At 67.3% G+C, this 42,204-nt stretch carries 48 protein-coding genes and 1 tRNA gene; 31 read left to right on the plus strand and 18 right to left on the minus strand.

Features of this window, described 5'->3' with window-relative positions; all coding sequences use genetic code 11:
• Window positions 1-120: 120 nt before the first annotated feature.
• Genes ACTWQA_RS50705 through ACTWQA_RS50715 form a run of 3 tightly spaced genes read right to left on the minus strand, consistent with a single transcriptional unit; the run spans window position 121 to window position 3,333 of the window.
• The gene (locus ACTWQA_RS50705; protein WP_443166008.1) at window positions 121-1,362 is read right to left on the minus strand and encodes a site-specific integrase; all 1,242 of its coding nucleotides are present in this window, start codon (window positions 1,360-1,362) and stop codon (window positions 121-123) included.
• Between the two features lie 52 nt (window positions 1,363-1,414).
• Window positions 1,415-2,245: a tyrosine-type recombinase/integrase gene (locus tag ACTWQA_RS50710; RefSeq protein ID WP_443166009.1), complete on the minus strand. Its 831-nt coding sequence runs from the start codon at window positions 2,243-2,245 to the stop codon at window positions 1,415-1,417.
• On the minus strand, window positions 2,242-3,333 hold the full coding sequence (locus ACTWQA_RS50715) for a tyrosine-type recombinase/integrase (protein WP_327586885.1): 1,092 nt from the start codon (window positions 3,331-3,333) through the stop codon (window positions 2,242-2,244). The genes ACTWQA_RS50710 and ACTWQA_RS50715 overlap by 4 nt, the downstream gene beginning before the upstream one ends.
• A 314-nt stretch (window positions 3,334-3,647) precedes the next feature.
• Here ACTWQA_RS50715 and ACTWQA_RS50720 point away from each other — a divergent pair, with 314 nt between their 5' ends.
• The 3 genes from ACTWQA_RS50720 (at window position 3,648) to cutA (ending at window position 5,699) form a co-directional block, all read left to right on the plus strand.
• A complete protein-coding gene (locus tag ACTWQA_RS50720) occupies window positions 3,648-4,169 on the plus strand; it encodes an ISAs1 family transposase (protein WP_443166045.1) in 522 nt (173 codons plus the stop codon).
• Window positions 4,170-4,396: 227 nt separating this feature from the next.
• Window positions 4,397-5,263, plus strand: coding sequence for a hypothetical protein (locus ACTWQA_RS50725; RefSeq protein ID WP_443166010.1), 867 nt, complete (start codon window positions 4,397-4,399; stop codon window positions 5,261-5,263).
• A 106-nt stretch (window positions 5,264-5,369) separates the two neighbouring features.
• Window positions 5,370-5,699, plus strand: coding sequence for a divalent-cation tolerance protein CutA (gene cutA / locus ACTWQA_RS50730; RefSeq protein ID WP_443166011.1), 330 nt, complete (start codon window positions 5,370-5,372; stop codon window positions 5,697-5,699).
• Here cutA and ACTWQA_RS50735 read toward each other — a convergent pair.
• The gene (locus ACTWQA_RS50735; protein WP_443166012.1) at window positions 5,665-7,092 is read right to left on the minus strand and encodes a helix-turn-helix domain-containing protein; all 1,428 of its coding nucleotides are present in this window, start codon (window positions 7,090-7,092) and stop codon (window positions 5,665-5,667) included. The genes cutA and ACTWQA_RS50735 overlap by 35 nt on opposite strands.
• A gap of 232 nt (window positions 7,093-7,324) precedes the next feature.
• Between ACTWQA_RS50735 and ACTWQA_RS50740 the strand changes: the two genes are divergently transcribed.
• The 10 genes from ACTWQA_RS50740 (at window position 7,325) to ACTWQA_RS50785 (ending at window position 13,090) form a co-directional block, all read left to right on the plus strand.
• Window positions 7,325-7,648, plus strand: coding sequence for a hypothetical protein (locus tag ACTWQA_RS50740; RefSeq protein ID WP_443166013.1), 324 nt, complete (start codon window positions 7,325-7,327; stop codon window positions 7,646-7,648).
• A gap of 525 nt (window positions 7,649-8,173) precedes the next feature.
• Window positions 8,174-8,533 carry a hypothetical protein gene (locus ACTWQA_RS50745; RefSeq protein ID WP_443166014.1) on the plus strand — a complete coding sequence of 120 codons (360 nt, stop codon included), beginning with the start codon at window positions 8,174-8,176 and terminating at the stop codon, window positions 8,531-8,533.
• A 3-nt stretch (window positions 8,534-8,536) separates the two neighbouring features.
• Entirely contained in the window at window positions 8,537-8,728 is a 192-nt protein-coding gene (locus ACTWQA_RS50750) for a hypothetical protein (RefSeq protein ID WP_443166015.1), read from the plus strand.
• Between the two features lie 7 nt (window positions 8,729-8,735).
• A complete protein-coding gene (locus tag ACTWQA_RS50755; RefSeq protein ID WP_443166016.1) occupies window positions 8,736-8,867 on the plus strand; it encodes a hypothetical protein in 132 nt (43 codons plus the stop codon).
• A gap of 52 nt (window positions 8,868-8,919) precedes the next feature.
• On the plus strand, window positions 8,920-9,108 hold the full coding sequence (locus tag ACTWQA_RS50760; protein WP_443166017.1) for a hypothetical protein: 189 nt from the start codon (window positions 8,920-8,922) through the stop codon (window positions 9,106-9,108).
• Window positions 9,109-9,139: 31 nt separating this feature from the next.
• Window positions 9,140-9,484, plus strand: coding sequence for a hypothetical protein (locus ACTWQA_RS50765; protein WP_443166018.1), 345 nt, complete (start codon window positions 9,140-9,142; stop codon window positions 9,482-9,484).
• Window positions 9,481-11,307, plus strand: a complete 1,827-nt coding sequence (locus ACTWQA_RS50770) for an FtsK/SpoIIIE domain-containing protein (RefSeq protein ID WP_443166019.1) — start codon at window positions 9,481-9,483, stop codon at window positions 11,305-11,307. The genes ACTWQA_RS50765 and ACTWQA_RS50770 overlap by 4 nt, the downstream gene beginning before the upstream one ends.
• Before the next feature lie 162 nt (window positions 11,308-11,469).
• The gene (locus tag ACTWQA_RS50775) at window positions 11,470-11,652 is read left to right on the plus strand and encodes a helix-turn-helix domain-containing protein (protein WP_443166020.1); all 183 of its coding nucleotides are present in this window, start codon (window positions 11,470-11,472) and stop codon (window positions 11,650-11,652) included.
• Window positions 11,653-11,751: 99 nt separating this feature from the next.
• Entirely contained in the window at window positions 11,752-11,904 is a 153-nt protein-coding gene (locus ACTWQA_RS50780) for a CopG family ribbon-helix-helix protein (protein WP_443166021.1), read from the plus strand.
• Window positions 11,905-11,908: 4 nt separating this feature from the next.
• A complete protein-coding gene (locus ACTWQA_RS50785) occupies window positions 11,909-13,090 on the plus strand; it encodes a tyrosine-type recombinase/integrase (RefSeq protein ID WP_443166022.1) in 1,182 nt (393 codons plus the stop codon).
• Between the two features lie 102 nt (window positions 13,091-13,192).
• Here the strand turns inward: ACTWQA_RS50785 and ACTWQA_RS50790 are convergent.
• Together ACTWQA_RS50790 and ACTWQA_RS50795 are read right to left on the minus strand one after the other, a co-directional pair.
• Window positions 13,193-13,266: transfer RNA gene (locus tag ACTWQA_RS50790), tRNA-Pro, on the minus strand.
• 65 nt (window positions 13,267-13,331) lie between these two features.
• Window positions 13,332-14,195 (minus strand): metallophosphoesterase, encoded by an 864-nt coding sequence (locus ACTWQA_RS50795; RefSeq protein WP_443166046.1) that lies wholly within the window; start codon window positions 14,193-14,195, stop codon window positions 13,332-13,334.
• A gap of 89 nt (window positions 14,196-14,284) precedes the next feature.
• Between ACTWQA_RS50795 and ACTWQA_RS50800 the strand changes: the two genes are divergently transcribed.
• The gene (locus ACTWQA_RS50800) at window positions 14,285-14,743 is read left to right on the plus strand and encodes a GatB/YqeY domain-containing protein (protein ID WP_305914322.1); all 459 of its coding nucleotides are present in this window, start codon (window positions 14,285-14,287) and stop codon (window positions 14,741-14,743) included.
• A 392-nt stretch (window positions 14,744-15,135) separates the two neighbouring features.
• Here ACTWQA_RS50800 and ACTWQA_RS50805 read toward each other — a convergent pair whose 3' ends face one another.
• Complete coding sequence (locus ACTWQA_RS50805; RefSeq protein ID WP_443166023.1) at window positions 15,136-17,400, minus strand: transglycosylase domain-containing protein; 2,265 nt, start codon at window positions 17,398-17,400, stop codon at window positions 15,136-15,138.
• A gap of 242 nt (window positions 17,401-17,642) precedes the next feature.
• Between ACTWQA_RS50805 and ACTWQA_RS50810 the strand changes: the two genes are divergently transcribed.
• The gene (locus tag ACTWQA_RS50810) at window positions 17,643-17,939 is read left to right on the plus strand and encodes a WhiB family transcriptional regulator (protein ID WP_020542548.1); all 297 of its coding nucleotides are present in this window, start codon (window positions 17,643-17,645) and stop codon (window positions 17,937-17,939) included.
• 61 nt (window positions 17,940-18,000) lie between these two features.
• On the opposite strand, the gene ACTWQA_RS50815 is transcribed toward ACTWQA_RS50810, so the two are convergent.
• Together ACTWQA_RS50815 and ACTWQA_RS50820 are read right to left on the minus strand one after the other, a co-directional pair.
• A complete protein-coding gene (locus ACTWQA_RS50815; protein WP_305914324.1) occupies window positions 18,001-19,128 on the minus strand; it encodes an ArsA family ATPase in 1,128 nt (375 codons plus the stop codon).
• On the minus strand, window positions 19,125-20,126 hold the full coding sequence (locus ACTWQA_RS50820) for an ArsA-related P-loop ATPase (protein ID WP_443166024.1): 1,002 nt from the start codon (window positions 20,124-20,126) through the stop codon (window positions 19,125-19,127). Before ACTWQA_RS50820 ends, ACTWQA_RS50815 begins: the two co-directional genes overlap by 4 nt.
• A 77-nt stretch (window positions 20,127-20,203) precedes the next feature.
• Between ACTWQA_RS50820 and ACTWQA_RS50825 the strand changes: the two genes are divergently transcribed.
• The 4 genes from ACTWQA_RS50825 to ACTWQA_RS50840 are packed head-to-tail and all read left to right on the plus strand — an operon-like array spanning window position 20,204 to window position 22,452.
• Window positions 20,204-20,359 carry a hypothetical protein gene (locus tag ACTWQA_RS50825; protein WP_090945153.1) on the plus strand — a complete coding sequence of 52 codons (156 nt, stop codon included), beginning with the start codon at window positions 20,204-20,206 and terminating at the stop codon, window positions 20,357-20,359.
• Window positions 20,356-20,814: a RidA family protein gene (locus ACTWQA_RS50830; protein WP_443166025.1), complete on the plus strand. Its 459-nt coding sequence runs from the start codon at window positions 20,356-20,358 to the stop codon at window positions 20,812-20,814. Before ACTWQA_RS50825 ends, ACTWQA_RS50830 begins: the two co-directional genes overlap by 4 nt.
• Window positions 20,815-20,860: 46 nt before the next feature.
• Entirely contained in the window at window positions 20,861-21,664 is an 804-nt protein-coding gene (locus ACTWQA_RS50835; RefSeq protein WP_443166026.1) for an NUDIX hydrolase, read from the plus strand.
• Window positions 21,661-22,452: an MBL fold metallo-hydrolase gene (locus ACTWQA_RS50840; protein WP_443166027.1), complete on the plus strand. Its 792-nt coding sequence runs from the start codon at window positions 21,661-21,663 to the stop codon at window positions 22,450-22,452. Before ACTWQA_RS50835 ends, ACTWQA_RS50840 begins: the two co-directional genes overlap by 4 nt.
• Here ACTWQA_RS50840 and ACTWQA_RS50845 read toward each other — a convergent pair.
• Window positions 22,434-23,114 (minus strand): Crp/Fnr family transcriptional regulator, encoded by a 681-nt coding sequence (locus ACTWQA_RS50845; protein WP_371825713.1) that lies wholly within the window; start codon window positions 23,112-23,114, stop codon window positions 22,434-22,436. The two genes, ACTWQA_RS50840 and ACTWQA_RS50845, sit on opposite strands and share 19 nt — an antisense overlap.
• Window positions 23,115-23,241: 127 nt before the next feature.
• The gene (locus ACTWQA_RS50850) at window positions 23,242-23,679 is read right to left on the minus strand and encodes a hypothetical protein (RefSeq protein WP_443166028.1); all 438 of its coding nucleotides are present in this window, start codon (window positions 23,677-23,679) and stop codon (window positions 23,242-23,244) included.
• Window positions 23,680-23,758: 79 nt separating this feature from the next.
• Here ACTWQA_RS50850 and nth point away from each other — a divergent pair, with 79 nt between their 5' ends.
• Together nth and ACTWQA_RS50860 are read left to right on the plus strand one after the other, a co-directional pair.
• Window positions 23,759-24,481 (plus strand): endonuclease III, encoded by a 723-nt coding sequence (nth, locus tag ACTWQA_RS50855; protein ID WP_443166029.1) that lies wholly within the window; start codon window positions 23,759-23,761, stop codon window positions 24,479-24,481.
• A 42-nt stretch (window positions 24,482-24,523) separates the two neighbouring features.
• Complete coding sequence (locus tag ACTWQA_RS50860; RefSeq protein WP_443166030.1) at window positions 24,524-25,165, plus strand: NUDIX hydrolase; 642 nt, start codon at window positions 24,524-24,526, stop codon at window positions 25,163-25,165.
• On the opposite strand, the gene ACTWQA_RS50865 is transcribed toward ACTWQA_RS50860, so the two are convergent.
• Window positions 25,154-25,666 (minus strand): HEAT repeat domain-containing protein, encoded by a 513-nt coding sequence (locus ACTWQA_RS50865; RefSeq protein WP_327586385.1) that lies wholly within the window; start codon window positions 25,664-25,666, stop codon window positions 25,154-25,156. The genes ACTWQA_RS50860 and ACTWQA_RS50865 overlap by 12 nt on opposite strands.
• Before the next feature lie 80 nt (window positions 25,667-25,746).
• Here ACTWQA_RS50865 and ACTWQA_RS50870 point away from each other — a divergent pair, with 80 nt between their 5' ends.
• The 3 genes from ACTWQA_RS50870 (at window position 25,747) to ACTWQA_RS50880 (ending at window position 28,147) form a co-directional block, all read left to right on the plus strand.
• A complete protein-coding gene (locus ACTWQA_RS50870; RefSeq protein WP_327586384.1) occupies window positions 25,747-26,937 on the plus strand; it encodes a MarP family serine protease in 1,191 nt (396 codons plus the stop codon).
• Between the two features lie 45 nt (window positions 26,938-26,982).
• The gene (locus ACTWQA_RS50875) at window positions 26,983-27,534 is read left to right on the plus strand and encodes an aldo/keto reductase (protein WP_443166031.1); all 552 of its coding nucleotides are present in this window, start codon (window positions 26,983-26,985) and stop codon (window positions 27,532-27,534) included.
• Window positions 27,535-27,718: 184 nt separating this feature from the next.
• Window positions 27,719-28,147, plus strand: coding sequence for a TetR-like C-terminal domain-containing protein (locus ACTWQA_RS50880; protein WP_443166032.1), 429 nt, complete (start codon window positions 27,719-27,721; stop codon window positions 28,145-28,147).
• Here ACTWQA_RS50880 and ACTWQA_RS50885 read toward each other — a convergent pair.
• From ACTWQA_RS50885 to acs, 4 genes are all read right to left on the minus strand, one after another.
• Window positions 28,144-28,587, minus strand: coding sequence for a DUF309 domain-containing protein (locus ACTWQA_RS50885; protein WP_443166033.1), 444 nt, complete (start codon window positions 28,585-28,587; stop codon window positions 28,144-28,146). The genes ACTWQA_RS50880 and ACTWQA_RS50885 overlap by 4 nt on opposite strands.
• The gene (locus ACTWQA_RS50890) at window positions 28,584-29,504 is read right to left on the minus strand and encodes an alpha/beta fold hydrolase (protein WP_443166034.1); all 921 of its coding nucleotides are present in this window, start codon (window positions 29,502-29,504) and stop codon (window positions 28,584-28,586) included. Before ACTWQA_RS50890 ends, ACTWQA_RS50885 begins: the two co-directional genes overlap by 4 nt.
• Entirely contained in the window at window positions 29,494-29,931 is a 438-nt protein-coding gene (locus tag ACTWQA_RS50895; protein ID WP_327586379.1) for a phage holin family protein, read from the minus strand. The genes ACTWQA_RS50890 and ACTWQA_RS50895 overlap by 11 nt, the downstream gene beginning before the upstream one ends.
• A 264-nt stretch (window positions 29,932-30,195) precedes the next feature.
• A complete protein-coding gene (acs, locus tag ACTWQA_RS50900) occupies window positions 30,196-32,169 on the minus strand; it encodes an acetate--CoA ligase (RefSeq protein WP_443166035.1) in 1,974 nt (657 codons plus the stop codon).
• Window positions 32,170-32,632: 463 nt separating this feature from the next.
• Here acs and ACTWQA_RS50905 point away from each other — a divergent pair, with 463 nt between their 5' ends.
• The 6 genes from ACTWQA_RS50905 to ACTWQA_RS50930 all read left to right on the plus strand — a co-directional run bounded on the left by ACTWQA_RS50905 (window position 32,633) and on the right by ACTWQA_RS50930 (window position 39,729).
• Window positions 32,633-33,412 carry an oxidoreductase gene (locus ACTWQA_RS50905; protein WP_443166036.1) on the plus strand — a complete coding sequence of 260 codons (780 nt, stop codon included), beginning with the start codon at window positions 32,633-32,635 and terminating at the stop codon, window positions 33,410-33,412.
• 955 nt (window positions 33,413-34,367) lie between these two features.
• Window positions 34,368-35,411, plus strand: a complete 1,044-nt coding sequence (ssd, locus tag ACTWQA_RS50910) for a septum site-determining protein Ssd (RefSeq protein ID WP_443166037.1) — start codon at window positions 34,368-34,370, stop codon at window positions 35,409-35,411.
• 160 nt (window positions 35,412-35,571) lie between these two features.
• Window positions 35,572-36,735 carry a TadA family conjugal transfer-associated ATPase gene (locus tag ACTWQA_RS50915; protein ID WP_443166038.1) on the plus strand — a complete coding sequence of 388 codons (1,164 nt, stop codon included), beginning with the start codon at window positions 35,572-35,574 and terminating at the stop codon, window positions 36,733-36,735.
• Window positions 36,736-36,753: 18 nt separating this feature from the next.
• Complete coding sequence (locus tag ACTWQA_RS50920) at window positions 36,754-37,467, plus strand: type II secretion system F family protein (RefSeq protein WP_443166039.1); 714 nt, start codon at window positions 36,754-36,756, stop codon at window positions 37,465-37,467.
• Between the two features lie 131 nt (window positions 37,468-37,598).
• Entirely contained in the window at window positions 37,599-38,441 is an 843-nt protein-coding gene (locus tag ACTWQA_RS50925) for a type II secretion system F family protein (RefSeq protein ID WP_443166040.1), read from the plus strand.
• Between the two features lie 724 nt (window positions 38,442-39,165).
• Window positions 39,166-39,729 carry a GNAT family N-acetyltransferase gene (locus ACTWQA_RS50930; protein ID WP_443166041.1) on the plus strand — a complete coding sequence of 188 codons (564 nt, stop codon included), beginning with the start codon at window positions 39,166-39,168 and terminating at the stop codon, window positions 39,727-39,729.
• A 290-nt stretch (window positions 39,730-40,019) separates the two neighbouring features.
• Here the strand turns inward: ACTWQA_RS50930 and cyaB are convergent, their stop codons facing one another.
• Window positions 40,020-40,601, minus strand: coding sequence for a class IV adenylate cyclase (gene cyaB, locus ACTWQA_RS50935; RefSeq protein ID WP_443166042.1), 582 nt, complete (start codon window positions 40,599-40,601; stop codon window positions 40,020-40,022).
• Between the two features lie 14 nt (window positions 40,602-40,615).
• Window positions 40,616-41,257: a hypothetical protein gene (locus tag ACTWQA_RS50940; protein WP_443166043.1), complete on the minus strand. Its 642-nt coding sequence runs from the start codon at window positions 41,255-41,257 to the stop codon at window positions 40,616-40,618.
• Between the two features lie 456 nt (window positions 41,258-41,713).
• On the opposite strand from ACTWQA_RS50940, the gene ACTWQA_RS50945 reads away from it, so the two are divergent.
• Window positions 41,714-42,175 carry an SAM-dependent methyltransferase gene (locus ACTWQA_RS50945; protein WP_443166044.1) on the plus strand — a complete coding sequence of 154 codons (462 nt, stop codon included), beginning with the start codon at window positions 41,714-41,716 and terminating at the stop codon, window positions 42,173-42,175.
• Window positions 42,176-42,204 lie beyond the last annotated feature (29 nt).

The following is a 42,204-nucleotide window of genomic DNA, read 5'->3' on the forward strand; positions in this document are numbered from 1 at the left end:
CGATCGACGACCTCGCCCAACAGGCAGGCCTCGCCGCCTAAACCCCGCCTAAACCAGCCCGTTCGAGCTCATTCGAACAAACTCCGGCTCACCATGACCGCCTCCGGGCGGCTAAGCCTTCTAGCCGAGGACGTCTTCGACGTCCAGCGCGCAGCATCGCAGCCGTTCGACGTCAAAGCGCAGGTAGTAGGCCTGGGTCGTGTCGCTTGAGGCATGTCCGAGGACGGCCGATATCACTGGCATCGGCGCGCCGTTGCCGATCATGGCCACGGCCAGCGCGCCGCGCAGGGAATGCATCCCGCACACCTGCCCGGGCGGGAACTCGATCCCCGCGCGGGCAGCGTAGCGCGACAGCCGGCTGGCAACCGAGGAGGAGCAGCCGAACGCGTCGAAGGGATGGCGGTGCTTGATGAACACCTTCGCGCAGGCGGTCTCGGGGCGGCCGTTCCGGACGTAATCGATGACCGCCCAGCCGACGTCGTCCAGCAGCGGCAGGCTCAGCGGCCGGCCCGTCTTGTGCTGGATGATCGTGAGGGTCTTCGCCCGCCAGTCCAGGTCGCCGAGCTCGAGCTGGCGCAGGTCGGAGATCCGCAGGCCGAGCCGTGCGGTCATCAGGATCATCGCGTAGTCGCGCTTGCCGGTGGCGGACTGGCGGTCGATCACGGTCAGCAGCCGCCGGATCTCCTCAGCGGTCCACAGGTGCGGCTCGGACTCGTGGCGCAGGTGCCGGTGCGGCGGCAGCCGGTCGGCCAGGCCCTGCGGTCCCCGGCCCGAGGAGGCCAGGAAGGCCAGGAAGTCCGCCAGGGACGACCTCATGCCCGCGACGGTCTTGCGGCGCAGCCCGCGTTGCCGCAGCAGGAAACCCGACACATCCCGCACGCCCAGGGCCGCCAGGTCACCGGCACCCGTCTCGTCCAGGTAGCCCAGGAAACGGCTGACCGCCTTGTCTTTCGCGGCCACGGTCGCCTCAGCGTTGCCGCGCGCCCGGCACGAGGCAACGTAGTCGTCCCGGAGCGGGCGGAACCGGGCAGGACAGCCGTCCTTCGCCGGGATCACCGGCCGACCGATGACGACCGCCCGGCCTGCCAGCGCGTCCGCCATCAAGACCGCCGGCCGGCGAACCGCCTTGACATCCCTGCCCGGCACTGGCTCCCGCAGCGCCCCCAGCCTGGTCCCAGTCTGGCCGGCGATGAAATCCACGCACACCTGGTCGCTCGCCGTGCTCAGACCGCGTCCGGCCAGGAAGACCGCGAACCGGTCCAGCACAGCCTGGTAGCGCCGGATCGTGCCCTCGGACCTTCCTGCCTCACGTAGTGCCGCCAGGACACGGCCCGCGGCGGCCCTGACATCTGCCTCTCCCATGAGGATCACCCCTGTTCGGTGGAGGAATGAACAAGGTGATCCTTCGCCGGGATTATGCGGACGGCAAGACGGGCTCCGCCGCCACTAGCAGCGGAAACGCCGCGGCAGGGCACATAACCCAGCCGTCCACATAATGTCTCAGGTCGTGAATGCGCGGGGTGCATCCCGATGACCGCGACCTCAACCCGGCGCGGATCACCAGCGCGTGGAAGATCTCCCAGACCCGGTTGTAACGCAACCGGCAGCCCCGGGTGGACAGCAACAGGGCAGATGATCGCGGGCAGGGTATGACCTGGTCACATAGCCGCAGGTAGTCCCGCAGCCCAGCGGTAGTCGTCGGGTGAAGCGGCAGCTGCCGGGTCTTCCCGAACTTGGTGTCGCGCACCGACAACACGCCGAGCGTGGCGTCGAAGTCCTCGCGGTCGAGCCGGATGGCTTCTCCGATGCGCATGCCGGTGACGGCCAGCAGCCGGATCAAGGTCTGATAGGTCGCGGCGGGGAACGGGACGGGCAACTGTCCGGCTGCCCGCGCCAAAGCGGCGATCTCGTGATCGGTATAGAGGTAAGGAACGACGTGTCGGTGGCCGCTGGGGATTAACCCGCGGGGCGGTATCTGATGTGCTGGATCGATCGCATGCAGGTGGGCCGCGAAACCGCGGACCATCGACAGGCGCATCGCCCACCAGCGCGGGCGCGCTGAGCTCGGCAAGGCCGCCCAGGCCAGAGCATGGTCGACGGTAACGGTCGTGGCTTGGCTCGCCGCGAGATACTCCAGGAACTGCCGTAGCAGCTTGGCGTGCCGCTCCATCTTGAACCCCATGGCCCGGCGGATGGCCAGGTACTCCTCCAGTCGCTGATGCAATCGGCTCACGTGGTCGCTCACGTGCTCTCCCCGGGCCAGGGACGAGCCAGCGCACGGAGTCCCTCGTAGTCGACCTTGGCGTATTGCGCGGTGGTGATCGCGTGCTGATGACGCAGTACCTGGCCGATCTCTTCCAGCGACGCCCCGGCATGGAGCATGCTGGTCGCCGCGGTGTGACGCAGTCGGTGCGCGAAGATGGTCCCCATGCCGCAGCGGCGGGAAGCGCGAGCCACCGCCTGCGTGACCGCGCCACGAGTCAAGGGCCGGTGCGGGGCACGAATCCCGACGAATACCGCCCGGGTTTTCGCCGGAGCCGGGCGACCTGCGCTCAGGTAGGCCACCACCGCCTCTCCGACATCGACTGGGAGCGGCAGACGGTCGTGCCGGTTTCCCTTGCCGCGCACCACGATCTCGCCCCGCCGCCAGTCGATGTCGTTCAGGCGCAGAGTGGCCACCTCACCGGCCCGCAGCCCCAACCTGGTCAGCATCAACAACATCGCCCGATCGCGCCGCCCGACCGGGGTGGTCAGGTCGCACGAGGCGAGTAGCCGAGTGACCTGCTCACTGGTGAGGTACTTGGGAAGCCCGGACAGCTTCCAGTTGGCGGCCGTAGGCACGGCTCCCACCAGTGAGGAGCCAGTCACTCCGCGCAGATGCAGGAATCGCAGCAGCGATCGAAGCGCCGTAGCCGTGCGTTGCACCGTCGCCGGTGCGACGTTCTGCCCGCAGGCCAGGATGAACGCAGTCACATCGACGGCAGTCAGTGTCTCCAGATTGAGGCGCCCGTCGCGGATCCGTCCGGTCAGGAACGGACGGATCAAGTCCGCTTCACGCTGGATGGTGGCTGAGACCAGTCCGCGTTCTCGAGCGAGATAGACCGCGTACTCGGCCAGGAACGACTCCACCGGCCCGAGCGCCTGCTCCCGCCCGGGCAACGGCGCGATCCCGATCTTCTGCAGATACTCCGTCAGCGGTCGCAGCGCCCGTAGTGACAGCCCATCGCGACACCCGCCGGCCCGGCGATCAGCGACGAACTCCTTCAGCAGCGGCGTACGCACCGCCGAACAGTCCATGCCGCGTTCTCCCAGCCACCGGCTGAGACCCGCCATCAGCCGAAGATGGACGACCCGGACTTCCCGTGAGTAACCGACCAGCTCCAACTCGTCGCTGAAGCCTGCCCGGAACGCCGCCAGTGGTCCCAGAACCTGGACCAGTGCTGGATCTCTCATGTTCCTCCCCTCTCCACGTGTTAGGAGAGGCAGAAACATGATCGAGAGCCTGTTATGCCGACCTCATCGTCTGGATACTGCTGGCCACTCAGGAAAACCAGCAGGAGGTCGGCATAACCCGTAGGTCCTCATAAGACGCCCTGCACACCCAGCAGGAACACGCCCGCCAGATCATCGCCGCCGGCGGCCACTACCTGTTCATCGCCAAGGGCAACCAGCCCACGCTGCACCGCCGGCTCAAGACTCTGCCCTGGCGCGAAGCGGTCCTCAACGACCGCACCGACGAGACCGGCCACGGCCGCCGCGAGATCCGCCGCATGAAGATCTGCACGGTCCGCCCCGATCTGCCCTTCCCGTACGCCGCCCAGGCGATCCAGGTCAAACGCCGCCGCACCGACCACCGAACCGGCAAGACCACCATCGTCACCATCTACGCCGTCACCAGCCTCCCACCGGGACGGATCACCCACGCCCAGCTCGCCACGCTCATCCGTGGCCACTGGAGCATCGAAGTCCTGCACCACATCCGCGACGTCACCTTCCGCGAGGACGCCTCCAAAATCCGCACCGGCACCGCACCCCGGATCATGGCGAGCCTCCGAAATCTGGCCATCGGTCTGACCCGCCTCATCGGCTGGACCAACATCACCGCCGCCACCGACCATTACCGCAGTCATCCCGCCGACGGACTCCAGCTCCTCGGTCTTACAACATGAGAACGCTTCGGCCCTGGTGGCGGTGGCCTGCTTGTTGGCTAACTCGGCGCTTCAAGAACGGTGCGCTGCGGCAGGTACAGGACCAAAAATCCCACCCTAACCCGTCGCGCCAAGTAGAGGCCGCCGCCCCAGCAACAACAGAAATGCACACGAACTTGGTCCGGCTTCCACACGATGAATCGAGGGTCTAAGATCGAGAGGGCTACATCGGACCCCAGGGGGCTCCAATGAAACGATCCAACCAAAAGCCTTCCAAAGATGCACGACGCCCTAAAGGCGACCGTCAAGCTAAACGCCGTCGTGGCGCGAAAACATGGTGGTCACGACAGAGCCCTTCAGCGAAGGCGATCTGGACGGGCGTTCTCATTGCGATCATTGCGGCCCCCTTTGTCGCTATACTTGAAGACTTCGGCGGGTTACTGTCTCCATTCTCACCCACAACTTCCATCACTGCTTCTCCATCCTCACCAACAACTTCCATCACTGCTTCTATAAGTCCACTATACGACAGCAACCATGGGTGGGTATTTTCAAAGAAAAAGGCCGAATTGAGCGCCGCTCCTTCCGTTGATGCGAAAGAAGAGGAGTGGGCAGAGTGGGTACAGAAAGAGGGCGGAGTGACCGCCGCGGGTGGAGCGGCAGCGAGAGTCACGATTGCCGGAACCTCCAGTAAGGCCGTTGTGCTTAGAGGGATGTCGGTTACAGTCCATGAGCGACGACCTCCAATACAGGGAACGTGGGTTGGCTACGGAGGTGCCGGTGAATTATCACCTAGACGCTTTCTGTTGGATCTCGATAAGAATCCTCCCTCCGTCCAACTTATAGTGCGCAAGAACGTCCCAAACGCCGATGGCGGCGATGATGAGGCAATAGATTTTCCTTACACAGTTTCTGAATCAGATATCGAAGAACTAGTTCTCTACGCGCATACAACGTCGCGCCAATGCTCCTGGACAGCCACACTCCATTGGGAGATTGGGACAGAAAAGAAAACGACGGTTATCGATAACGAGGGAAAGCCCTTCTGGGTGACAGCACCCGACGCCGCAAGAGAACGAATCAATCTATATGGTTTTTCGGAATCCTCACCCTAACCCTTCCGATCGCTCGTGCACCGACTTACCGTCCTAGCTGCGGTGCACCGGACGAGCGTCAAGCCGATTTGGTAGATAGTGCCCAATGGACACACGAGGAGGAGCGATGGAATACGTGCAGGTCCTAACGACTGTTGAGAGTCCGACAGATGGGGAAAATCTGGCGCGGAGCATTACAGAGGCGCGGCTTGCCGCATGTGTTCAGATCGTCGGGCCGATTCGGTCCCTCTACTGGTGGCGAGGCACCTTGCGCGACGAGCAGGAATGGCAGTTGGTCATCAAAACTAGGAGCGCTCTACTGGCTGCGCTTGAGAACCACATCAAGGCCAACCACAGTTACGAGACACCTGAAATCATCGCAACCGAAATTGCTGCAGGGAGCGGCGATTATCTGGACTGGATTAGCGCGGAGACGCAGAGAATTGACGCTTCGTGACGGCCAATTCTTCCAGGAATGCCCGGACTGGTGGTTGAGTTTGCCAGCGCCTGAGTGACTCTGCGAGCACGATGAATCGCGGTAGCCAGATGCCGGATTCCGTTTCGCGGATGATCGCGAGACCTTCTCTGGCTGCTTTGGCGGCTTCTTTCACTGAGCCATGCACGATGTGAGCTGTGGCGATGTCGCCAAGAATGATGCCTGCTCGCTTTCGTTCTACCTCAGGTAGGCGTGCTATGACGGCACGTGCTACTTGTTCGGCTTCGTCTAGTCGGCCGATTTGGGCGTAGGTTGAGATCTGGAAGGAGTCGAAGCGGTCCCGGTCTAGGAATCTTGTCCATACGCGATCCTCTTCCGGATCGGCGATATTGAACGCTTCGCTGGCGTTAGCCCAGGATTGAAGGGCTGCTTCCTTTTCTCCTAGTGCCGCGCTTTCTTCTGCGTGTCTCGCGGCCAGCCACGATGTGGTGCCAGGAGATGTGTCCCTGGGCAAATGCTGGAGCGCGGTTGCCAGGAGCGAGCGCGCCCGCCCATGGTTTCCCTTGCCGCTTGGTATGTAGCTTCTGTATCCGAATGCGCAGGCGATGATGGCCGGGTCGTTGGCCTCTTTGGAGGCTTTCTCGGCCGTGTCGTAGAAGTTCCGCGCAGCTGATACGTTTCCCAGATCTGTTGCGATCCAACCGGCGAGCACGCTGCTTTCGCCGGCAACCACGATCAAGCGTCTGCGAAGCTCGTCTTTGGGATCCGTGGCTGTGCCGTTTAGGATGGTTCCGACTTCGTTCAAGTGGGCCGCCAGCCCCTTGTAAATCGTATGTGCGGGGAGCATTTCTTCGAGGCGATGGAAGCCAGCGGCCCTCGCTTCCATCTCCCGTACTACTGCTTCGTCAATTGCGCTTGGCCTTGACAGCGCGAATGCGACTTTCTCCCACGCCTCATTCTGAGCTAGAGCTGACTGGGCACCGAGTTGTGCGACCATAGCCAGCAATTCGCGGCGCTTCAACGGCTCGCCCCTTTTCCCGATCGCTTCAGCGAAGATCTGCAAGTCGAAAGTGTCTGTGGGGATCTGGACACCGTCACTGACGACCTGTGCACCGCCTCTGCCACCGGAGGACGCCAAGCCCAAATGGCGACGCAAGGGAGCAGGCATGCCCAAACCATCAGCGAACGCCTCAAATGTATGCTTTGCGGTCGGGATGCGCTTGCCGCTCTTGTACTCGCTGATGCGCCCTTGGGGGATCCCGGTGAAGTTCGCGATCTGCCCTTGGGTGATGCCGTACTTGGTGAGGATGCGGATCACTCCGCCGAGATCACGCTGTTTGCACACGTCTTCCACGTCCTGACGTGCGAAAACAGTCTCAAGAACTTGTCGCACTCGCTCTTGATCCACAGTCATGGCGGCGTTCCGTTCCCCTGGTAGCGCAGCCTTTCGAGAGAAGTGAAGCTCTTCAAGTCCATCACACCGTGAGATATCACGGTGAGATTCTGCGAAACCGGTTTGCTTGGGAGCCTCACATCAGTTCGTGGCGCAGGTCAGAGCTGATCTGAGGCAGTTTCAAAGATCCGCATTTGTCTGGCTTCCGCCCGTTCCTTTGCTCGGGAAAGCGGAGTTGCGGGAGGCCGGTTCCATGACTGGGGAGCACGAGGCGATACGCCTCACCTCCATGGACCCGGTTGCCGTGGCTGACCAGCTAAGACGAGAGCTCGCCCAGCACGGGATCACGGCCGATGTGAACGACGGCTACGGGCTGGCCGTGGTGTCGGTCTGGCGTGGTCTGGTCGTGTGGACGAACGGTGATCTCTTCTGGTGGCGTGCAGGCTGGAATGAGCGACGCGCCCGCGCAACCTATGTCTGCCATCCCGCGACAGACCCGAAGCGGGCTGCTCAACGTATCGCCATCCGCTACGGCGATCTTCGTACCAGAGGTTCTTCCACGCCGGGCGGGTCGTGATCGGGCGTGGCACTTGAGAAGTGGAGCAAGGCCCATCCGGACGCTCATGAAGCGGTCCTCCTGGGGGAGCGTCACGCAACATACGAGGCGCTTTCGAGAGTCGAATTCCTCGACTGGTTCGATCTGAATGTCGATGACATCCGTGACGGTTACACCGCCACTGGGCTGTATCACCTGTATTTGCAGGCTCGAATTCGCACGCGAATGGACGGGCCTCCCTGACGCGCGACGGTGCGGTTGACGGCTCTCACGCCCTGCCCACTGTGTCCCGCACCGTCGCGTCAACGCCCCCGGCAGAGCCCTTCTGCGCTCGTGAGAGCGCCAGTTCCCAAGGGGCTCTGTCGGGGGTCCTCTTGTGTGGGCACGCGCTGTGAGCTGGGGCTTATCTCACCACAGGATCTAATCCATCTCATCGCCGGATGTTTTTGATCTCATCGCATGATCACACCGCGTGATGGGTTCAGCCCTTCCCCGAAACCTACCTTCGCCTCGTAGGTCACCGGAAACGGAAGGGATGTGATCTAGATGAACACAGCTCAGCGCCACCACCGCAGCGAACTGACCGCCGGGTTGCGTGCCCTGGCCACCTTCCTGGACAGCCACCCGCACGTGCCCGTTCCCAAGTACGGAACCGTTCGGGTGTCGGTCCACACCAACTACGACACCGACGCCAGCAGCGAGGCTGAGGCGATCGCCGAAGTCGAGCGGATCGCCGCCCTGCTGGGCACCACGCCCACGGTCGAGAACGGACACCACGTCGCCGGTGCCGAGTTCGGCAGCGTCCGTTACGAAGCCATCCTGATCACGCAGGCAGCGATGGCCCGCCGCGAAGCGCTGGACTCCTACCGCGACGCGATCACCCTCGACGACATCGAGGGGGCGTGAGCAGTGGACTTCGGACTCTTCATCGTGTTCCTCGCCCTGGTCCTGGGGGCCGCCACGCTGGTGCTCTTCGTGGTGCTGGTCGTCGCGATCCGCGCCGAGGATCGCCGCCACGCCCTGACTGGAACCCTGAGCCGTCGCCTGCTGGGCACCCATGACCACCGCAGCCGGCAGACCGCCTACGCCGGGAGGAGGTGAAGCCCTGATGCGCACGCTCCCGATCCTGCCTGGCCGGTGCCTGTGCGGCGCCAACGCCACCCCCGGAAACCGGCGCTGCCGCAAGTGCCGCGCCCGCTGGCGCTGGTTCCGCCGCAAGTCCCGGCACGACGGCATCTAGCCCGCCCTCCGTCCCCAGCCCCCCGAACTCCTGTGAGAGGAGGTGAAGCCCCATGAACGTGACTGTTCCGCTGGTGCTCGTGTTCGGCGCGCTGGTGTTCATCGCTTGGCGCTATCTGGGCCTGCGCTGGTGGCACGCGCTGATCTGCCTGCTGTTCGGCTTCCTGCTGGCCGCTACCACGCTCGCTCCCGACATCCGCGCCGTCCTCAGCGCCGCCCTGAGCTGGATCACCGGCCACTGACCCCGTCCCCAACCGAAGGATGTGATGCCTAATGACCCATCGCCACCCGTACCCGCACACTGATCTTCAGGAGGTTGCCCACCGCAACACCACCGCCGCTCAACTCCTGGCGGCACTCACCCGAGACCCCCTGCCGCTTCTCCCCATCTTGGCGCACGTGATCGCCGCCCTCGACGACATCGAAGCTCTGATCGATGAGGTCACCGGTCTTCGCGCCGAACTGGCCAGCGTCCGTTACCAGCGCGCCAACCTGCTGGCCGCCATCCGCGCCACCCTGGCGGCCGATCACGACGGCGACGACGACCCCCTGTACTACGTGCGTGACGAGCTGCACGCCCAGACCCACACCGCCGAGACGGGCGGAGAGGGCCGATGAGCAAGCATCGGGCATCGCGCTATGAACTGCGCCGCAACGCTCGCAGGATGCGCCGCTACGGCGTCCAACCCGTCGCCATGATCGACGACTTGGAGTTCGCGCCCCTGGCCATCGCCGGAATCGCCCGCCTGACCTGGCGCTACCGATCCGAACTCGCCCCGCTCACCGTCGCCGTTTCTGTCCTGATCAGCGGCATGATCCTGCGGCGATGGTTCCCCGAATGGTGGCCCACCATCGTACTCAGCACGATCGGGACGGCTGGCGCGCTGGCCATCTGGGGCCGATGGGTCAACATCCCCCGCCCGATCGAACGCGGCTATGCCGCCGTCACCACGGCGTTCGCCGGAACCTGGCTCACCCTGGCCGCCCACTTCGGGCCGTTCACGACACCCCTGCCCGCCGTGCTCGGCATCGGCGCTTTCGTGCTGGCCGTGCCCTGGTGGGCGCACCGTCGCAGGCGCGCCCGCGTACGTGTCGAGCGCACGCTGGCCGCCTGGCCGGACATCGCCCAAGCCGTCGGCCTCGCCGGATCCCGCATCCAATCGGCCATGGTGGACCTGTGGGGCTACCGCTTCCGCCTCGGGCTGGGCGTCGGCCAGACCGTCGAAGACGCGGTCAACGCCATCCCCCGCCTGGAATCGGCGCTCGGCACCACCCGCGGCGGCGTGCGCGTCCAGCCGGTGACCAGCAAGAAGGCCAACCGCGCCGACGTACGAGTGATCGAAACCGACCCGCACGCCGACGCCATCGCCTGGCCAGGCCCCTCCATCACCACCATCACGCAACCGGCCAAGCTCGGGCTGTTCGAAGACGGCGCGCCCGTCCGCGTCCCCCTCCTGCGACGCCACGGGCTGTTCGCGGGCATGTCCGGCGCGGGCAAGTCCGGCGGCGTGAACGTCCTGCTCGGGGACCTGACCGCCTGCCCAGATGTGATCCTGTGGGCGGTCGACCTCAAGCGCGGCATGGAACTGCTGCCCTGGGCATCATGCATCGATCGCCTGGCCACCACCCCGCAAGAGGCAGAAGCCCTACTTGCCGACGCCGTGATCATCCTCGACGGACGCGCCGACGACCTCACGCAACGCGGCGAACGCGTCTGGGAACCCTCGCCGGACAGACCCGCGCTGATCATCATCATCGACGAGTACGCCGAGTTGGCCAGCGAAGCCCCACGCGCGATCGACTACGCCGACTCGATCGCCCGACGTGGCCGCGCACCAGCGGTGAACCTGATCGCCGCTACCCAACGCCCCTCCAAGGACGCGATGGGCAAGAGCGCGGTCCGCTCACAGATGGATGTCCGGCTGTGCTTCCGCGTCCGGGAACCCCGCGACGGTGACCTCATCCTGGGACAGGGCATGGTCAAGGCCGGATGGCACCCGCACAAGCTGGACGCCCCCGGCAAGTTCCTGATCAGCTCCCCGGAACACGACATCCCCCGCCGCGCCCGGACCTACCTAATGGACGACGCGCGCGTACAGGCCACCGCCGAACAGCACGCCGAACACCGCCCGCCCCTCGACGAGGTATCGGCTCAAGCCCTGCAACGCGCAGCCGAGATGCCCGCCACACCGCCACAATCCACCGTCCGGCCGTCACCACGGCACGCCCGCGACAACGCCGTACGGGAGGCTGAGGAGGCCCTGACAACCGCGCTGAGTCAAGCACCCGGCGATGGGGTCACCATCGGTGATCTCATGCACGTAACCGGCATGCGCCGCACGTGGGTCTACCAACGTCTTCAGGATCTGGGCCGTGCGCGCCAGGTCGAACAGGTCGCGCGGGGACGCTGGCGAGCCCTCCCCGAGATACACGATCCGTAATCGTCCGCGTCCGCCGTCCGCGTCCGTCCGCGCGTCTGCGCGTGTATAGGGCGCGACAGACGCGGACGGACGAACGAACGGACAATCACACTCCGTAGCCATCGACCGTGCGCGGGAACCCCGCAAGGAAGGGAGCCGCCCGCCCGACGAACGAGAGGGGGGATGCACATGCAGGCATACACCGTCGAACAAGTCGCGGAGATGCTGAACATCGGACGCGACAAGGTCTACTTCCTTCTCCGTACCGGCCAGCTCAAGAGCATCAAGATCGGCAAGCTCCGCCGGATCACCGACCGGCACCTCGCCGACTTCATTTCCTTGCTGGAAGCGATAGACGAGGCGTAGAACAGCGTGCTACAACGTTCTACAGGGCCGGTTGTGCGGCACCGCCGCACAACCGGCAAGCGCCTCTTGATAACTGCATGACACGAAAGGAAGCCGTCAATGACGAGCGACCGAACGACCCTGCCTCCCGTACGGGTGGACGCGGACCTGAAAGACCGTCTCCGCAGGTACGCCGAGTCGCAGGAACGAGATGTGTCGTGGGTGATCAGGAAGGCGATAGAGGAGTACCTCAACCGTCACGAGAAGGGGTGATCCCTTGGCCAAGATCCTGATCGGCAAGTACGAAGCGACCATCTATCCCGAGGGGGACGGCTACACCGGAGCCATCTCCCTCGGTTTCGGCCCAGATGGCAAGCGCCAGCGCCTCAAGCGCAAGGCCAAGACCAAGACGGCGGTCAAGGACAAGCTGATCAAGGCTGTCAAGGACCTTGAGGCGGGCATCACCGCATCGGAGACCTACACCGTGCGCGATGCCGTCAACGACTGGCTCAGCAAGGGCCTCAAGGGCAGGTCCGGGAGCACCGTCACCAAGCAACGCATCCTCGCCGAGACGCACGTTATCCCCAGGCTGGGGAACCTCAAGCTCCAGCAGCTACGCGCGGATCACGTGGATGAGTGGCTCGACGAACTCTCAAGCGACCTGGCCACCCGGACACTGCGAGATGTCCACAGCGTGCTGAAGCGGGCCATCCGGCAAGCTCAGGCACGTGACCTGGTGCTGAGGAATGTCGCCGAGTTGGTCACCACGCCCACGGGCAAGGATGGCAGGCCCAGCAAGGCACTCACCCGGCAGCAGGCAGAAGCGATGCTCAAAGCCGCAGAGTCGTCCGGACTCCACGCCTACGTGGTGCTCAGCCTCACCACGGGCATCCGCACCGAGGAAGCCCGCGCACTGCGTTGGGATCACGTCATCGCCTGGATCCCCAGCCTCAAGGCGTGGCACCCGGTGACCGAGGCAGGGTTCAAGCACAAGAGGTTCGCCATCTACGTGTGGCGAGCTGACCGAGTAGGAGGTGACACCAAGACCCGCAAGTCGCGCCGAACGCTGGAACTGCCCAAGCTCGCCGCTGAGGCACTCCGGCAACACCACAGGCGCCACGCCGCCCACAAGCTCAAGGCGGGCGAGGCATGGCAAGATCACAACCTGGTGTTCTGCACGAGCGTCGGCACCCCGCTGGACGCGGCAAACGTACGGCGAGCGTTCCGGCACATCACCAAGAACGCGGGGATCGGAACCGACTGGACACCCCGCGAACTGCGTCACTCGTTCGTCTCGATCATGAGTGACCAGGGCGTTCCCATCGAGACCATCGCCGATCTCGTCGGGCACGCGGGCACCAGCGTCACAGAGGCGGTCTACCGGCACCAGCTCAAGCCGGTGATCACCAAGGGCGCCCACACCATGAACACAATCTTCGGCGACAAGCCGACGGGTTGAGTCCGAGTGAGATGGCTCCCCGATTGGCTCCTATCGACTTCCAGAAACGGAAAAGGGCCCGACCCGCTTAGCGAATCAAGCCCTCTACCTGGTCAAACAGTGTCGGGGTGGCGGGATTTGAACCCACGACCTCTTCGTCCCGAACGAAGCGCGCTGCCAAGCTGCGCTACACCCCGGCGCACGCCGGTCTTGCGCGTGCTTGGAAAAGTCTAGCGGACTCTCAAGGTGCTTGTGACCGCCTTTATCTCCGGGGGACGAGGGTGAGGAGGGAGGCCTCGGGGAAGCAGGCGAAGCGGGCAGGTGCGTATGGGGAGGTGCCGAGGCCGGCGGACACGTGGAGCCAGGCGGACTCGTGGTGGCTCAAGCCCTTCACCCTGGCGCGGTCGATGCCGCAGTTGGTCACCAGGGCGCCGTAGAACGGGATGCAGAGCTGGCCGCCGTGGGTGTGGCCGGCCAGCAGGAGCTGGTAGCCGTCGGCGGCGAAGAGGCTCATGTTGCGGGGCTCCGGTGAGTGCATGACGCCCAGGCGGAGGTCGGCGTCCGCCGGGACGGGCCCGGCCACCAGGTCGTAGCGGTCGCGGGAGATGTGGGAGTCGTGGATGCCGGCCACCGCCACGTCCAGGTCGGCCACCTTGATGCGGGCCGTGGTGTTGTTCATGTCGAGCCAGCCCTCGGACGCCATGCCTGCCCCCAGCTCCTCCCACGGGAGGTTGGGTATGTGCTGGCGGCGTTCGTTTCTGGACGTGCGCCACAGGTAGCGGGCCGGGTTCTTCGGCTTCGGGGCGTAGAGGTCGTTGGAGCCGTAGACGAACAGGCCCGGGCGGGACAGCAGCGGCTCCAGGGCGTGGAGGAGCGAGGGCACGGCGTCCGGGTGGGCGATCGAGTCGCCGGTGTTGACCACCAGGTCCGGCTTGAGCGCGCCGAGCGAGCGGACCCAGTTGATGAGCATCGTGCGGCGCGGCGTCAGATGCAGGTCCGACAGGTGGAGGACGCGCACGGGACGCTGGCCGCGCTGGAGCACGGGCACGTCGAAGCGGCGCAGCCGGAACGAGTTGCGCTCCACCACAGAGGCGTAACCCAGCCCGGCCAGGCCGAGACCGAGCATGGACAGAGGTACTGCGACGGCTTTCCTCACCTACTCATGATGCCCGACATCCGGCGCGAGGTGTCCGCGCAGGCGGCAAGATGGACCGCATGAGCGCATTGAAAGACAAGCTGAAGGCCGATCTGACGGCCTCGCTGAAGAGCCGGGACGAGGTCCGTCTCCGGACGATTCGCATGGCACTTGCCGCGGTGAACGTCGAGGAGGTCGCCGGCAAGCAGGCCAGGGAGCTTTCGGATGACGAGATCATCAAGGTGCTGACCAAGGAGGCCAAGAAGCGGCGGGAAGCGGCGGAGGCGTTCAGCAACGCCGGGCGCGCCGAGCAGGCGCAGGCGGAGCTGGACGAGCAGGCGGTGCTGGAGGCTTACCTGCCGGCGCAGCTGTCCGACGAGGAGCTGGTCGAGCTCGTCGACGCCGCCATCGCCGAGGCTGGCGCCTCTGGGCCGCAGGCCATGGGGCAGGTCATGAAGGTCGTCAATCCGAAGGTCGCGGGGAGGGCCGAGGGGGGTCGGGTGGCTGCCACCGTCCGGGCCCGCTTGGCCGCAGGCTGACGCCCGCCACCGTCAGGGCCCCTTTGGCCGCCAGGGCCCCTTTGGTCGCCGGCTGACGCCCGCCACCGCTGTACAGGCCCGCTACGCCGCCGCCGGTCGGCATGATCGCCTGCGTTCGTCGCCACCCGCCGCGCTTCGGTGCAGGGCCGTCAGGCGGCGAGGCCGGGACGAGGTGCAGGAAGCGGCGGTGACGATTGCGATGGGCCCTCGGTAAGCGGCGGCGATCGCGATGCGGCCCTGGTAAACGGTGGCCATCGCGATGAGGCCCGGTAAGCGGCGGTGATGATCAGCCGACGGGGTCGGAGACCTGCGGCTGGGCCTGCAGACCCGAGGCGGGTCTTTCGCGCAGGCCCGTGGCCGGGTCTCGCGCAGGCCCGTGGCGGCGGACCGGCTCAGTCGCCGGGGACGACGATCGGGCCGGCGTCGCCGCCGCGGCCCCGCCCGTCGTCGTTGCCCGGCCCGTCCCCCTCCGGCGGCCCGTCGCCGCGGTCCGGCGGGTCGAAGATGTCGAATGGGTCGCCGTCCCTGGGCCCCTCCTCGTCCTTCTTCTCCTTCTTGGGCTTGGGCGCACACTGCTCCGTGCACCCGCCGAAGCGCGATCGGTCCACCGGCGTGAAGTCGGCCGCCTCGATCCCCTTCAAGGCGTCGATCATGGATTCTTTCCAGATCCGCCCCGAGATGGACGCCCCGTACACGTACGAGTAGTAGCGTCCGCCGATCGTGATGCTGGTCAGCTTGTGGCCGGAGGCGCCGCGCGGGTCGCCCAGGCTGACCGCCGAGGCCAGGTTCGGCGTGTAGCCGGCGAACCAGGCCGACATATAGTTGTCGGTGGTGCCGGTCTTGCCCGCCGCGTCCCGGCCGATGCCGCCGACCTCGCGCATCGTGCCCTTGGTGAACACGCCCGACAGGATGCCGTTGACCGCGTCCGCGACCTCTTCCTCCAGGACCTGCGAGCACTTGGGCTTGTACTGCTTGGCCTTGCCGTTCCTGTCCTTGATCTCGGTGATGGCCAGCGGCTTGCAGTATTGCCCGCGCGAGGCGAAGACCGCGTAGGAGCTGGCGATCGTGATCGGATCGACCTCGTTGACCCCCAGCGTGAACGTCTCCACCTCAGACAGCTTCTGGCCGTCGGCCCGCTTGACCCCGAGCTTTTTGGCCATCTTGACCACGCTGCAGAGCCCGACCTTCTCCTGGAGCTTGACGAAGAATGTGTTGACCGAGCCCCACGTGCCGCTCTCCAGGGTCTTGAAGCCGCCGCCGCCCTCGCTGGAGTTGCGCACCTCGTGCGACGGGTCGCCGACGTTCTGGCCCTTGCAGTTCTTGAAGGTGCTGTAACCGCCCGCCCGGTAGCCGGCGGGCGCGGGGAAGCCGTCGCCGTACTTCAGGCCCTCTTCCAGCGCCGCGGCCAGCGTGTAGACCTTGGCGGTCGAGCCCTGCTGGAAGCCGGTGCCGCCACCGTGTGCCGCGTCGGCCACGATGTTGTAGCTCATCTCGTTCTTCTTCTTGCTCCCGCCGAACGTCCGCGAGGCGGCCATCGCCTTGATCTCGCCGGTGCCGGGGACGACCATGGCCTGCGAGGCCACGGGCTTGTCCTTGCGGGAGACGAACTCCTTGATGGCCTTGTCGGCGGCCGCCTGCATCTTGGGGTCGATCGTGGTCTTGATCGTCAGACCGCCCCGCTGGAGCAGCTTCCTCCGCTCGTCCGGGTTCTTGCCGAACTCCTCGTTGTTGAGGATCTCGTACTGGACGTAGAGGCAGAAGTACGGATATTTGCTGGCCTCGCAGCCGCCGGGGAACTCGACGTCCTTGTATCCCAGCTTCTTCGCCTTGGCGTCGGTGGCCTCCTGCGCCGTGATCTTGCCAAGTACGACCATGCGGTCCAGCACGGTGTTACGCCGCTGCAGCAGCCGCTCCCGCGACTCGGGGCCGACGTTGGGGTCGGTCCTGGCGGGGTTTTGCACGGCGCCTGCCAGCGTGGCGGCCTCGACGAGGGTGAGCTCGGAGGCAGGCTTGTCGAAGAAGCGCTTGGCGGCGGCCTGGATGCCGTGGGCTCCGGCGCCGAAGTAAGCGATATTGAGATATTTCTCGAGGATCTGGTCCTTGGCGTATTTCTCCTCGATGGCCATCGCGTAGCGCAGCTCGGCCAGTTTGCGGGAGAGCGTCGGGGCGATGGCCGCCGCCTGCTCCTCCGGCGTCTCGGCCTTGTTGACCAGCACCTGCTTGACGTACTGCTGGGTGATCGACGAGCCGCCCTGCGTCACGCCGCCCTGCGTCAAATTCTTGAGGAGCGCTCTGGCCGTTCCTTCCACATCGATCGGCCCGTGCTGGTAGAAACGGAAGTCCTCGATCGCGATCAGGGCGGTCCGCATGATCGGAGCGACCTGGTCGAGGCGTACGGACTGGCGGTTCTCGTAGTAGAAACGCCCGATCTCCTTGCCGTTGGCGTCTTGGAGGATCGTGCGCTCGGGAAGAGGGGGTTCGTCGAGCTCTTCGGGCTTGAGGTCGAGGGCCTCGACGGCGCTCTTCGCCGACACTCCCGCGCCGCCGACCGCAGGCAAGGCCACGGCGGCCGCGAGCACCCCAGCGGCGGTCCCCGCGATGATCAGACGCAGGAGGGCCAGGATGGGGTTGGAGCGATCTTTGCGCTGCGCTTGCACGCATCCAAGAGTACGTGGAAAGCCTGACGTTTTCGGTATCCGACCCCCATTTCACCTTGACTGGTGGGGGTGACTAGTCATTCCCGGTCAAGACTGCCGCGAGAATTTGGTCCTCTGGGGTCTGTCGGCCCGAACGTCTCGTTGCGTACGTTCTCCTCTGCGGCAACTGAATACGGAGGCTCGGCGCCCGCGCCCGTCGGCCCCAAATGACGACTGACCACCTAAGGGGAGTGGGGTCGAAAATGTGGATCACGGATTGGACCTCCCGTGCCGCCTGTAAAGGTGCGGATCCGGATGCCCTGTTCGTGCAGGGCGCCGCGCAGAACAGGGCGAAGCTCATCTGCCGGGGTTGCCCCGTCCGTACTGAATGCCTCGCCGATGCGCTGGACAATCGCATCGAGTTCGGGGTGTGGGGCGGTATGACCGAACGGGAACGTCGTGCGCTCCTGCGACGGCGACCCGACGTGGACTCGTGGCGAGAGCTGCTCGAGTCGGCGAAGGAAGAGTACGAGCGGACCAATGAGTTGATCGCGGGCTGAGCCAAGCCCGGCGAGCCGTGTACGGCCGGCGCCGTCCGCCGGCCGTACGTTTATGAGACGACTACGTGCTCGCCAGCAGCTCGCCGATCTGCCGCAACCCGGCAAGATCGTGAACGTCTTCGGACATGGCGCGGACCTGCGCCACGGGCACCGTGGGGTGGGCCGAGACGAAGTGTTCGCGCTCGCGGCTCTCGCGGGCCTTGAGTTGCATCCGCCCGGCGTGCAGCCGCAGCACGGCGGTGGTCAGCTCGTGTTCGCCCCGGGACTCCAGGTCCTCGGCCGCGGCGGCGCTACGGGCCGCTGAGAGCGCGACGGCAGGGGACATGTGCACCCGGTTGACCACCAGGCCGGCCAGGGGCATACGTTCCTCGGCGAGCCGTTCGACGAAGTAGGACGCCTCGCGCATCGCGTCGCGCTCCGGCGTGGCCACCACGAGGAAGGCCGTGCCAGGGGCCTGCAGCAGCTTGTACGTCATCTCCGCCCGCTGCCGGAACCCGCCGAACACGGCGTCGAGCGCGGACACGAACGTCTGCAGATCCTTGATCACCTGGGCGCCGAGCAGTTTGGTCATGGCCCCGGCCATCAGCCCGAACCCGGCGTTGAGCAGCCGGAAGGCGCTGCGCCCCCCGGCCTTGGCCGGAGCGGTCAGCAGCCGGATGAACCGGCCGTCCAGGAAGCGCCCGAGCCGCTCGGGAGCGTCGAGGAAGTCGAGCGCCGAGCGTGACGGCGGCGTGTCAACGACGATCAGGTCCCACTCGTCGGAGCGGCGCAGCTGGCCCAGCTTCTCCATGGCCATGTACTCCTGCGTGCCGGAGAAGCTGGAGGACAGCGACTGGTAGAAGGGGTTCGACAGGATCTGGCGGGCCCGCTCGGGATCGGCGTGCGCCTCGATGATCTCGTCGAACGTGCGCTTCATGTCGAGCATCATGGCGTAGAGCTGGCCGTCGCCGTCCGGTGAGCTGATCAGCCGTGGGGTGTTGTCCAGCTCGGTGAGCCCCATCGACTGCGCCAGCCGTCGCGCCGGGTCCACGGTCAGCACGACGGCGCACCTGCCGCGCTCGGCCGCGCGCAGCCCCAGCGCCGCCGCGGTCGTGGTCTTGCCCACGCCGCCGGCGCCGCAGCAGACGATGATCCTGGTGCCGGGGTCGTCGAGTATCGCGTCGATGTCCAGCCTGGTGGGCTTCTTCACGCTGCTCCCTGGGTGCGGATGCTCTCTGCCAGCTCGTACAGTCCCGCCAGGTCCACGCCGTCGGCCAGCAGCGGCAGCTCGTACCTCTTCAGCCCCGCCCCGGCCAGCGACTCGCGTTCGGCCTGCTCCAGCTCGGTGCGGCGGGCGTGCTCGGCCACCTCTTCGGCGAGCGACCCGGCCAGCGTCGCGGCCTCGGCGCCGTCGGCCAGCCCCGCCGCCTTGAGCCCGAGCACGAGCTCGCCGACGTCGAAACGGCCCTTGACAGCCGTGTCAAGAGCGGTCTGCGGGAGCAGGGATTCACGCACCATGTTGACGAAAATCCCACCGGCGGGCAGCCCGGCCGAACGCAATTCCGCGATGCCGTCGAGCGTCTCCTGAACGGGCATCTCCTCCAGCAGCGTCACGAAGTGCACCGCCGTCTCCGGAGATTTCACGACACCGCTGACGAGGTCCGAGTGGTTCTTGATCGGCCCCACCTTGGCCAGCCCGGCGACCTCCCTGGTGACGTTCAGGAAGCGCGTGATGCGGCCGGTGGGCGGCGCGTCCAGCACGACCGCGTCGTAGATCCTGCGGCCGTTCTTGCCCCGCCTGCGTACCGCCTCGGTGGTCTTGCCGGTGACCAGCACGTCGCGGAAGCCCGGCGCCACGGTGGTGGCGAAGTCGACGATGCCCATCTTGGTCAGCGCCCGGCCGGCCCGGCGCATCCCGTAGAACATCTCCATGTACTCGAGCATGGCTTCTTCGGGGTCGATCGCCAGCGCGTACACGTCCCCACCGGACGGCGCGACGGCGATCCTGCGTTCCTCGTACGGCAGCGGCGGCAGATCGAAGATCTGCGCGATGCCCTGCCTGCCCTCCACCTCGACCAGGAGCACCTTGCGCCCGCCCGAGGCCAAGGCCAGGGCGAGGGCCGCGGCTACGGTCGTCTTGCCCGTGCCGCCTTTTCCAGTGACGACATGGAGCCGTACGCCGGCCCAGTCCGTGTCCGGAGAGTCCACGTTTCGAGGCTACCGAACGGTCACTTGTCGAAAGCCGGTGACCACCCTTTGAGATTGCTCACACTAATGTGACCGTCATGAAGAAATGGGAGTACCTCACAGCCCCCGTGCTGATCCACAACACGAAGATGATCCTCGACAACTTCGGATCGGACGGCTGGGAGCTGGTCCAGATCCTGCAGGGGGCCACGCCCGAGCAGCTGGTCGCCTACTTCAAGCGGGAGAAGCAGTGACGCCCGAGGAGCGCCTCGAGGCGCTCGGCCTGACGCTGCCCGAGGTCCCCAAGCCGGTGGCGGCCTACGTGCCGGCCGTACGCACGGGAGACCTCGTCTACACCTCCGGTCAGGTGCCGCTGGTCGACGGCAAGCCCGCCAGGACCGGCAAGCTGGGCGCGGAGCTGACCACTGAGGAAGGCGCCGAGATGGCCCGCATCTGCGGGCTCAACGTCCTGGCCGCGCTCAAGTCGGAGGTCGGCGATCTGGGGCGCGTCAGGCGCATCGTCAAGGTCGTGGTGTTCGTGGCCAGCGATCCGGCCTTCACCGAGCAGCCGAAGGTCGGCAACGGCGCGAGTGAGCTGTTCGCCGAGGTGTTCGGGGAGGCGGGCAAGCACGCGCGCAGCGCCGTCGGCGTGTCCGCGCTCCCGCTGGACGTGCCCGTGGAGGTGGAGGTGATCGCCGAAGTCGCCTGAGCGGGATATGTCACCATGACCGAGTGATGTTCTAGAAGGAGGTCATGTGACCGGATTTCCGCTTCCAGCTGAGCTCGCCGCGCGGGCCAGGGATGTTCTCGCCGGACGGGTCGAGCCGGTGCCCACTCGGGACGCCGCGACGGTGGTGATTGTCCGGGAGGGGCCCGAGGTCTACCTGTTGCGACGGAAGTCCACCATGGCCTTCGCGGCGGGTGCGTACGTCTTCCCCGGCGGTTCGGTCGACGGCCGCGACACCGACCAGGCCGTGGCCTGGGCCGGGCCGTCGCCGGCGGAGTGGGGCGCGGTGTTCCACGCGAGCGAGCAGGTCGCCCGCGGCCTGGTGTGCGCGGCCGTGCGCGAGACGTTCGAGGAGTCCGGCGTGTTGCTGGCCGGCCCGGGACCCGGCTCCGTGGTGGCGGACACGACAGGGGATGACTGGGAGGCCGACCGGCTGGCGCTGATCGACCGGAGCCTGGCCTTCGCCGACTTCCTGGCCAGGCGTGGCCTGGTGCTCCGGTCGGACCTGCTCAAGCCGTGGGCGCACTGGATCACGCCGGAGATCGAGCAGCGGCGCTTCGACACCCGCTTCTTCGTCGCCGTGTTGCCCGAGGGCCAGCGCACCCGTGACGTCGGCGGCGAGGCCGACCAGGTCGCGTGGCGGCGTCCGGCCGAGGCGATCGAGCTGGCGCACCGGAGGGAGATCTTTCTGATGCCGCCGACGTATCACACGCTGACCGAGTTGTCGGCGTACGACAGCGTGGCCGAGGTCCTGGCCGCGCACCGGGAGATCGTGACCATCATGCCGAGGGCCGTGGAGATCGGGGGCGAGATGCGGCTGGTGATGACATGAGTGGTTTGCACATCCCGATCGACACGCCTGACGGCTCGCGTACGGGGCACGCCGAAAACCTGCTCGCCCCCAATCCGTCGATCATGACGCTCGACGGCACCAACACGTGGGTGATCGGCGCCGGCGAGGAGGTGATCGTCGTCGACCCGGGGCCGGACGACGACCGGCACCTGCGCCGCATACACGATCACCTGGCCGGCCGTCGCGTCACCCAGATCCTGCTGACCCATGGACACATCGATCACAGCGGCGGCGCCAAGTCCTTCGCCGCGATGACGCACGCGCCCGTACGCGCCCTGGACCCGCGTCACCGGCTCGGCGACGAGGGACTCGCCGACGGCGATGTGGTGACCGTGGCCGGCTTGGAGCTCCACGTGTACGGCACCCCGGGCCACTCGTTCGATTCGCTGTGCTTCTGGCTGCCCGCCGATGGGGCGATGCTGACCGGCGACACGGTGCTCGGCCGGGGCACCACGATCATCGCCCAGGACGGCGGCCTGGCCGACTATCTACGCAGCCTTGACCGGCTCAGGGCGGCGGCGGAGGGCCTGGAGGCGCGGGCGCTGCTGCCCGGGCACGGGCCCGTGCTGCCGGACCCGATCGGGGCGCTGGACGGCTATATCGCGCACAGGCGTCAGCGGCTCGACCAGATCAGGGCGGCGCAGGCACAGGGCGCGCGCACGCCGCGCGAGATCGTCCGCATCGTCTACGCCGACGTCGACAAGTCGCTGTGGGCGGCCGCCGAGATGTCGGTGAAAGCCCAGCTGGACTACCTGGAACGGTTGTAGAGCCGATCCATGTCGAGAATGACCACGGCCTTGGCCTCGATCCGCAGCCAGCCACGCCCGGCGAAGTCGGCCAGCGCCTTGTTGACCGTCTCCCGGGAGGCGCCGACAAGCTGGGCCAGCTCCTCCTGCGTGAGGTCGTGGTGCACCCGCAGGCCGTCCTCGGTCTTGGTGCCGAACCGCTCGGCCAGGTCGAGCAGCTGCTTGGCCACGCGTCCCGGCACGTCGGTGAAGACCAGGTCGGCCAGCACGTCGTTGGTGCGGCGCAACCGCTGCGCGAGCGCGCGCAGCAGATGCAGCGCCACCTCGGGACGGCCGGTCAACCACGGGCGCAAGTCGTCATGGCCGAGGCCCGCCAGCCGCACCTCGGTCAGCGCCGTCGCCGTGGCCGTGCGCGGCCGCGGGTCGAACAGGGACAACTCGCCGAACATCTCGCTCGGCCCCAGCACGCTCAGCAGGTTTTCCCTGCCGTCGGGCGAGGTGCGGGAAAGCTTGATCTTGCCTTCCAGCACGACGTAGAGCCGGTCGCCGGTCTCGTTCTCGTGGAAGAGCGTCTGTCCCTTGGACAGCTGGACCTCGGTGATGCTCGTGCGCAGCGCCGCGGCGCTCTCGCGGTCCAGCGCGGCGAACAGGGGGGCCTTGCCCAGCACATCTTCGGTGTTCACTCTGCCTCCTCTGCTGCCATTGTGACTCACCCCACTCCGAGCAGCACACACAGGTTATGGGAATCCCGGAGTGTTCTGCTTCGTAACGATGAGCCTTATCCAGGGGAAAAGTACCGGAAGTCCTGGATCAAGAGGCGAGCAGGTCGTCGACAGAGGCCACGGCCGTCGCCACGGTATGGCCGAGGAGGACACGCAGCAGGTCCACGGCCCTCGGGCGAGCCGCTGTGTCCGATTGGCGGCATTGCTCCACCGCGATGCGGAGCGTGGGAGGCAGGACCGCGCGATCGCCGTCCTGGACACCGGTCGCCGCGAACACCACAAGGTCGGCCCAGGCCTGTATGTCCTCGGCCGCCGAGCCTCCAGCTTTGGGATGCCAGCCGATGAGCACCTGGCCCCGCGTGCCGAGCGCCACGCTTTCCGGGCTGAGCCGCAGCCCGAACATGCCGCTCGCGTGCAGCCTGGCCAGGGTGGCCGCGCAGGCGATGGCGAGGCGCTGCAGCGCCTGCCCGCGCAACGGCCCCGAGTGCCGAACGAAGTCCGCAAGCGCCGCGCCCTGACCGCTCATGGCCACCGCCTCCCGTGTCGCCAGGTTGTACGCGGTCGAGGCGGTCCAGGGTTCAACCCTTTGTGGTTACCCTTGCGGCATGGCGACGAACGCGGCGGGGCGCAAGCCGGAGACCCAGCTGGCACTGGTGCGGCGGGCGCGCAAGATGAACCGCATCCTCACGGAGACCTACCCGGACGCCCACTGCGAGCTCGACTTCCGCAACCCGCTCGAGCTGCTGGTCGCGACCATCCTCTCCGCGCAGTGCACGGACAAGCGGGTCAACATGGTGACCCCCATCCTCTTCGCGAAGTATCCGACGGCCGAGGACTACGCCGCCGCGGACCGGACCGACGTGGAGGAGATCATCCGCTCGACCGGGTTCTTCCGCGCGAAGACCAACAGCATCATCGGCATGGCGCAGGCGATCTGCGAGCGGCACGGCGGCGAGGTGCCGGGCAAGCTGAAGGACCTGGTCAAGCTGCCCGGGGTGGGCCGCAAGACGGCCAACGTGGTGCTGGGCAACGCGTTCGGGGTGCCGGGACTCACCGTCGACACCCATTTCCAGCGGTTGGTGCGCCGCTTCGGCTGGACTGAGGAGACCGACCCGGTCAAGATCGAGCACGTCGTGGCCGAGCTGCTGCCCAGGCGTGAGTGGACGATCTTCTCGCACCGGGTGATCTGGCATGGGCGTCGCATCTGCCACGCCCGGCGCCCGGCCTGCGGCGTCTGCCCGCTGACTGCGCTCTGCCCCTCGTACGGCACCGGCCCCACCTCGGCCGCCGAGGCCCAGAAGCTCGTCAGATCCGGCCCCTTCTCCTGACCGGCGGGGAAGTCGCCGGAGCCCCGGCGTGTTGGAGGATGCGTGACCCAAGTCCCCGACTGGCTCGACAGGCTGGCGGCGCAAGCGCAGCAGACCCGAGTCCCCCGATACCTGCGGCCACCCGACGGGCGCGGGCGGGCCGCGGCGGTGCTGATGTTGTTCGGAGAAGGGCCGCTCGGGCCCGACGTGCTCCTGATTCAGCGCAGCACGCGCGGCCGCAGGCACGCGGGCCAGCCCGCCTTTCCAGGCGGCGGCGTGGACCCCGAGGACGGCGGCCCGATCGAGGCGGCGCTACGCGAGGCCGAGGAGGAGACCGGGCTCGACCCGAGCGGGGTCGAGGTGCTGTGCGCGTTGTCGGAGCTCTACCTCACCTACAGCGACAACCGGGTCACGCCGGTGATCGGGTGGTGGCGCGAGCCGTCGGCGGTGCACGCGGCCTCGCCCGACGAGGTCGACTCCGTGGAGCGGGTGCCGATCGCCGAGCTGGTCGACCCAGGCAACCGGATCATGTTGCGACACCCCAGCGGCATGGCGGGCCCGGCGTTTCGCGTGCGGGGCATGCTGGTGTGGGGGTTCACGGCGATGGTCCTGGACTCGGTGCTGCGCGAGGCGGGGCTCGAACGGCCGTGGGACTCCTCGCGGATCGAGGAGCTGCCCCCTGAGGTGGTCCGCCTAGCGCGCTGAGCGGAGCGCCACGCCCAGTGAGGCCCAGCCCGCCACGTCGGCATCGCTGTCGCCCGCCAGCATGCGCAGCGCGTCCAGGCCCGCCGGGTCCGGCGGGTCGCCGAGCACGTGGTGCAGCGCGTACGCGGCACCGTACCTGACCCTCGCGTCGTCGTGGCCGGCCAGGTCGATCACGGACGGCAGCGAGCGCGGGTCGCCCAGGTGGCCGAACGCGATCAGCACCGAGTAGAGGACCATGGCGTCGTCCTCGCTGGCGGCCAGGAAGCGCAGCACCGGCAGCGTACGGTCCGCGAACGGCCGCAACATCCCCATGATGTCCACCCCGAGCAGCCGCTCGGGCACGGTCTCCGCGGCGCACAAGCGCCGCGCCTCGATGAACGACTCCAGGTCGCCGCGCTGACGCAGCACGGAGATGACGTGCCAGCGCAGCGGGCCGTCGGGATCGCTGTCCCGTAGAGCTGCGTCGATCAGATCGCGCACTGTTCCCTCGGCCGGCGGCATACCGCTCAAGGTAGCCAGGGGTGACGCCGTCCTGGCCGAAGACTTGCACGCTTGACCGTATCGCTGGCTACCTTTGAAGCGTGCGCGGTGATCTGCTTGACCTCATCTTGATCGGCCTCATGGTCGCCTTCGGCATCTCGGGATACCGCCAAGGCTTCATCATCGGGGTCATGAGCTTCGTGGGGTTCGCAGGCGGAGCCGTGCTGGGCGTGTTCATCGCGCCGCCCATCGCCAAGGCCGTCGTGGACGGCGACACGCCGCAGGCGTTGCTGGCCATCGTGATCGTGTTCCTGTCCGCCACCATCGGCCAGTTCGCCTCCTCGACCATCGGCGCCGTCGTGCGCAGCCACGTCACGTGGGAGCCCGCGAAGATGGCCGACGCGGTCGGCGGCACCTTCGCCAGCGCGCTGTCCGTGCTGGTCTTCGCCTGGCTGATCGGCTCGCTGATCATCTCCACGGCCTTCACCCCGCTCGTCGACCAGGTCAAGAACTCCGCGCTGCTCACCACGGTCGACGACGCGATCCCGCAGGCGGCACGCAACTGGCAGCAGCCGTTCAAGAAGTTCATCGACCGCTCGGAGTTCCCGCCCGTCTTCGACGCCATCGGCGCCGGCCAGCTCATCGACGTGCCGCCGCCCGACCAGAGCGTGTTCCAGGGCGACAGGCTCAACCGGGCCCGGCGCGCGATCGTCAAGGTGCAGGGCAACGCGGAGAGCTGCAACAAGCACATCGAGGGCACCGGCTTCATCTACGCCCCCGGCCGGATCATGACCAACGCGCACGTGGTCGCGGGCGTGACCAGGGACCTGCAGGTCATCGACCACAACAACGTCAGGCACGCGGCCACGGTCGTGCGCTACAACCCGCGCCGCGACATCGCCGTGCTCCACGTCCCCGGGCTCGACCTGCCGCAGCTCGCCTTCGACGGCGAGGGCGGCCGGGGCGACGGCGCGATCATCGCCGGGTTCCCGAAGGGCAAGGGCTTCACGGCCGTGGCGGCCAGGATCGGCGGCCGGCTCGACGCCGAGGGCCCCGACATCTACCGGGAGAACACCGTCACCCGCAAGGTCTACGTGGTCCGCGGTGAGGTGCTGCCCGGCAACTCGGGCGGCCCTCTGCTCACGCCGGACGGCCGCGTCTACGGCGTGATCTTCGCCGCGGCGGTCAACGAGAAGGAGACCGGCTACGTGCTGACAGCCGAGGAGGTCGCCCCCGACGCCTCCGCCGGTCGCAACGACACCACGCCGGCCAGCACGCAGGAGTGCGACTAGCCGCCGGAACCCCCCGCGCGTGAGGGTCTGTCCTCGGACCTTCTCATGGCCAAGCTGCTCAAGGCGGGGAAGATCCGCTCGGTCGGGGTGAGCAACTTCTCCGCCCGCCAACTGGCGCTCGCCCACCAGGTGCTCGCCGGCGAAGGCGTCACGCTGGCCGCGAACCAGGTCAGGATCAACCTGCTGCACAGGGACATCGAGCGTGACGGCGTCCTGGACACCGCCCGCAGGCTGGGTGTCACGCTGATCGCGTACTCGCCGCTGGAGGGCGGGATCCTCACCGGCCGCTACCACGAGGATCCGGCGCTGGCCAGGTCGGCGCCGGTGATGCGCAGGTTCTTCGGGCGCCGCGAGCTGAGCGCTAAGGGGATCGCGCGGACGCGGCCGCTCATCGACGCCATGCGCGAGATCGGGACGTCCTACGGCGTGTCCATGGCGCAGGTGGCGCTGAACTGGGTGATCACACGGTACGGCGACGCGGTGGTGGCCATACCCGGCGCCTCCAAACCGCGGCAGGCGCGTGAGGCGGCGGGCGCGATGGCGTTCACGCTCAGCGAGACGGAGGTCCGCCGGCTGGATGAGCTGTCGCTAACCTGAACCTGTGCCCCGAACGACCAAGCGCGACCGCTACCACCACGGCGACCTGCGGGCCGCGCTGATCGACACCGCGACGGAGCTGATCGCCGAGCACGGGGTCCAATGATTCTCCCTCGCCGAGGCCAGCAGGCGGCTCGGCGTCGCGGTCAGCGCCCCCTACCGCCACTTCGCCGACCGGGATGAGTTGCTGCTCGCGGTCGGGGTGCGGGCGGGCGAGCTGCTGGTCGCGGCCGTCCGCGCCGAAGAGCGCGGCAGCGCGCCCGAGGACCGGCTCGTTGCGGTGGCCAGGGGCTACGTCAGGTTCGCCGCCGAACACCGCGCGTTGTTCGAGTCGCTGTTCGGCGCGGCGCTCTCCCCGATCGGCGAGCCGGAGCTCGAGCGGGCTTCCCAGCCGGTCAAGGAGGCCTTCCACACGGCGGCGATGACGCTGGCGGACGGCGACCCGGCGGCGGCCGAGGCGCTCGGGGTGGCCGTGGCGGCCACCGCGCACGGGCACGCGGGGCTGCTGCACCTGGGGATGTTCGGCCAGGGCGACGAGGCCGTGGACACGGCGGTGCGACGCGCGGCCGCCGCCACCGTCGCGCTCATCGAGGGGCGCGCGGCGCTGCGCTAGCCGGGGAGTTTCTCCAGGATCAAGGCGATCGCCTCGGCCGGGTCGCTGTCGTGGCTCAGGCGGGAGGCGGCCTTGCCGACCGCGTCGTACACGCCCCCGTACGCCTGCGCCTTGGCCGCGCCCCGACTGAACAGCGTCACCGCGCCGGGCCCGTTGCCGCGCTGCAGGTGCGTCAGCCCGACGCAGATCTGCGCCAGGCCCTGCCACAGATCGCGCTCGTCGTCGGGGGCGCACTTCCAGCGGCCCTCGAACACCTCGTGCGCGTTGAACGGCATTCCCTCGCTCAGGAACCTGCGGCCGTCGGCCAGGGCCTGCTCGGTCGTGGGCGCGTAGTCGTCGGGAACCCTGGGCACGCCGGGCGAGCCGTAGGGGAGCGGCCTGCCGAACGCGTCGCGCGGCCTGCCCTGGCGCGGCCGGCCCTCGGGGTCGCGGTCTCTCATCGGTCGGGCTCCGGGTCGGCCAGCCAGCCGAGCAGCTCGGTGTCGAACACGTCAGGGATCTCCTCATGGGGGAAGTGGCCCGCTCCTTCGAGCAGCCGCCACCGGTACGGGGCCGCCACATAGCGGCTCGAGCCCTGGGCCGTACGCGGCAGGACCCGCGGGTCGAGCGCGCCGTGCAGGTGCAACGTGGGAGCCTCGACCTCGGTGCGCATGACGCGGGCGTAGCGGCGGCCGTCAGGACGCAGCTGGGAGCGGCCGAACCAGCGGTGGTATTCCAGCGCGCAGTGCGCCACGGCCGGGATCCTGAACGCCTCGCGGTAGGTGCGCGCGTCCTCGGGCTCCGGCCAGCCGGGCCGCGACCACTCGTCGAGGAACCGGCCGACCAGCGCCCCTTCGCGGCGCCTGAGCCGGTGCTCGGGCAGCAGCGGCAGCTGGAAGCCCAGCGCCTGGGCGCTGGCCTTGAGCTGGCCGAACGGGTCGGTGAGCAGCGCGCTGCGCAGCCGCAGCGGATGCGGCGCGGACACGATGACCAGCCGCCGCACGCTCTTGGGCTCGCGTACGGCCATCGTCCAGGCCAGCAGCCCGCCCCAGTCGTGCCCGACCACGACCGCCCCGGTCTCGCCCAGCGCGCGGATCAGGCCGGCCGCGTCAGCGGCCAGCGTGGGCAGGTCGTAGCCGCGTGGCGGCTTGTCGCTGCCGCCGTAACCGCGCAGGTCGGCCGCGACCGCCCGGTATCCGGCCCGCGCCAGCGAGGCCAGCTGGTGGCGCCAGGTCCACCAGAACTGCGGGAACCCGTGCAGCAGCAGCACCAGCGGTCCCTCGCCGGCCTCGACGACGTGGAAACGGGTGCCGCCGGCGTGCACCGCGCGGTGCGTCCACGGCCCCTCGATCTGGACGACCGACTCGTCAGGCACCATCGCGGGTCACCGGCTCGCGATCGGGACGTGGGGCGGGCAGATGCTCGTCGGGACTCGCGATCTCCTTCAGTCCCTTGATCGACCTGGCGGTGCGCTTCATCCCGGCCAGGCCCTTGAGCCGCCGCACGCCGATGAACACCAGCAGACCCGCGACCACCAGGTAGAACACGGTCACGATGAGGAAGGCGAGCCAGTTGGGCATCCACTGGGCCAGCGCGTACGCGATGGCGAACGAGGCCAGGATCAGGCACAGATGCGCCATGAACGCGGCCGCGGCGAACAAGCCCCCGGCCGTGCCGACCCGCTTGGCGTCGAACCTGAACTCGGCCTTGGCCAGCTCGATCTCCGAGCGGACCAGGTCCGAGATGTGACTGCTCGCCTGGGCGACCAGGGAGCCCAGGGATTCTTCCTCGGGAGTCTGCGGCATGAACGTCTCCTATCGAGGCCTGGTGGCCGTGTCAATCATCATCCAGCGCATTGCGACGCTCGCGTAGCCGAACGTGCTGCTTATCGCCGCGATGTCCCGGCAGTGGAGCCCCTTCGACTCCCAGATCTACCCGATCGGAGAAGATAACGCCCAGGCTAAGTGCGCTCGGTTCCGCCCCTGCCGTTCACCGGGTGGAAGGGGACGCCCCACGAGAAGGCGCATGTCCCGATTTATCAGGACATGCGCCTTCTCGAGGAGGTGGTGTCAGTCTTCGGACTTCGCCGAAGGGAGCTTCTCCGAGATCAGGTTCATCACCGTGCTGTCGGCCAGGGTGGTGACGTCACCGACGCTGCGGTTCTCCGCCACGTCACGCAGGAGGCGGCGCATGATCTTGCCGGAGCGGGTCTTGGGCAGCTCGGGCACCACCAGGATCTGGCGCGGCTTGGCGATCGGGCCGAGCGCCTTGGCCACGTGGTTGCGCAGGTCGGCGGCGATGTCGTCGCTCTCCTCCGCGCTGCCGCGCAGGATCACGAACGACACGATGGCCTGCCCGGTCACCGGGTCGGTCGCGCCCACCACGGCCGCCTCGGCCACCTTCGGGTGGCTGACCAGCGCGCTCTCCACCTCGGTGGTGGAGATGTTGTGGCCGGAGACCAGCATGACGTCGTCCACGCGGCCGAGCAGCCACAGGTCGCCGTCCTCGTCCTTCTTGGCGCCGTCGCCGGGGAAGTACATCCCCTCGAACCTGCTCCAGTAGGTCTCGATGTAACGCTGGTCGTCGCCCCAGATCGTGCGGAGCATCGACGGCCACGGCTCCCTGACCACGAGGAAGCCGCCCCCGCCGTCGGGAACGCTGTTGCCCTGGTCGTCGACCACGTCCGCGGTGATGCCGGGGAGCGGGCGCATCGCGGCGCCCGGCTTGCCGGCGGTCACGCCGGGCAGCGGGCTGATCATGATGGCGCCGGTCTCCGTCTGCCACCAGGTGTCCACGACCGGGCAGCGGCTGCCGCCGATGTGCTCGCGGTACCAGACGTACGCCTCGGGGTTGATCGGCTCGCCGACGGAGCCCAGGATGCGCAGGCTGGACATGTCGTACTTGGCGGGGATGTCGTCACCCCACTTCATGAACGTCCGGATCGCCGTGGGCGCGGTGTACAGGATCGTGATCTTGTACTTCTGGACGATCTCCCAGAACCGGCCGCGGTGCGGCGTGTCCGGGGTGCCCTCGTAGATGACGCTGGTGGCGCCGTTGGCGAGGGGGCCGTACACGATGTAGGAGTGGCCGGTCACCCATCCGATGTCCGCCGTGCACCAGTAGATGTCGGTCTCCGGCTTGAGGTCGAAGACCGCGTGGTGCGTCCAGGCCGTCTGGGTCAGGTAACCGCCGGTCGTGTGCAGGATGCCCTTGGGCTTACCGGTGGTGCCGCTGGTGTAGAGGATGTACAGCGGGTCCTCGGCGTCGTGGGGCTCGGGGGTGTGCTGGTCGCTCTGGCGCTCCACCAGGTCGTGCCACCACACGTCCTTGCCGTTCGTGGGGACGTCCTGGCCGGTGCGTCGTACGACGAGGACGTGCTCCACCTGTGGGCACTCTGCGACGGCCTCGTCCACCGTCGGCTTGAGTGCGCTCGGATTGCCCCTGCGGTAGCCGCCGTCGGCCGTGATCACCAGCTTGGCGTCGGCGTCGTCGATGCGGCTCTTCAGCGCGCTCGCCGAGAACCCGCCGAAGACCACCGAGTGGACCGCGCCGATGCGGGCGCAGGCCAGCATCGCGATCGGCAGCTCGGGGATCATCGGCATGTAGATCGCGACGCGGTCGCCCTTGCCGACGCCCAGCTCTTGAAGGGCGTTGGCGGCCTTGCTGACCTCGGTCTTCAGGTCGTTGTAGGTGAGGGTGCGGGTGTCGCCGTCAGGCTCGCCCTCCCAGAAATAGGCGACCTTGTCGCCGCGGCCCTCCTCGACGTGGCGGTCGACGCAGTTGTAGGCGACGTTGAGCTCGCCGCCGATGAACCACTTGGCGAAGGGGGCGTTCCATTCAAGGGTCCTGTCCCACCGTTTGGCCCAGGTCAGCCGCTCGGCCGCACGCTCCCAGAAGGCGAGACGGTCCGCGGAGGCCTCGTCATAAGCGGTTGCGGTCACGTTCGCGGCCGCCGCCAGGTCAGCCGGAGGTGCGAACCGGCGGTTCTCCTGCAGCAGGTTGGACAGCGCCTGTGGTTCGGTGCCAGGGGTCTCCGGGGCCACCTCGTGCTCCTTCTATGGCCAGGTTGGATAGGTCGTGTCCCACTTCACCAGGTCACAGTGTCCATACACAAGAGGTCTAGACAGGTCTGTACCGTGGGTCCGGGGATGGGGGCGATGCTTATCAGGTCGCATAACAAATGCTATTGAAATGTTGTCATCTTGAAATCAGGAGAATGTCGGGCGGGGTTGGCTTGGGTTTATAGGTCCCCTGGGGCGGCTGTTGTTTGCGTCGGCCGGTCCGGTCGTCCTTTCCCATGACTTTCCGCCCGGTCCCTACCAGTTGTGCGGTACGGCTTGTGACGATGCGACTTGCGCGGTGGGGCTTGTGTGATGCGACTTGTGCTTGTGCGGTGGGGCTTGTGCGGTACGGCGGTGGCGCGCGCCGGCGGTTGCGGCCCGACCTCGAGCGGCTTTGAGCGGGCCTTGGAGGAGCAGACCGTACTCACGGGTAAGGTCGGTTTCCGTGAGTGACCCATTGGCCGTCATCGCGCGGTTCCCCGGCGTGCCGGAGGCGGTGGACGAGGCTCGCGAGGCCGTCGACAGGCTCTACCGCCACCGCGTGCTGCGCCGGGCGAGCCCCGCCGTGTCCGCGGAGTCGTCCTTGCGCGGAGCGCGTGCGTCGGCCGCCGTCGAAGGCGTCGACGTGCCCCTCGACGCCCTGCGCAGGGACGAGATCCACGACCCGCTCGTCCAGGGGGCGCTACGGGCGTCGGCCGAGATGGGCCGCCTGGGCCCGACCTGGCGCAAGGCGCCGCGCCAAGTGCTGGCCCGCCTGCACACGGTCGCGGCGGCCGGCCTCGTGCCGCAGGCCGCGCTGGGCCGCCCCCGTACGGAAGACGAGGCCCCTGACCCGCTGGAGCTGGGCCCGGCGCCGGACGCCAAGGAGACCGCGGCCCGCATGGACGGCCTGATGGACCTGCTGGAACGTCCTACAAAGGCGCCCGCGATCGTGCTGGCCGCCGTGGTGCACGCCGAACTGGCCGTGATGCGGCCGTTCGGCTCGGCGGACGGGGTGATCGCGCGTTCGGCCGAGCGGCTGACCCTGGTCGAGTACGGGCTGGACCCGAAGTCCCTGGTGGCCGTGGAGGTGGGGCATCTGGAGCTGCCGTACGCGGCCGGGCTGAGAGCGTACGTGAGCGGCACGCCGGAGGGCGTCGGCCAGTGGGTACAGCAGTGTGCCTCCGCGGTAAGCCTCGGGGTGCGCGAGACGACCGCCATCTGCGAAGCCATGCAAAGGGGCTGAGCCGGAGAGGCTGACATAGCTGACGGCGTCTCAGTCAAGAGACGCCGTCTGCCGGTGCATCACGCCGGGTTACCAAGCGTGCACCTGTATTCGTCGGAGCGGGTCAAGCCCGTCACGACGCGCCTCCCGCGGCTGGTCGCGCGTGGGTGCCCGGCTGATGCACCCGGACAAGTGGTCCGTAAATCCTTTCTACGACGGATTCGCCCTGATGGGAACCCCTTGGACCAAGACCTTTACCCGGCCGTGGAGCGGAGCCCAGGTGGGCGCGCGGGCTCTCGGGCGAGCCAACCTGGTTACCAAGCCGTGGCGATCACTCTCCGTGATCGCCTTTATGCGATCGTTATCGGGCGGCGAAAAAACTTGGCGAAAATGCGAGATTGCTCCTCGACGAAACTCGATCCGATCGGGCAGCATACGGGGGTATCGCCTCGAAACTGGAGCGACCTTGCACGGGATAGGTTTGCCAGTCCCTTGCCAGGCTCTGGTGAAGTGATGAAAGCTTTCTTCTGAAACGGGACCGGCTCTACCCCCCCGGAGCCGGACCGGTCAGGCGACCCCCGCTCTCCCCCCCCGGCGGGGGTCGCCCCTTTTCCGGCCTGTGCCCCCTTACGGCCGCCCGGACCCGCCGCCCCGGCTCTTCTCACATCCGGACCCGCCGCCCGGCTCTTCCCGCGGCCCACGGCACTTCCTGCCACCCTGGTTCTTTCCGGGGCCCACCTCACGGCACTCCCCGCAGCTCCGACGGCGCTACCGAGCTCTTCGACCTCCAATGGCGTTTCACGCGGAGGCGCGTTCGGTCCTACGGTCCTCCCAGCAGCGGGGTCACAACAGTTATCCAGCAGTTATCCACAGGAACACCACCACCGACCCCGCTCTATCCCCAGAACCGCGTTCGGCCCCTCACCGCCACGACCACCTGCAACAAGATGTCCCTCCCATCAAACGGGAGGCCGACATGCACCGACCTTTGGTCATCACCGACGACCACGCCCTGCTGGACGACCTGGTCCGGATCGCAGCCGCAGCCGGCGCACAACTCGACGTGGCCCACGTCCCAGCCCACGCCCGCCCGTACTGGAATCTCGCCCCACTCATAGCAGTGGGCGCCGACCAGGCAGAAGCAGTGGCCGCGTCATCACCTCCCGCCCGCGATCAAGTCCTGCTGGTCACCCGTGACCTCGAGGACCCGGACACCTGGCGAAAATGCGTCGCCGTAGGCGCCCAAGCCGTCGTGAGCCTCCCCGCTGACGAACGCCACCTGGTGGAGCGGCTGGCAGATGCCATCGAGCCAGACCCGCGCTCCGGAGCGGTGATCTGCGTGACCGGCGGCCGCGGCGGAGTAGGCGCGAGCGTCTTGTCAGCCTGTCTGGCCCTCCACGCCTCCGGCAGCGGCCACCTCCGCACGCTCCTCGTGGACGCCGACCCTCTGGGCGGCGGCATAGACGCGCTGCTGGGCCACGAGGAGGCATCAGGCGCTCGCTGGGGAGACCTCGTAGCCAGGGAGGGCCGGATCAGCTGCGCAGCCCTGCAGGCGGCGTTGCCGTCGTTCGGCGACCTGGCGGTCCTGGCCTTCCACCGGGGTGAGGTGGCCGAAATCCCGGCTCAGGCCATGCGCTCTGTCCTCGAAGCCGGCCAGAGAGGCTTCGACCTGGTGATCGTGGACCTTCCACGTCATCTCGACCCGGCCGCCATCGAGGCCCTCACCAGAGCGAACGCCACCCTCGTCGTGGCGGCGGCCGACGTACGCGGAATCCTGTCCGCGGTCCAGGTCCTGTGCGAGGCCCGCAAGCACACCTCCGACCTGCGCGCGATCCTCCGCCCCGGCATCGTGGACGACGACACGGCAGTGGCCGCGCTCGGCATCCCCTGCGCCGGCACCCTCCCCGACCAGCCAAGACTCACCGCCACCCTCAACCGCGGCGAGCTACCCAAACTAGGCCCGCGCACCGTCCTAGGCGGCCTCTGCGCCTCCCTGCTACGCGACGTGCTGCCACCGTGACGAGCCCCGCGTCCGGTCACTGGGACGGGCCCCATGCCCGGCCCTGATATGCCCTGCCCCTTGCAATCACCGAAAGCAGGCGAGCACTCTGAAGCCCAAGACCACCCCTTCGGCGGCCCTGCAACCGGCCACTCCATCCCCTCCCAAACCGACATCCGCCGTGTCCCCGGAACTCGTGGAGGCCGTCCGGGTACGCCTGGCCCGCACGGGCGCCGAACCCAGCGCCGCGCAGGTCGCCGTCGCACTCAGAGCCGAGAAGGCCGTTTACGGCGACGCGGAGATTCTCGCCGTGGCCCGCGCCCTCTGCGCGGACCTCATAGGCGCGGGCCCCCTGGAACCGCTCCTTGCCCGTCCCGACGTAACAGACGTTCTGGTCAACGGCCCTCGGGAGGTGTGGATCGATGACGGCAGCGGCCTGCACCGCACCTCGGTCACCTTCACCGACGACCCGGCAGTGCGCAGGCTGGCTCAGCGACTTGCGGCCGCGGCAGGCAGACGACTGGACGACGCCTCCCCATACGTGGACGCCAGGCTCGCCGGAGGCGTACGTCTCCACGCCGTGCTCCCGCCCGTCGCCCCCGGCGGCACCTGCGTGTCGCTGCGCCTGCCGCCACGCCGCACGTTCACACTGCCGGACCTGGTGTCAGCAGGCATGATCGCTCCATCCGCCATCCCTGTGCTGACCGCGATGGTGGCCGCCCGGCTGGCCTTCCTCGTAACCGGCGGCACTGGGACAGGAAAGACAACGCTGCTGTCGGCCATGCTCTCGCTGGCCGACCCGGGCGAACGGCTCCTCCTGGTCGAGGACTCGGCAGAGCTCCGCCCCCTTCACCCGCACGTCGTACGCCTGGAGACCCGCCCGGCGAACCTGGAGGGCGCGGGCGGAGTGGGTCTGCGTGACCTCGTACGGCAGGCATTGCGGATGCGACCGGACCGTTTGGTGGTCGGTGAGGTGCGGGGTGCCGAGGTGGTGGACCTGCTGGCCGCTCTCAATACCGGTCACGAAGGGGGCTGCGGCACCCTGCACGCGAACACGGCGGCGGACGTGCCGCCCCGCCTGGAGGCACTGGGCTGTGCGGCCGGCTTGAGCAGGGAGGCCGTACACAGCCAGCTGTCCGCGGCCCTCGACGCCGTCATCCACCTGACCCGTGACCGCCCGGACGGGCGAAGACGCATCGCCGAAATCTGCCTGCTCTCCAGAACGTCAACAGGCTTCGTCGCGTCACTCCCCGCCCTGAGCTTCGACACGAAGGGCAATTCCCGAATCGGCCCAGGCCACGACGCCCTCGTCCAGGCCGTACAGCGGGACACCCACTCCCGATGAGAGGAAGGCAAGCAGGCGATGACAAACACCGCCCTGGTAGCCACCGCGTTGTCCACAGCCTGCGCAGTGTGGCTGTGGACAGGCCCGACCACCGCCACAACCCGCCTAGCCAGACTGACCGCAAGCCACCAGAGGCCCCAGTGGCAGTCCCTGCGAAGGCTATTCACCCGTCAAAGCCCCGCGCGCCGAGCTCAAGCGTGGCGACTGGCCTCCATCGAACTGTGCCAGGCACTCTCTGCGGAACTGTCCGCAGGCCGCACCCCAGGAGAGGCGCTGACCAGGGCCATAACGGCAGTGGACTTCCCCGACTCCGAAGCCCTGCGCCCGATCGTCGCGGCGGCGAGAGACGGAGGCGACGTCTCCGCTGCCCTGACCGCCGCGGCCCCGCCACAGGGAGGCGAGGGCCTGCGCCAACTCGCAGCATGCTGGAACGTGAGCGTCACGGTAGGCGCAGGCCTGGCAGCCCTGGTCGAACGCGTCGCCAGCGCCTTACGCACAGCGCAGGTTCACCGCCAGGACGTCGCAGCACAACTGGCAGGACCACGCACCACGGCCAGAATGCTTGCCGCGCTTCCCGCCCTCGGCCTCCTCATGGCCGCGGCCCTGAACATGCACCCCCTCACCTTCCTTCTCGGCAGCCTCCCCGGCTTCGCATGCCTGGTGATCGGAATCACCCTCGACGCCTTCGGCCTGTGGTGGACAAACCGAATGGCCGCCCAAGCACAAGGCTGACCAGCCAACCCCCCGAACCACCCAGTCACTTCCCGATCGAGCCCAGCCAGAAGATGCGCTCGGCCAAAGCGTTCCCCAGCGCCAGTGCGACGGACATTCCTTTCCCGACGAACCTGATCGGAGTCCCGCCAATGCTCGAATTCCTGTCTGCCCTGTGCGCCGGCATGGCTACGTGGCTGTGGCTCTCCCCAAGGACGCCGCAGGAACGCCTGGCCCGACTCCGTCCCCCGCAGAAGGGCCCGGATAGCCCTCCCATCCCTCCCTCACAAGCCGTCTCGCCGTACCAAAGCCCGAACATCCCAACACCACCAAGGCCGAACATCGAACGACCCCACCCGACCTGGCTTGATCCACCTCATGACCAGGCGCGACCGATCACCCGCAAGACGATCATCACCGCCGTGTGCGCTGGATTGGCGACCGCAGCCCTCATCGGTGGCACGCTCGGAATCCTGGCCGGCCTTCTGATCACCCCCGCCGCCGGGATCTACCTCCACAAAACGAAACCGGCACAGACCCAACACGAGCACGAACGAATCACCAATGACCTACCTTTCGCCGCCGATCTGATGACCGCTTGTCTGCTCGCTGGACGCCCCGTGAGCGCCGCCGCCGAGATCGCCGCCAATGCGATCGGCGGCCCCCTAGGCGAGCGGTTGACCTGGGTGAGCAGCCAGCTACGCCTAGGTGCCGACCCCGAGCCCACCTGGGCCCTCCTCGCCAAGGACCCGGCATTGGGCCGGCTCTCCCGGGCCATGACTCGAGCAGCTCAGAGCGGCGCCCCGGTAGCAGACGTCCTGACCCGCCTGGCCGACGACGCCCGAGAAGCCGCCCGAGCCGCGTCTGTCGCCTCGGCCAGGCGCGTCGGCGTCAAGGCGGTCGCACCCTTGGGCTTGTGCTTCCTACCGGCGTTCGTCCTTCTGGGCATCATCCCGGTAATAGCCGGCCTCGCCTCGACGATCGTCCTCCCGTAGCGGTCATCCCTCGCGAAACCGCGCATCACGGCCATCCACAGACCCCTGTAATCCACAGGACTAGCACCGTCGCCCCCGCCATCCACAGAAGAGCATAGGTCTTCTGTGGATGCAGAAAAGAGAGCGTTGCGGCCCTGATCAGGGGGTTGACGGCTGTCTGACCTGCGGAAAGACGAGAAAGGCCGGATCAGGGGGTCCCATAGAGTCTCACTGGGTCTCAGTGTCGCTGACTGTTCGCGGGCCATGCACGGGCCAAGTTTCCGGGCCGTACGCTGGGGGTTTCCCTCGCGACAGGGGTCGTGCCCCAAGCCTTCCCGTCTGTCGTCGCCCACCGTCAGGGAAGCGTGTCATGGCCATGGGTGCAAGATGGAGCTATCCACTGGAAGAACGATCTTGCCCCCCTGGCCATGACACGCTCGGCTTGTCCTGGGCGATGGCAGGCGGGAAGGCGACCCCACAGCAACCCTCACGTCCCCGGAGAGGGGCGATCTTGGCCATCCCGGAGTCTGAGCCCCGCCGGAGGCGTGGGTCCTTCTAAATGGGTCTACGGCGAGTCCAGCGGGCCAGAGGCACGCATGATGGTGGCCAACCCGAGGGGGTTCCCAAAAACTTTTGAGGGGTTTGAGGGTGTCCCGTCTCAGGAGACGTGGCGTGTGTCTCACGGAACTGGCGTGGTCCCTTGAAGTTGGCGCGTCTGCCTGTTCCAGCGAGAGTCGATAACGGCTTGGCCCTGCCCACCCTCGCAGGCATCATGGTCGCCATGCCAGAATTCGTCGATCCGACCAGCAGGTTGATGACGTCGTTCCTGGCCGCGGTGGCCGAGTTCCGCGCTGACCTCGACTATCCGGTTCCCTGGTTCGTCGATGATGTCGACCCGCAGGCTCTAGTCGACCCGGCGGCCTTCGAGGCGTACGCCGCGCGCGTGCTCGGCGAACGGAATTCATCGAGCGTACGGCCCGGATTCGTGCCGATGACCACCCTGTGGTGGGTCGACCGCCAGCGATTCCTGGGCAGATTGGCCATTCGCCACCGGCTCACCCCAGCACTGGAGAAGTGCGGCGGACACATCGGCTATGACGTCCGCCCCAGCGCGCGCCGCCAGGGTCACGCGACGGCCATGCTCGCCGCGGCGCTGCCGATCGCCCGGTCCCTAGGCATCTCCCAGGCATTGGTCATGTGTGACACGACCAATATCGCCTCGCAACGAGTCATCGAAGCCAACGGGGGACAACTACTGGACATCACCGAGCAAAAGCGTCGCTACTGGGTCCCGATCACGCGGTCTTGATCCCTGTGGCTCCATGCAAAGGGCGGCGCTCCCACGTGAAATTCCATGATCATGCGCCGCGTAGTTCAAGACGTCCCACTCAGCACGCCATGATCGATGAGACAGCCATCCGCTCAGCGTCTCAATCAAGTTGGCGTCCCGCAGGTCAATGCCTCGCTCGCACGCCAAGTTCACGGAGACAGGACGGAGGGAGACTCATCACACGACCGGATGCAGGGCGACCGTTGGTGCTGGAGATCATGACGCCGGGGCCAAGACGCCAAGCTGCGGATGACGCGGGCAAGTAAGCCTCATGGGTTGGTGGGTCGATGGTGATCGCGGTGCTCTGTGACTGCTTCGGTGTAGTCCATGGTCGAAAGATCGTCTTCGGTGATCCCGAGGTCGTACATCTGCAATCTCACCGCTTCAAGTGCGGCCGGAAGCTGATCGAGGCTATCAACGATCGTCTCGATCTCCAGGAAAGTACCGTCCAGTTCGGGGACAGTAACCATGGTTGCGAGCATGGCGCGTCCCCTCGCTTGAAACTGCCAATTGACGCAGTGCTTCTCGAATGAGATGTACGGGTTGTAACCAAGGCTCCTCAGGATGGTGTCGATCGCCTCCGCGTCGGCGACTTCCGTCTCGTCCTCGGGCTTGGAATGGCTGGCCTCGTCCACCATGGGCGACTTGTGAGTCAGCAGAACGTGACGTCCCTCGTTGCTGGTCACCGTGCGGACGCGCAACTCACGGCCGATGGCAGTGAGGGAACGGTCCGAGCAGTCGTAGTAGGTGTCGCGGTAGATGCTGGTCGCGCTCGTGGCCTGATGATCCAGTGCCTCGCCGACCAGGTCGGGATCGCGGAGTCGGGCCTTCAACTCGGCTTCGATGCGCACAGATGTCCTCGCTTTCAGATGATGCGTTGAGCGGTGCGACGAGTTTGCTCGAACAGACGACGAAACCCTCGGTGGAGAGCCCCTTGGGGAGTAGGTGCGAGCTTGTAAACGGCGGATTCGTGCCCCTCCCACTTCTGGCCGAATGCTGACACGTACTGGATCTCATCCAAGGTGATCAGCCGCCAGACGGGGAAGATGTTGTACCTGTAAACCTCAAGGGTGAGCGATGGGGCGATGGTGCCTAGCTCCCTCAAGCGGGCCTCAGCAAGGTGGATACCGGCAGAGAAGGATTCGGGGGTTTCGTTGATCTCCTCGGCCCGGCGAGCAGCAGCCTGACCCTCAGGGGAGAGAAGTAGCACACGAAGAGTGCGAGGGACATCGGGTTCCCCGATCAACTCGGGGCGCAAGAGAGAGTCGTTGAGACCGAGTATTCCCAGTCCCCGGACGGCGAGGACGTCGATAGCCGTGACGTGGCGCGCAGCAGCACGGATGTCCTGGGCCGCCGTTGACTGGGACGGGAATGTTTGGATGATCTCCGCTCGCCCGACTGGGCCTAGGTGATCAAGGCCAGCCGGGTGCTGGGGAGCAAGCCCAAACATCAGTCGCGCCTCGTCGGGCATCCCTAGACCCTCGGCTACCCGCTCGTACGTCTCCATAGCTGTGATCGTGCGGACGCCGCGCATTACTTCACTGACCCTGCCTTGCAGCATCCCGGTCGCGATTGCAAGGCGAGTTTGAGTTGCGCCGTGATGCTTCGCGAGGGCGAACAACGCGCGTACATCCCTTGCCTGAAGCGCGGCTCTGGTGCTCGGGAGCCTCCACGACCGGAGGGGAATGACGATTGGGTCATACAGCGGAGCGCTCACTCTGACTCCTGTCCCGGAAGCAAGTAAGCAGAGTATCTCACCATGAGATACCACACGTGAGATGGCAGCGCACGCCTTTCACGGGGATCGTCATTACGCAGTAGGACGAAGGGTTGGGCGTGGGGCAGAGCATTGTGCCTCCCAACGAGCCCATCCAGTCAGGGGCGAGAGAACGTCACAAAGGCGGGAGCCGCAGGCGCTAGCACGCCGTACGGCTCCCTCGATCAGGAATCGAGGTCCTGACCTATGGCACAGGATATGGCCAGTCCAGAAGCGCGAAACAGCGGTAAAGGTGGCTCGGCGGCGCTGGATGCGGATCTTCTGGGGCATCGGCGGCCTGTGGGCACGGTCTCCAATTTCGTGTCCGGGTTCATGGCGGTCGCTCAGGAGATAAACCCGAACGTGCCCAATCCAGCACGGATGTACGATTACTGGCTCGGCGGGAAGGATCATTTCCCGGCCGATCGCGAGGCCGCCGATCGAGCCTCTCTGCTGAACCCCCATGCGAAAGCGTGTGCTCTGGCCAACCGGGCCTTTCTTCGTCGAGTGGTGCGCTATCTGGCAGAGCGGGGCGTCCGACAGTTCCTCGACATCGGAACGGGACTGCCGTCTCAGAGGGCGTTACGCGAGTTGATGTCCGCTTCGTCGCTTGCGCTGGATAGTGCAGGCTGGTCAGGGCAGGGTTCGCCGGGCTACGGGAGCGGTTGAGCGAACAAACCCGGCTCGTTCTCCACGAG

It is taken from the genome of Nonomuraea sp. 10N515B, assembly GCF_052245915.1.
Lineage (GTDB): Bacteria > Actinomycetota > Actinomycetes > Streptosporangiales > Streptosporangiaceae > Nonomuraea.

What these genes read in the sequence shown, in the direction of transcription:
- ACTWQA_RS50705 (WP_443166008.1), bottom strand. Translation starts at nt 1,362, where the DNA reads ATGGGAGAGGCAGATGTCAGGGCCGCCGCGGGCCGTGTCCTGGCGGCA.
- ACTWQA_RS50715 (WP_327586885.1), bottom strand. Translation starts at nt 3,333, where the DNA reads ATGGCGGGTCTCAGCCGGTGGCTGGGAGAACGCGGCATGGACTGTTCG.
- ACTWQA_RS50725 (WP_443166010.1), top strand. Translation starts at nt 4,397, where the DNA reads ATGAAACGATCCAACCAAAAGCCTTCCAAAGATGCACGACGCCCTAAA.
- cutA (WP_443166011.1), top strand. Translation starts at nt 5,370, where the DNA reads ATGGAATACGTGCAGGTCCTAACGACTGTTGAGAGTCCGACAGATGGG.
- ACTWQA_RS50735 (WP_443166012.1), bottom strand. Translation starts at nt 7,092, where the DNA reads ATGACTGTGGATCAAGAGCGAGTGCGACAAGTTCTTGAGACTGTTTTC.
- ACTWQA_RS50740 (WP_443166013.1), top strand. Translation starts at nt 7,325, where the DNA reads ATGACTGGGGAGCACGAGGCGATACGCCTCACCTCCATGGACCCGGTT.
- ACTWQA_RS50745 (WP_443166014.1), top strand. Translation starts at nt 8,174, where the DNA reads ATGAACACAGCTCAGCGCCACCACCGCAGCGAACTGACCGCCGGGTTG.
- ACTWQA_RS50755 (WP_443166016.1), top strand. Translation starts at nt 8,736, where the DNA reads ATGCGCACGCTCCCGATCCTGCCTGGCCGGTGCCTGTGCGGCGCCAAC.
- ACTWQA_RS50760 (WP_443166017.1), top strand. Translation starts at nt 8,920, where the DNA reads ATGAACGTGACTGTTCCGCTGGTGCTCGTGTTCGGCGCGCTGGTGTTC.
- ACTWQA_RS50765 (WP_443166018.1), top strand. Translation starts at nt 9,140, where the DNA reads ATGACCCATCGCCACCCGTACCCGCACACTGATCTTCAGGAGGTTGCC.
- ACTWQA_RS50770 (WP_443166019.1), top strand. Translation starts at nt 9,481, where the DNA reads ATGAGCAAGCATCGGGCATCGCGCTATGAACTGCGCCGCAACGCTCGC.
- ACTWQA_RS50775 (WP_443166020.1), top strand. Translation starts at nt 11,470, where the DNA reads ATGCACATGCAGGCATACACCGTCGAACAAGTCGCGGAGATGCTGAAC.
- ACTWQA_RS50780 (WP_443166021.1), top strand. Translation starts at nt 11,752, where the DNA reads ATGACGAGCGACCGAACGACCCTGCCTCCCGTACGGGTGGACGCGGAC.
- ACTWQA_RS50795 (WP_443166046.1), bottom strand. Translation starts at nt 14,195, where the DNA reads ATGCTCGGTCTCGGCCTGGCCGGGCTGGGTTACGCCTCTGTGGTGGAG.
- ACTWQA_RS50800 (WP_305914322.1), top strand. Translation starts at nt 14,285, where the DNA reads ATGAGCGCATTGAAAGACAAGCTGAAGGCCGATCTGACGGCCTCGCTG.
- ACTWQA_RS50810 (WP_020542548.1), top strand. Translation starts at nt 17,643, where the DNA reads ATGTGGATCACGGATTGGACCTCCCGTGCCGCCTGTAAAGGTGCGGAT.
- ACTWQA_RS50825 (WP_090945153.1), top strand. Translation starts at nt 20,204, where the DNA reads ATGAAGAAATGGGAGTACCTCACAGCCCCCGTGCTGATCCACAACACG.
- ACTWQA_RS50840 (WP_443166027.1), top strand. Translation starts at nt 21,661, where the DNA reads ATGAGTGGTTTGCACATCCCGATCGACACGCCTGACGGCTCGCGTACG.
- ACTWQA_RS50850 (WP_443166028.1), bottom strand. Translation starts at nt 23,679, where the DNA reads ATGAGCGGTCAGGGCGCGGCGCTTGCGGACTTCGTTCGGCACTCGGGG.
- nth (WP_443166029.1), top strand. Translation starts at nt 23,759, where the DNA reads ATGGCGACGAACGCGGCGGGGCGCAAGCCGGAGACCCAGCTGGCACTG.
- ACTWQA_RS50865 (WP_327586385.1), bottom strand. Translation starts at nt 25,666, where the DNA reads ATGCCGCCGGCCGAGGGAACAGTGCGCGATCTGATCGACGCAGCTCTA.
- ACTWQA_RS50875 (WP_443166031.1), top strand. Translation starts at nt 26,983, where the DNA reads ATGGCCAAGCTGCTCAAGGCGGGGAAGATCCGCTCGGTCGGGGTGAGC.
- ACTWQA_RS50885 (WP_443166033.1), bottom strand. Translation starts at nt 28,587, where the DNA reads ATGAGAGACCGCGACCCCGAGGGCCGGCCGCGCCAGGGCAGGCCGCGC.
- ACTWQA_RS50890 (WP_443166034.1), bottom strand. Translation starts at nt 29,504, where the DNA reads ATGGTGCCTGACGAGTCGGTCGTCCAGATCGAGGGGCCGTGGACGCAC.
- ACTWQA_RS50895 (WP_327586379.1), bottom strand. Translation starts at nt 29,931, where the DNA reads ATGCCGCAGACTCCCGAGGAAGAATCCCTGGGCTCCCTGGTCGCCCAG.
- ssd (WP_443166037.1), top strand. Translation starts at nt 34,368, where the DNA reads ATGCACCGACCTTTGGTCATCACCGACGACCACGCCCTGCTGGACGAC.
- ACTWQA_RS50920 (WP_443166039.1), top strand. Translation starts at nt 36,754, where the DNA reads ATGACAAACACCGCCCTGGTAGCCACCGCGTTGTCCACAGCCTGCGCA.
- ACTWQA_RS50925 (WP_443166040.1), top strand. Translation starts at nt 37,599, where the DNA reads ATGCTCGAATTCCTGTCTGCCCTGTGCGCCGGCATGGCTACGTGGCTG.
- ACTWQA_RS50940 (WP_443166043.1), bottom strand. Translation starts at nt 41,257, where the DNA reads ATGGAGACGTACGAGCGGGTAGCCGAGGGTCTAGGGATGCCCGACGAG.
- ACTWQA_RS50945 (WP_443166044.1), top strand. Translation starts at nt 41,714, where the DNA reads ATGGCACAGGATATGGCCAGTCCAGAAGCGCGAAACAGCGGTAAAGGT.